Annotated in this window: 55 protein-coding genes and 1 pseudogene (2 of these 56 cut by a window edge); 31 read left to right on the top strand and 25 right to left on the bottom strand. The window is 63.1% G+C overall.

Going from position 1 to position 55,583, the window contains the following annotated elements:
* The 6 genes in view from F8A10_RS04585 to coaBC are tightly spaced (at most 10 nt apart) and all read right to left on the bottom strand, a layout consistent with a single transcriptional unit that may run on beyond the window.
* Positions 1-820, bottom strand: the 5' portion of a protein-coding gene (locus F8A10_RS04585; RefSeq protein ID WP_010395186.1) for a SufB/SufD family protein. The gene continues 527 nt to the left of window position 1, outside the view; only the first 820 of its 1,347 coding nucleotides appear in the window; the start codon lies at positions 818-820; its stop codon lies beyond the left edge, outside the window.
* Positions 820-1,575 carry a Fe-S cluster assembly ATPase SufC gene (gene sufC, locus F8A10_RS04580; RefSeq protein WP_010395188.1) on the bottom strand — a complete coding sequence of 252 codons (756 nt, stop codon included), beginning with the start codon at positions 1,573-1,575 and terminating at the stop codon, positions 820-822. Before sufC ends, F8A10_RS04585 begins: the two co-directional genes overlap by 1 nt.
* Positions 1,576-1,585: 10 nt before the next feature.
* On the bottom strand, positions 1,586-1,897 hold the full coding sequence (locus F8A10_RS04575) for a heavy metal-binding domain-containing protein (protein WP_010395189.1): 312 nt from the start codon (positions 1,895-1,897) through the stop codon (positions 1,586-1,588).
* Positions 1,894-3,420 carry a Fe-S cluster assembly protein SufB gene (gene sufB, locus F8A10_RS04570; protein ID WP_152366804.1) on the bottom strand — a complete coding sequence of 509 codons (1,527 nt, stop codon included), beginning with the start codon at positions 3,418-3,420 and terminating at the stop codon, positions 1,894-1,896. Before sufB ends, F8A10_RS04575 begins: the two co-directional genes overlap by 4 nt.
* A gap of 1 nt (position 3,421) precedes the next feature.
* Complete coding sequence (locus F8A10_RS04565; protein WP_152366803.1) at positions 3,422-4,489, bottom strand: cysteine desulfurase family protein; 1,068 nt, start codon at positions 4,487-4,489, stop codon at positions 3,422-3,424.
* Entirely contained in the window at positions 4,489-5,742 is a 1,254-nt protein-coding gene (coaBC, locus tag F8A10_RS04560; RefSeq protein ID WP_152366802.1) for a bifunctional phosphopantothenoylcysteine decarboxylase/phosphopantothenate--cysteine ligase CoaBC, read from the bottom strand. Before coaBC ends, F8A10_RS04565 begins: the two co-directional genes overlap by 1 nt.
* A gap of 133 nt (positions 5,743-5,875) precedes the next feature.
* On the opposite strand from coaBC, the gene F8A10_RS04555 reads away from it, so the two are divergent.
* Positions 5,876-7,390, top strand: coding sequence for a YifB family Mg chelatase-like AAA ATPase (locus F8A10_RS04555; RefSeq protein WP_152366801.1), 1,515 nt, complete (start codon positions 5,876-5,878; stop codon positions 7,388-7,390).
* A gap of 162 nt (positions 7,391-7,552) precedes the next feature.
* Positions 7,553-7,857 (top strand): annotated as a pseudogene (locus F8A10_RS04550) (integrase core domain-containing protein); the annotation flags it as partial.
* Between the two features lie 175 nt (positions 7,858-8,032).
* Here the strand turns inward: F8A10_RS04550 and gshB are convergent.
* From gshB to rsmI, 3 genes are all read right to left on the bottom strand, one after another.
* Positions 8,033-8,989, bottom strand: a complete 957-nt coding sequence (gene gshB, locus F8A10_RS04545; RefSeq protein ID WP_010395202.1) for a glutathione synthase — start codon at positions 8,987-8,989, stop codon at positions 8,033-8,035.
* A gap of 69 nt (positions 8,990-9,058) precedes the next feature.
* A complete protein-coding gene (locus tag F8A10_RS04540) occupies positions 9,059-9,430 on the bottom strand; it encodes a YraN family protein (RefSeq protein ID WP_176224544.1) in 372 nt (123 codons plus the stop codon).
* A gap of 19 nt (positions 9,431-9,449) precedes the next feature.
* Entirely contained in the window at positions 9,450-10,379 is a 930-nt protein-coding gene (gene rsmI / locus F8A10_RS04535) for a 16S rRNA (cytidine(1402)-2'-O)-methyltransferase (protein WP_152366800.1), read from the bottom strand.
* 103 nt (positions 10,380-10,482) lie between these two features.
* On the opposite strand from rsmI, the gene F8A10_RS04530 reads away from it, so the two are divergent.
* From F8A10_RS04530 to murJ, 3 genes are all read left to right on the top strand, one after another.
* Positions 10,483-11,685 carry a penicillin-binding protein activator gene (locus F8A10_RS04530; protein WP_010395207.1) on the top strand — a complete coding sequence of 401 codons (1,203 nt, stop codon included), beginning with the start codon at positions 10,483-10,485 and terminating at the stop codon, positions 11,683-11,685.
* A gap of 65 nt (positions 11,686-11,750) precedes the next feature.
* On the top strand, positions 11,751-14,498 hold the full coding sequence (locus F8A10_RS04525) for a [protein-PII] uridylyltransferase (protein WP_406611653.1): 2,748 nt from the start codon (positions 11,751-11,753) through the stop codon (positions 14,496-14,498).
* A 10-nt stretch (positions 14,499-14,508) separates the two neighbouring features.
* Positions 14,509-16,053 (top strand): murein biosynthesis integral membrane protein MurJ, encoded by a 1,545-nt coding sequence (gene murJ, locus F8A10_RS04520; protein WP_152366799.1) that lies wholly within the window; start codon positions 14,509-14,511, stop codon positions 16,051-16,053.
* On the opposite strand, the gene F8A10_RS04515 is transcribed toward murJ, so the two are convergent.
* A complete protein-coding gene (locus tag F8A10_RS04515) occupies positions 16,044-16,757 on the bottom strand; it encodes a rhomboid family intramembrane serine protease (RefSeq protein WP_010395214.1) in 714 nt (237 codons plus the stop codon). The two genes, murJ and F8A10_RS04515, sit on opposite strands and share 10 nt — an antisense overlap.
* 83 nt (positions 16,758-16,840) lie before the next feature.
* Between F8A10_RS04515 and trpS the strand changes: the two genes are divergently transcribed.
* Both trpS and bmt read left to right on the top strand, forming a co-directional pair.
* Positions 16,841-17,860 carry a tryptophan--tRNA ligase gene (trpS, locus tag F8A10_RS04510; protein WP_010395218.1) on the top strand — a complete coding sequence of 340 codons (1,020 nt, stop codon included), beginning with the start codon at positions 16,841-16,843 and terminating at the stop codon, positions 17,858-17,860.
* Positions 17,861-17,947: 87 nt separating this feature from the next.
* Complete coding sequence (bmt, locus tag F8A10_RS04505; RefSeq protein ID WP_152366798.1) at positions 17,948-18,907, top strand: betaine--homocysteine S-methyltransferase; 960 nt, start codon at positions 17,948-17,950, stop codon at positions 18,905-18,907.
* Here the strand turns inward: bmt and F8A10_RS04500 are convergent, their stop codons facing one another.
* The gene (locus F8A10_RS04500; protein ID WP_152367330.1) at positions 18,908-19,990 is read right to left on the bottom strand and encodes a PA0069 family radical SAM protein; all 1,083 of its coding nucleotides are present in this window, start codon (positions 19,988-19,990) and stop codon (positions 18,908-18,910) included.
* Positions 19,991-20,154: 164 nt separating this feature from the next.
* Here F8A10_RS04500 and F8A10_RS04495 point away from each other — a divergent pair, with 164 nt between their 5' ends.
* Positions 20,155-20,319, top strand: coding sequence for a hypothetical protein (locus tag F8A10_RS04495; protein ID WP_192826986.1), 165 nt, complete (start codon positions 20,155-20,157; stop codon positions 20,317-20,319).
* A gap of 93 nt (positions 20,320-20,412) precedes the next feature.
* Here F8A10_RS04495 and F8A10_RS04490 read toward each other — a convergent pair whose 3' ends face one another.
* The 3 genes from F8A10_RS04490 to F8A10_RS04480 all read right to left on the bottom strand — a co-directional run bounded on the left by F8A10_RS04490 (position 20,413) and on the right by F8A10_RS04480 (position 21,982).
* The gene (locus F8A10_RS04490; protein WP_010395224.1) at positions 20,413-20,649 is read right to left on the bottom strand and encodes a hypothetical protein; all 237 of its coding nucleotides are present in this window, start codon (positions 20,647-20,649) and stop codon (positions 20,413-20,415) included.
* Positions 20,650-20,930: 281 nt separating this feature from the next.
* On the bottom strand, positions 20,931-21,527 hold the full coding sequence (locus F8A10_RS04485; protein WP_010395226.1) for an HNH endonuclease: 597 nt from the start codon (positions 21,525-21,527) through the stop codon (positions 20,931-20,933).
* A 134-nt stretch (positions 21,528-21,661) separates the two neighbouring features.
* Complete coding sequence (locus tag F8A10_RS04480; RefSeq protein WP_085502238.1) at positions 21,662-21,982, bottom strand: DMT family transporter; 321 nt, start codon at positions 21,980-21,982, stop codon at positions 21,662-21,664.
* Positions 21,983-22,076: 94 nt separating this feature from the next.
* Between F8A10_RS04480 and F8A10_RS04475 the strand changes: the two genes are divergently transcribed.
* Entirely contained in the window at positions 22,077-22,511 is a 435-nt protein-coding gene (locus F8A10_RS04475) for a VOC family protein (protein WP_010395231.1), read from the top strand.
* Positions 22,512-22,698: 187 nt separating this feature from the next.
* Here F8A10_RS04475 and F8A10_RS04470 read toward each other — a convergent pair whose 3' ends face one another.
* The 3 genes from F8A10_RS04470 to F8A10_RS04460 are packed head-to-tail and all read right to left on the bottom strand — an operon-like array spanning position 22,699 to position 24,627.
* On the bottom strand, positions 22,699-23,355 hold the full coding sequence (locus F8A10_RS04470; RefSeq protein WP_010395238.1) for an alpha/beta hydrolase: 657 nt from the start codon (positions 23,353-23,355) through the stop codon (positions 22,699-22,701).
* A gap of 10 nt (positions 23,356-23,365) precedes the next feature.
* Entirely contained in the window at positions 23,366-23,992 is a 627-nt protein-coding gene (locus F8A10_RS04465) for a DNA-3-methyladenine glycosylase family protein (protein ID WP_193668156.1), read from the bottom strand.
* The gene (locus tag F8A10_RS04460) at positions 23,992-24,627 is read right to left on the bottom strand and encodes a GntR family transcriptional regulator (RefSeq protein WP_010395242.1); all 636 of its coding nucleotides are present in this window, start codon (positions 24,625-24,627) and stop codon (positions 23,992-23,994) included. The genes F8A10_RS04465 and F8A10_RS04460 overlap by 1 nt, the downstream gene beginning before the upstream one ends.
* 65 nt (positions 24,628-24,692) lie before the next feature.
* On the opposite strand from F8A10_RS04460, the gene F8A10_RS04455 reads away from it, so the two are divergent.
* The 6 genes from F8A10_RS04455 (at position 24,693) to purF (ending at position 30,526) form a co-directional block, all read left to right on the top strand.
* Positions 24,693-25,379 (top strand): pyrimidine 5'-nucleotidase, encoded by a 687-nt coding sequence (locus tag F8A10_RS04455; RefSeq protein ID WP_152366797.1) that lies wholly within the window; start codon positions 24,693-24,695, stop codon positions 25,377-25,379.
* Positions 25,380-25,421: 42 nt separating this feature from the next.
* Positions 25,422-25,619, top strand: coding sequence for a hypothetical protein (locus F8A10_RS04450; RefSeq protein WP_010395247.1), 198 nt, complete (start codon positions 25,422-25,424; stop codon positions 25,617-25,619).
* An 18-nt stretch (positions 25,620-25,637) separates the two neighbouring features.
* Positions 25,638-26,828: a UbiH/UbiF family hydroxylase gene (locus F8A10_RS04445; protein ID WP_152366796.1), complete on the top strand. Its 1,191-nt coding sequence runs from the start codon at positions 25,638-25,640 to the stop codon at positions 26,826-26,828.
* A gap of 45 nt (positions 26,829-26,873) precedes the next feature.
* Complete coding sequence (gene radA, locus F8A10_RS04440; protein WP_085502241.1) at positions 26,874-28,238, top strand: DNA repair protein RadA; 1,365 nt, start codon at positions 26,874-26,876, stop codon at positions 28,236-28,238.
* Between the two features lie 52 nt (positions 28,239-28,290).
* Positions 28,291-28,896: a CvpA family protein gene (locus tag F8A10_RS04435; protein WP_010395254.1), complete on the top strand. Its 606-nt coding sequence runs from the start codon at positions 28,291-28,293 to the stop codon at positions 28,894-28,896.
* A gap of 133 nt (positions 28,897-29,029) precedes the next feature.
* Positions 29,030-30,526, top strand: a complete 1,497-nt coding sequence (purF, locus tag F8A10_RS04430) for an amidophosphoribosyltransferase (RefSeq protein ID WP_138918315.1) — start codon at positions 29,030-29,032, stop codon at positions 30,524-30,526.
* 60 nt (positions 30,527-30,586) lie between these two features.
* Here purF and F8A10_RS04425 read toward each other — a convergent pair whose 3' ends face one another.
* The 3 genes from F8A10_RS04425 to gmk are packed head-to-tail and all read right to left on the bottom strand — an operon-like array spanning position 30,587 to position 32,795.
* Positions 30,587-31,639 carry an ATP-binding protein gene (locus tag F8A10_RS04425; RefSeq protein ID WP_085502263.1) on the bottom strand — a complete coding sequence of 351 codons (1,053 nt, stop codon included), beginning with the start codon at positions 31,637-31,639 and terminating at the stop codon, positions 30,587-30,589.
* Entirely contained in the window at positions 31,639-32,166 is a 528-nt protein-coding gene (locus tag F8A10_RS04420; protein ID WP_010395261.1) for a gamma carbonic anhydrase family protein, read from the bottom strand. Before F8A10_RS04420 ends, F8A10_RS04425 begins: the two co-directional genes overlap by 1 nt.
* Positions 32,163-32,795, bottom strand: coding sequence for a guanylate kinase (gene gmk / locus F8A10_RS04415; protein WP_193668187.1), 633 nt, complete (start codon positions 32,793-32,795; stop codon positions 32,163-32,165). The genes F8A10_RS04420 and gmk overlap by 4 nt, the downstream gene beginning before the upstream one ends.
* A gap of 193 nt (positions 32,796-32,988) precedes the next feature.
* Here gmk and F8A10_RS04410 point away from each other — a divergent pair, with 193 nt between their 5' ends.
* A complete protein-coding gene (locus F8A10_RS04410) occupies positions 32,989-33,732 on the top strand; it encodes a PAS domain-containing protein (protein WP_085502243.1) in 744 nt (247 codons plus the stop codon).
* Positions 33,733-33,801: 69 nt separating this feature from the next.
* Here the strand turns inward: F8A10_RS04410 and F8A10_RS04405 are convergent, their stop codons facing one another.
* Positions 33,802-35,211, bottom strand: coding sequence for a class II 3-deoxy-7-phosphoheptulonate synthase (locus F8A10_RS04405; RefSeq protein ID WP_010395270.1), 1,410 nt, complete (start codon positions 35,209-35,211; stop codon positions 33,802-33,804).
* A 116-nt stretch (positions 35,212-35,327) separates the two neighbouring features.
* Between F8A10_RS04405 and F8A10_RS04400 the strand changes: the two genes are divergently transcribed.
* From F8A10_RS04400 to F8A10_RS04375, 6 genes are all read left to right on the top strand, one after another.
* On the top strand, positions 35,328-36,341 hold the full coding sequence (locus F8A10_RS04400) for a GlxA family transcriptional regulator (protein WP_010395272.1): 1,014 nt from the start codon (positions 35,328-35,330) through the stop codon (positions 36,339-36,341).
* Between the two features lie 122 nt (positions 36,342-36,463).
* Positions 36,464-37,648 carry an ABC transporter substrate-binding protein gene (locus tag F8A10_RS04395; protein WP_010395274.1) on the top strand — a complete coding sequence of 395 codons (1,185 nt, stop codon included), beginning with the start codon at positions 36,464-36,466 and terminating at the stop codon, positions 37,646-37,648.
* 106 nt (positions 37,649-37,754) lie between these two features.
* Positions 37,755-38,633: an ABC transporter ATP-binding protein gene (locus tag F8A10_RS04390; RefSeq protein ID WP_152366794.1), complete on the top strand. Its 879-nt coding sequence runs from the start codon at positions 37,755-37,757 to the stop codon at positions 38,631-38,633.
* Entirely contained in the window at positions 38,633-39,343 is a 711-nt protein-coding gene (locus tag F8A10_RS04385) for an ABC transporter ATP-binding protein (RefSeq protein ID WP_152366793.1), read from the top strand. Before F8A10_RS04390 ends, F8A10_RS04385 begins: the two co-directional genes overlap by 1 nt.
* 2 nt (positions 39,344-39,345) lie before the next feature.
* On the top strand, positions 39,346-40,347 hold the full coding sequence (locus F8A10_RS04380) for a branched-chain amino acid ABC transporter permease (protein WP_010395281.1): 1,002 nt from the start codon (positions 39,346-39,348) through the stop codon (positions 40,345-40,347).
* A 13-nt stretch (positions 40,348-40,360) separates the two neighbouring features.
* A complete protein-coding gene (locus tag F8A10_RS04375; RefSeq protein WP_010395284.1) occupies positions 40,361-41,701 on the top strand; it encodes a branched-chain amino acid ABC transporter permease in 1,341 nt (446 codons plus the stop codon).
* A 53-nt stretch (positions 41,702-41,754) separates the two neighbouring features.
* Here F8A10_RS04375 and purN read toward each other — a convergent pair whose 3' ends face one another.
* The 3 genes from purN to bhcR form a co-directional block, all read right to left on the bottom strand.
* Positions 41,755-42,351 carry a phosphoribosylglycinamide formyltransferase gene (purN, locus tag F8A10_RS04370; protein WP_010395286.1) on the bottom strand — a complete coding sequence of 199 codons (597 nt, stop codon included), beginning with the start codon at positions 42,349-42,351 and terminating at the stop codon, positions 41,755-41,757.
* Positions 42,348-43,394: a phosphoribosylformylglycinamidine cyclo-ligase gene (purM, locus tag F8A10_RS04365; RefSeq protein WP_152366792.1), complete on the bottom strand. Its 1,047-nt coding sequence runs from the start codon at positions 43,392-43,394 to the stop codon at positions 42,348-42,350. Before purM ends, purN begins: the two co-directional genes overlap by 4 nt.
* Before the next feature lie 83 nt (positions 43,395-43,477).
* A complete protein-coding gene (gene bhcR, locus F8A10_RS04360) occupies positions 43,478-44,308 on the bottom strand; it encodes an HTH-type transcriptional regulator BhcR (RefSeq protein ID WP_010395292.1) in 831 nt (276 codons plus the stop codon).
* Between the two features lie 182 nt (positions 44,309-44,490).
* Here bhcR and bhcA point away from each other — a divergent pair, with 182 nt between their 5' ends.
* The 8 genes from bhcA to F8A10_RS04320 all read left to right on the top strand — a co-directional run bounded on the left by bhcA (position 44,491) and on the right by F8A10_RS04320 (position 53,459).
* The gene (bhcA, locus tag F8A10_RS04355; protein ID WP_010395294.1) at positions 44,491-45,681 is read left to right on the top strand and encodes an L-aspartate--glyoxylate aminotransferase BhcA; all 1,191 of its coding nucleotides are present in this window, start codon (positions 44,491-44,493) and stop codon (positions 45,679-45,681) included.
* A 13-nt stretch (positions 45,682-45,694) separates the two neighbouring features.
* Complete coding sequence (gene bhcB / locus F8A10_RS04350) at positions 45,695-46,642, top strand: beta-hydroxyaspartate dehydratase BhcB (protein WP_152366791.1); 948 nt, start codon at positions 45,695-45,697, stop codon at positions 46,640-46,642.
* Positions 46,643-46,652: 10 nt separating this feature from the next.
* A complete protein-coding gene (bhcC, locus tag F8A10_RS04345; RefSeq protein ID WP_010395298.1) occupies positions 46,653-47,816 on the top strand; it encodes a 3-hydroxy-D-aspartate aldolase BhcC in 1,164 nt (387 codons plus the stop codon).
* Positions 47,816-48,778: an iminosuccinate reductase BhcD gene (gene bhcD, locus F8A10_RS04340; protein WP_085502250.1), complete on the top strand. Its 963-nt coding sequence runs from the start codon at positions 47,816-47,818 to the stop codon at positions 48,776-48,778. The genes bhcC and bhcD overlap by 1 nt, the downstream gene beginning before the upstream one ends.
* Before the next feature lie 36 nt (positions 48,779-48,814).
* On the top strand, positions 48,815-50,296 hold the full coding sequence (locus F8A10_RS04335; protein ID WP_152366790.1) for a nucleobase:cation symporter-2 family protein: 1,482 nt from the start codon (positions 48,815-48,817) through the stop codon (positions 50,294-50,296).
* Positions 50,296-51,639 (top strand): 8-oxoguanine deaminase, encoded by a 1,344-nt coding sequence (locus F8A10_RS04330; RefSeq protein WP_010395303.1) that lies wholly within the window; start codon positions 50,296-50,298, stop codon positions 51,637-51,639. The genes F8A10_RS04335 and F8A10_RS04330 overlap by 1 nt, the downstream gene beginning before the upstream one ends.
* 16 nt (positions 51,640-51,655) lie before the next feature.
* Entirely contained in the window at positions 51,656-52,006 is a 351-nt protein-coding gene (uraH, locus tag F8A10_RS04325; protein ID WP_010395305.1) for a hydroxyisourate hydrolase, read from the top strand.
* Between the two features lie 205 nt (positions 52,007-52,211).
* Positions 52,212-53,459: a urate hydroxylase PuuD gene (locus F8A10_RS04320; protein ID WP_010395308.1), complete on the top strand. Its 1,248-nt coding sequence runs from the start codon at positions 52,212-52,214 to the stop codon at positions 53,457-53,459.
* A gap of 84 nt (positions 53,460-53,543) precedes the next feature.
* Here the strand turns inward: F8A10_RS04320 and F8A10_RS04315 are convergent, their stop codons facing one another.
* Entirely contained in the window at positions 53,544-54,440 is an 897-nt protein-coding gene (locus F8A10_RS04315; RefSeq protein ID WP_152366789.1) for a LysR family transcriptional regulator, read from the bottom strand.
* Between the two features lie 118 nt (positions 54,441-54,558).
* Here F8A10_RS04315 and xdhA point away from each other — a divergent pair, with 118 nt between their 5' ends.
* Positions 54,559-55,583, top strand: partial view of a xanthine dehydrogenase small subunit gene (gene xdhA, locus F8A10_RS04310; protein ID WP_152366788.1) — the 5' portion only. Its footprint extends 421 nt past the window's final position; 1,025 of the gene's 1,446 nt are visible here — the first part of the coding sequence; the start codon lies at positions 54,559-54,561; its stop codon lies beyond the right edge, outside the window.

The following is a 55,583-nucleotide window of genomic DNA, read 5'->3' as shown; positions in this document are numbered from 1 at the left end:
CCTCATTGCGCATCATCCGCCCGTTGACGGTCAGGGCAAAGGACTTGAACAGCGCCTCGCTCTCAACCCGGGCAAAGATATGGCCGATCCCCAGTTTGGGATCATTGGCCCGCTTGGCGCTGACATGGTGGAAACGCGCGCCTTTGCCGACCTCAACCTCCAGCACCACGTTCGAGCGTGCGCCGATGGCCCCGGTCTCAAGCAGGGTCAGTTCTGCCCCCTCCTCAAGCTTGACAACATGGTGCAGGGAGACATCCGCATCCACAGCCGAGCGGTGATAGGTAATGTGAACCGGACGCCCGATCCGGCCAGTAACCCGGATCAGCACACCATCCGAGGCGGTCAGTGTGTTCAACACTGCAAAGGGACGTTTGACCGGCTGCTGACCAGCCGCCTCAAGCCTGCCATAAAGGCCCGCCGCCCAGTGGTCAGCACGACCCTCGGCCGAAGCGAGGTTCTCAATCTCGACCCCTTCGCCCTCCAGCTTGTCCGAAGCCGCGGCGTCAAAGCGCCCGTCAACAAAGACGAGGTTCAGCCGCTCGATTTCTGTGAACAGCGTCGAGGAATCGCCAGCAATTTCGGCCGCTTCGGGCCGGGCGGCATTAAACAGCGCGGGATCGGTATAGCGCCAGTATTCGTCGCGCGGGCCGGGCAGGCCCATGGCCTGAAGCCGCTGCGCCGCATCCTCGCGCGCAGCGCGGGTAAACCCGCCCTCAGGCAAGGTCAGCACGTCAAGACGCGCAGCCAGCGCGGCATCACCTGGACGAGCCTTGTCGGCACTGGCCGCGGCCTGCGCTGCAAGAACAGCCGTGTCCGCCATTATCCGACCTCCGCCAGAAGATCTCCGTAACCGTTTTGTTCGACCTCCAGCGCCAGTTCAGGACCGCCGGTGCGCACAATACGGCCATTGGCCATGATGTGGACGACATCAGGGCGGATATGGTCAAGCAACCGCTGGTAATGGGTGATGACAAGGAAGGCACGGTCGGGCGAACGCAGCGCGTTGACGCCATCGGCGACCAGCCGCATCGCATCGACGTCAAGACCCGAGTCGGTTTCATCCAGAATGCACATGCGCGGCTCAAGCACCGCCATTTGCAGGATCTCATTGCGCTTCTTTTCGCCGCCAGAGAAGCCGACGTTGACCGAACGCTTCAGCATCTCGCTGTCGATTTTCAGCGTCTTGGCCTTTTCACGGATCAGCTTGAGAAAATCCGCCGCGCTAAGCTCGGGCTCACCCCGGGCTTTGCGCTGCGCATTGGCAGCGGTGCGCAGGAAGGTCAGGTTGCCAACGCCGGGGATTTCGACCGGGTATTGGAAAGCCAGGAACAGGCCTGCGCTGGCGCGCTGTTCAGGTTCCATTTCCAGCAGGTCCTGACCGCCCAGCCTGGCCGCGCCGTCAGTCACCTCATAGCCGTCACGGCCCGACAGAACGTAGGACAGCGTCGATTTACCCGAACCGTTCGGACCCATGATCGCATGGACCTCACCAGCCGGGACAGTCAGATCGACGCCTTTGAGGATCTGCTTGTCCTCATCCTCAAGCTTGACGTGCAGATTCTTGATTTCCAGCATAGTTCGGTTCCTATTCGACAGTCACGGCGGTGCCCGAGGCGGACACCATCAGCATGTTGTTGATCACTTCATAGTCCAGATCGACGCCGACCACGGCATTGCCGCCCAGTTCGCGGGCGCGGTCCTGCATCTCGGACAAAGCGGTTTCGCGGGCCGAAGCCAGCGCGGTTTCGTAGGCGCCTGAACGGCCGCCCACAATATCGCGAATCCCGGCAAAAAGGTCACGGAAGATATTGGCACCGATGATGGTCTCGCCCGTCACCACGCCATGATAGGCACTGATACGACGGCCCTCGATGGTGGGAGTGGTGGTGACGATCATCCGACCGACCCCTCCAGCGAGATGGCGACCAGCGACTGCGCCTCCATGGCGAACTCCATCGGCAGGGCCTGCAGCACCTCGCGGCAGAAGCCGTTCACCACCAGCGCCACCGCCTCTTCTTCGTCCATGCCGCGCTGACGGCAATAGAAGAGCTGGTCATCATCGACCTTGGAGGTTGTCGCCTCATGTTCGACGCGCGACGAGGTGTTCTTGACCTCGATATAGGGCACGGTATGGGCACCGCATTTGTCGCCAATCAGCAAGCTGTCGCATTGCGTATAGTTGCGGCTGTTCGTTGCACGGGGGTGCATCGACACAAGGCCGCGGTAGGTGTTCTGCGCATGCCCGGCAGAAATCCCTTTGGAAACAATGCGTGAGCGGGTGTTCTTGCCAAGATGGATCATCTTGGTGCCGGTGTCAGCCTGCTGATGGTTGTTGGCAATTGCGATCGAGTAGAACTCACCCTGGCTTTCCTCGCCGCGCAGGATGCACGACGGATATTTCCAGGTGATGGCCGAGCCGGTCTCGACCTGCGTCCACATCACTTTGGCCCGCGCCTCGCGGCAGTCGGCACGCTTGGTGACAAAGTTATAGATGCCGCCCTTGCCTTCCTCGTCGCCAGGGAACCAGTTCTGGACAGTCGAGTATTTGACCTCGGCATCCTCCAGCACGACAATTTCGACCACGGCGGCGTGCAGCTGGGCAACGTCGCGCTTGGGCGCAGTGCAGCCTTCCAGATAGCTGACGTAAGAGCCCTTGTCGGCGATGATCAGCGTACGCTCAAACTGGCCGGTGTTTTCGGCATTGATGCGGAAATAGGTCGACAGTTCCATCGGGCAGCGCACGCCCGGCGGAACATAGACAAAGCTGCCGTCCGAAAAGACCGCCGAGTTCAGCGTCGCAAAAAAGTTGTCCGACTGGGGCACGACCGAGCCAAGATATTTGCGCACCAGTTCGGGATGTTCGCGGATCGCCTCGGAGATCGAGCAAAAGATCACGCCGGCCTTTGCCAGTTCGTCCTTGAAGGTGGTGCCCACGCTGACGCTGTCAAAGACCGCATCGACCGCAACCTGACGCGCCTCGGCCGGGGCGCCTTCGGCACCTTCGATCCCGGCAAGGATCATCTGCTCTTTCAGCGGGATGCCCAGCTTTTCATAGGTGGCAAGCAGCTTCGGATCGACCTCGTCCAGCGACCTGGGCTTGACCTCCATGCTTTTCGGGCGGGCGTAGTAATACTGATCCTGATAGTCGATCTCAGGATAGTTCAGCATCGCCCATTTGGGTTCGGTCATGGTCTGCCAGCGGCGGAAAGCCTGCAGGCGCCATTCCGTCATCCATTCGGGCTCTTCGTTCTTTTTCGAGATCAGCCGGACGATGTCCTCATTGATGCCCTTGGGGGCATATTCCATCTCGATTTCGGTATCCCAGCCGTATTTATAGGACCCCATGTTCTGCACGGTCTCGACGGTCTCGCGGTCTACGCCCTCGCGGATCTCGATTGCATCGCCGATCTGTTCAGTCATTTCAAACCCTTCCCGCGGTCGCCCGCCGATCATCCCTTTGCCGCCAGCGGTCATAAGCCGCAAGCCAGGCCTCTGCGAAACGCATCACGTCCCGAGCTTCCGTCGTCGGACCGATCGAGACGCGGATCGCATCACCCGCCAATTCCGGCGCGATTCCCATGGCGGTCAGGACCGAGCTTGGCCGGACCTTGCCGGAAGAACAGGCCGAGCCTGCCGAAACGGCAAATCCGGCCAGGTCCATCTGCATCACCTGCGTCTCTCCGCGCCATCCCGGCGTCAGAATCGACAATGTATTCGGCAGGCGACGGGCCTCGCGCCCCGGGAATGTAACCATTTCCGCCCGGGATTCCAGAGCAGCCATCAGGGAATCGCGTAAATGCGACACTTTTTCTCCGATTCCTTGATCCAGATCATTCTGGGCCGCTTTTGCCGCCGCCGCAAAGCCCATGATGCCGATCAGGTTCTCGGTTCCGGCGCGGCGGCCCTGCTCTTGTCCGCCGCCCTTGATGCGCGCCTCGATCTCGGTGCCGCGGCGGACGACCAGCGCGCCTGTTCCACGTGGTCCGCCAAGCTTGTGGGCCGATACAAAGCCCGCCTGAATGCCCAGCCAGTTAAAGGCGAAAGGCACCTTGCCAAAGGCCTGCGTCAGGTCGCTGACCGCCAGCCCGGCCGGCAGGTCCTGCAGAACGCCGGTTTCGGAATTGGCCATCTGCAGTGCCGCGCGGGAAGGATCGGACACCGTCACCAACCCCGCTGCGTCGGTATCAAGCACCGCCTGGCACCAGGCCAGAACCGCGGCATGTTCGACTGCAGAGCAGGCAAGCCCGCGCCCCGCCAACACCAGTGCAGCAGCCTCGGTCGCGCCCGAGGTAAAGATCACATCCGCCCCTTCGGCGCCAAGTGCCGCCGCGACATCCTCGCGCGCCTGCTCCAGCGCGGCCTTTGCCGCCCGCCCCTCGGCATGGACCGATGAGGGGTTGCCGACAATCTCCATCGCCGCCCGCATCGCCTCGCGCGTCTCGGGACGCAGCGGGGCGGTCGCATTCCAGTCCAGATAGACCCGCTCCATCACCGACCCGCCCCGACAAGCACATCGGCCATGCGCCCGGCCAGGCGGCGCCCGACATCGCCCTTGGACAGGCGCGGCCAGCTTTCTGCCCCCGCCTCCGAGATCAGGGTGATCGCATTCTCGGACCCGCCCATGATCCCGGTCGCCGGGGTGACGTCATTGGCAACGATCCAGTCACACCCCTTGCGCAGCCGCTTGCGGGTCGCGTTTTCCAACACATCGTCGGTTTCGGCGGCAAAGCCCACGACAAGCCGCGGCCTGCCCTGCTGCAACTGACTGATCCACGCCAGAATGTCGGGGTTTTCACTGAACTCCAGTGCCGGAGGCCGTCCAGATCCGTCCTTTTTGATCTTACCCGCCCCGGCATTGGCAACATGCCAGTCCGCCACGGCGGCGGCCATGACCGCCGCATCAGCGGGAAGAGCCGCCTCAACAGCGGCCCGCATCTCGCGCGCGGTCTGAACGGTGATGACCTCAACCCCCTCGGGCGGCGCGGTCTCGGCGGGACCCGTGATAAAGCTGACCCGCGCACCCAAATCGCGCAAGGCGGCAGCAATCGCGGTACCCTGCGCACCGCTTGAGCGGTTGGCGATATAGCGCACAGGGTCGATCGGCTCATGGGTCGGACCCGAGGTCACGATCACATGCTGCCCGCTCAGCCTTTGTGACGGCAGCGAGATTGCGGCTTCGGGTGGCAGGCGCAGGGGCTTTTGCCGACCAAGCGCAGCCCGGATCGCCTCAAGGATCGCCTCGGGCTCGGCCATGCGTCCGGGGCCAAATTCACCGCAGGCCATATCGCCGTCTTCCGGGCCGACAAAACGGATGCCGTCATTCTCTAGCGTCTCAAGATTGCGCTGGGTGGCCGGGTGCTGCCACATGCGCACATTCATTGCCGGGGCAGCCAGCACCGGCTTGTCGGTCGCCAGAAGCAGCGTCGAGGCCAGATCATCGGCCATGCCCGCCGCCATCCGCGCCAAAAGATTGGCAGTCGCGGGGGCGACCACGACCAGATCGGCAGCCCGCGACAGCTGAATATGGCCCATTTCGGATTCGCGCGTCAGGTCGAACAGCTCGGTATGGCAAGGGGCTTCGGCCAACGCCGAAAGCGTCAGCGGAGTGACGAATTCAGCGCCTGCCTTTGTCAGCACCGGGACGACCGAACCGCCCTCTCGCCGGATCATGCGGATCAACTGGGGAATCTTGAAGGCGGCGATTCCCCCGCCGACGATCAGCAATATGCGGCTGCCCTGCATGGTCGCCTCCTGTACCTTGATGGTTGCTTTGCACATAGGCGGATCAGGCGCGCACGACAAGCAAGCGACGACGTTAACTTAACATTAAGACCTGCCGGATTAGACCGTCCCGGATGTGACGCTGGGGGCGCTGATGGCGGCGATTGCATATACCGTTGCCTTCGACGGGACCGAGGCACGGCTGGTCGAGGTGCAATGCTCGGTCTCGCCCGGACTTCCGGGCTTCGGCATCGTCGGCCTGCCCGACAAATCAGTCAGCGAGGCCCGCGAGCGGGTCAAGGCCGCCTTCGGCGCGCTATCAATCGCCATGCCCTCGCGTCGGGTGACAGTGAACCTCTCACCCGCCGACCTGCCGAAAGAGGGTTCGCATTTTGACCTGCCCATCGCTCTTGCCGTGCTGGCGGCGCTGGAGATCGTGCCCGCCGACGCGTTAGAGCGCGTCGTCACCCTTGGCGAGCTCGCGCTGGACGGCCGCCTTGCGCCCATCGCGGGCGCCCTGCCCGCCGCCGTAGCAGCGGCCGAGGACAACCGCGCCTTGCTCGTCCCCCACCCTTGCGGCGCCGAAGCTGCCTGGGTCGATGCTGTACCTGTCTTTGCCCCGCACAACTTGCGTGAGGCGGTCGATCATCTAAGCGACCGTGCCCCACTTGGCCGCACCGCCGCAGGGGCGCTTGCCGAAACCGTTCATGACCTTGACCTGGCCGAGGTCAAAGGACAGGAGCGTGCGCGACGCGCCCTGGAAATCGCTGCTGCCGGGCGTCATCATCTGTTAATGGTGGGACCGCCCGGGGCCAGCAAATCCATGCTCGCCACCCGGTTACCCAGCATCCTGCCGCCCCTGACACCGCAAGAGGCACTGGAAACCTCGGTCATCCAATCAGTGGCCGGCTTACTGTCAGACGGTAAAATCTCACGTGCCGCGCCCTTCTGTCAGCCACATCACACCGCCTCCATGGCGGCGATGGTCGGTGGCGGACGCAATGCCCGGCCCGGGCAGGTCAGCCTTGCGCATAATGGCGTGCTGTTTCTCGACGAACTGCCCGAGTTTGAACGCCGGGTCATCGACGCCCTGCGCGAACCACTCGAAACCGGAGAGATCCATGTCTCTCGTGCCAACGCCCATATCCGCTACCCGGCGCGTTTTCTTCTGGTTGCCGCGGCGAATCCCTGCCGCTGCGGAGACATTGCCGATGCCGCTCGGGCTTGTTCAAAGGCGCCACGCTGCGGAGCAGATTACATGGGGCGGGTCTCGGGCCCGATGATGGATCGTTTCGATCTGCGCATCGAGATGCCTCAGGTCTCGATCGAGGACCTGTCCCTGCCTGCAACAGGCGAGAGCTCTGCCACAGTGGCGGAACGGGTCACCGCCGCGCGAGCCATGCAGACCAAACGCTTTGCTGGCCATCCCAAAGCGCGGGTGAACGCAGACGCATCAGGTCGCCTGCTAGAGGAAATCGCGCCGCTGGACCAGGATTGCCAGTCCTTACTGACCCTTGCAGCCAACCGGCTGGGCCTCACTCCGCGCGGCTATCACCGCATCCTGCGCAGTGCCCGGACCATTGCCGATCTGGATCAATCTGCTGAAATCCGCCAACCGCATTTGGCCGAAGCGCTTTCATATCGCCTGCCTTTCGGCCGCGCAGATTAACAGCCGGCGCTGTTTTTGCAGAAAACAAGAAGTAAGGGGAGAGGTGGTTTGATTAACCTGAACAGGTCCCCTGCATTTTCCAGGTGCTTTTCCGCCTCAGCTACCCCGCCACCGCTTCGGGCATTGGCGGTTTGAAGCAGGCCTGATCGGGAGGGTACCCTACGCCGCCCGCCACCGGGATGTATTCGCCACACGGATCGCGGCGCGCAATACTGCGCCCATGACTACCAGAAACTTTTGCGCAAAAACGGGTCAAGGTATCAATGAGTGACAAGGGCAACTGTTATGATAACCCGACCGTCGAGAGCTTCTTCAAGTCCCTGAAGGCAGAATTGGTCTGGAGGCGCACCCGGCGCGACGTCGAAATCGCCCTCTTCGGATACATCAATGGCTTCTACAACCCGCGGCGCAAACACTCAGCCCTCGGCTGGAAATCACCCGCGGCCTGCGAGCAGAGGGCCGCTTAACATGAGCACCTCACCGGAACAGAACCGGGGCAGGTTCAAGGTGCTCATGGGACATCATGTTACGTTTCAAGCTCATCCCTCATGCAGAGTGAACCTGAAACGCTAATGCCGGATCAGCAGAACTTCTCGCGTCCGCATATCTTAAAAATGCCGACGGGACGCAAACAGCCCGCAGTCACTCTGGCCCTTTCTCACCCAATCTCCGCTCGATCGCTTCCCAAATCAACGCTGCCGCATTGATCCCATCAAAGCGCTCCAGCTCTTGAATGCCGGTAGGAGAGGTCACGTTGATTTCGGTCAGCCAGCCATCAATAACGTCGATGCCAGTGAAAATCAGTCCCTTCTCGCGCAGAACCGGACCAATCCGGGTACAAATTTCATGCTCACGTTCCGTTAGTCCGATCTTTTCAGGACGACCGCCCACATGCATGTTTGACCGCGCCTCACCCGCTGCCGGAACGCGATTGATGGCTCCGACCGGCTCCCCGTCGACTAGAATGATACGCTTGTCCCCCTTGACCACGGCGGGCAGATATTTCTGCGCAATGATCGGCTCGCGGCTGTTGGCAAGGAAGGTCTCGACCAGAGAAGAAAGGTTCGGGTCATCCGGGCGCATATGAAAGATGCCGACCCCGCCGTTGCCATAGAGAGGCTTCAGGATGAAATCCCCATGCCGCTCGCGGAAGGCGCGGATCTGCTCAAGATCGCGGGTAATTAGAGTGGGGGGTGTCAGGTCAGGGAAATCAAGAACGAGCAGCTTTTCAGGGCAGTTGCGTACCCAGAACGGATCGTTGACTACATAGGTATCTGGATGCACACGTTCGAGAAGATGGGTTGTGGTGATATAACCCATATCGAAAGGCGGGTCCTGACGCAGCCAGACCACATCGAATTCCGCTAGATCGACATCGACCCAGTCGCCGAAAGTAACATGGTTCCCTAGCTCACGCCGCAGCGTGATGTGACGGCCGCGGGCCATGATCCGGCCTTCGCTATAGCTCAGCCGATCAGCGGTATATTGAAACAACCGGTGACCACGGACTTCAGCTTCAAGCCCGAGCCGGAAGGTGCTGTCGCCATTAATCGAGACATCCTCGATCGGGTCCATCTGCAGAGCCACATAGAGACTCATCTTATCAACTCCCGCCTGTTACGTGCAGGGTTGTCGCGCGCAAAGCAGAGCTTTGCAAGTCAATGCAGATCAGTTGGCACCAAAGGCGTTCTCGATTATCTCGACACGCCCGAACTGATCGACAAGCGCGGCATCAAACCTCATGGCGGTCAACAGCCCGGCAGGAAGGCGGCCGCAATATTCCAGCGCAGCATTACAGATGCGCGCGATCTGTCTGGCACCAAGCCTGAGCGCCGCCCAATCATGGCTGCGCGACTTCTTGACCTCGACAAAGATGTATTCGTCACCCTTGCTCAGGATCAGGTCGATTTCGCCGCTACGCCCGCGCCAGCGTTCAGACATGACCTGATAGCCGCTCTGAGAGTATTCCCGAGCCACCGCCTCTTCTGCAAGCCGGCCAGCGGAGCAGGAAACAGCACCGCGATGGGCATTCCAGCTCATCACCGCGGGGGCCTCCGTTTTAACCTTCTTCCTCATTCCCACTTTCGCCTTCCTTTCTCATTTCCACGGCCAGCGCATAAACCTCGCGCCGGGGCAGACCAAATCGGGTTGCCACCTCTGCAGCGGCCTGCTTGACCGGCAGTTTATCCAGAAGAGCACCCAAGGCGGAACGCAGGCTCGGTTCATCAGCTGCGACCGGCTCTGGCCGCCCGAACAGCACGACGACCTCACCGCGCAGCCCCTCATCAGGGATTCGCGCAAGCAGTTCCGCCGCAGTGCCGTGCATCACCTCTTCGAACTTCTTTGTCAGCTCTCTGCAAATCACCGTAGGACGATTCGCCTCACTCTCGCACAAGTTTTCCAACAATTGCTTAACGCGTCTGGGGCTTTCAAAGACGATCACGGTGGCATCGACCCCTTTCCAGCTTTCGATCCATTTGCGCCGCGCTCCTGCCGCCGCCGGAGGGAACCCGACAAAGAGAAACCTGTCGCTTGGCAGCCCCGACACCGAAAGCGCCGCGAGCGCGGCCGAAGGTCCGGGCAAAGCGCGGACCACAAAGCCCGCATCGGCGGCATCCCGCGCAAGGCGGTAGCCGGGATCGGCCACCAGCGGCGTGCCCGCATCCGAGGCATAGGCGACCGACTTTCCCTCGCTCAAAGCGGCAAGAATAGCTGGGCGCTGACGATCAGCGTTGTGATCGTGATAGGCGACAAGCCGGCGCCCGCGCAAAGGAATGCCGTGAATATCCAGCAAATGTCGTAGGTTACGCGTATCTTCTGCGGCAAGAACATCTGCCGCATTCAGCACATCGAGCGCCCTTAGCGTGATGTCCCGCGCCGCCCCGATGGGGGTGGCGACAAGATAAAGCCCGGGCCCGGGGCTTGCCGACGAGACGGTCAGGGACAGCGACCTCGCGCCCGTTCCTGCTGCATTGGCGCTGTATTCCATCGCCGCTTCCTTTCTCATTGCCGGGGCAAGTTGCCATGCCCGGAATATGGCAATAACCTGCCCGCAGCAAACCCCCAGCCTCGATCCAACAGGGAATCACGCCATGACCGTCCTGAAAACGATCCGCGGCGCCTTCGGCCTGCGCCGTCCGCTCGTGCGCATCGGAGCCGTCCTTTCCGCCCTGGTCCTAGCCGCTTGCGAACCGGTCGAGATGGGGGCCTCGGGCCCTCAGACCGGACAAGCCATTGATCCGTCGCAACCCGTCCCGGTTGCGCTGCTGGTGCCCGGCGGTACGGGCAGCGCAGATCTGGACTGGCTTGCCCGCTCGCTGACGAATTCGGCGAAAATGGCTGCGGCCGATGCGCGCGGGGCCACCATCGACCTGCGCATCTATAATGCAGGGTCCGAACCCGGAACCGCAGTTGCACAAGCCAATAAGGCCGTGGCCGAAGGGGCCAAGATCATCCTTGGCCCGTTGTTCGCCGACAGCGCCAATGCGGTTGGCAATGCCATGGCTCCACAGGGCATCAACGTGCTGTCTTTTTCCAACAACACCGACATTGCCGGCGGCAACGTCTTTGTGCTGGGCAATACCTTCGACAACGTCGCCGACCGCTTGGTCAAATACGGCGTTCGCAATGGCAAGCGCCGCATCCTGATGGTGGCCGAGGATGACGCTGCTGGTCAGGTCGGCGCCCGCGCCATCGAGCGCGCGATCCAACGAAACCGCGCGACGCTGGTCGGAACCGCCGTCCACCCGCTGTCAAAGCAGGGTATTGACGGCATCGTGCCGAACGTGGCCCAGGCGGCGCTGTCGGGCAATGTCGATGCGGTCTTTCTGACCGCAAACCAGGGCGCAGTCCTGCCCTATCTGACCGATAAGCTTGCCGATGCCGGCGTGACCTCGGCCAGCGTGCAGATGATGGGGCTGACGCGCTGGGATCAGCCTTCGGCCCGGCTGCAGCTGCGCGGCGTGCAGGGCGGCTGGTTCGCCATCCCCGATACGACGATGAAGGCGCAGTTCGACCAGCGTTACCGTGCCGCCTATGGTGAAACCCCGCATGAGCTGGGCTCGCTGGCCTATGACGGCGTTTCGGCCATCGCCGCGCTGGTACGGGCAGGCAAGCGCAATGCGCTGACCACCTCGGGCCTGACGCAAAACGCAGGTTTTGCCGGGGTTTCGGGCGCATTCCGCCTGCGGCGCGATGGCACCAACGAGCGTGCCTTGGCAGTCGCCACCGTCCGCGGCGGGCAGGTCGTCGTGCTGGATCCCGCTCCGCGCAGCTTTGGCGGCTTCGGGTTCTGATCTTGAACGCCAAGGATAGCGAGAATTTGCCGCAAAGCGCCCCGGCTCTGCCCGGGGCGCATTCACTGTTTGCGCCCGAGGTCTTTCTGCCCACGCTGGCCGGGGCGCTGCAGCACCTCTCGGAACCGCGCGAGATCAGGGCACGTACAGTTGCCATTCTGGCCGAGGCCCGCGCTGCGGCTCTGGCCGATATCGCCACAGGCTTTATGTCCCACCCGCGTGCCGCACGGGAAACCGTGCGCGCCATCGCCAGCCTGACCGACGCCACAGTCACGGCGATCCATCACGTCGCCACCACCATCCTGCACCCTTCGCAGAACCCCACCGATGCCGAGCGGTTGGCAATCCTTGCCATCGGCGGTTACGGTCGCGCCGAAATGGCCCCGCAATCCGATGTCGATCTGCTGTTTCTGACCCCGTGGAAAGTCAGCGGCTGGGCGGAAAGCGTCGTTGAATCGATGCTGTACATGCTGTGGGATCTGAAGCTGAAAATCGGCCAGTCCACGCGGTCGATCGACGATTGCCTGCGGTTAGGTGCAGGCGACATCACCATCCGCACCAGCCTGCTGGAACACCGGCTGATCTGCGGTCACGCCCCCGCCGCCGAGACCCTGCGCGACCGGCTGTGGTCCGAGCTTTTCGACAAGACCGTCCCTCAGTTCATCGAGGCCAAGCTGGCCGAGCGGGCCGAACGCCACCGCCGTCAGGGTGGCCAGCGCTACGTGCTTGAGCCGAACGTCAAAGAAGGCAAAGGCGGCCTGCGCGACCTGCAGACCCTGTACTGGATCGCCAAATACATCCACCGGGTCGACCGTGCGGTCGAACTGGTCGATCTGGGCTTTTTCACCCGTGAAGAGCATCTGACCTTCTGGCAGGCCGAGGATTTCCTTTGGGCCGTGCGCTGCCATCTGCATCTGATCGCCGGGCGTCCTCAGGATCAGCTGACCTTTGACATGCAGGTCGAGGTTGCCAGGCGCATGGGCTATCGCGACCTCGGCGGGCGCCGCGCGGTCGAGATCTTTATGCAGGACTATTTCCTGCACGCGACCAGGGTGGGTGAGCTGACACGGGTGTTCCTCGTCGCGCTGGAGGCACGCCACCTCTACAAAGCGCCGATCATGAACATGCTGTTTCAGCGTCGGCGCCGTGTCCGCACGGGCTTTCGCGTTGATCGCGGCCGGCTGACCTATGCCGATGAAAAGCAGTTCCTGTCCGATCCGCTGAATATTCTGCGGCTGTTTGAAGAGGCGTTAAGAACCGGCATCCTGATCCACCCCGACGCCATGCGCGCCGTGACCGCCAACCTGGACCGTATCGACGACAGTATGCGTTCGGACCCCGAGGCGGTGCGCATCTTCCTTGATCTCTTGCTGAAACATGGCAACCCCGAACGCTCGCTCAGGCGGATGAATGAACTGGGCGTACTGGCCGCCTTTATCCCCGAGTTCGCTCCGGTGGTGGCGATGATGCAGTTCAACGTCTATCACCATTACACGGTGGACGAGCACCTGATCCAATGCGTTGCCGCCCTTGCCGCCATCGAGCGCGGCGATGATGCCGAGGACCTGCCCGTGGTCAGCAAGATCATGAAGGGCAAGGTGAACCGGCGGGTGATCTATCTGGCGGTGCTGTTGCATGACATCGGCAAGGGCCGGACCGAGGATCACTCGATCCTTGGCGCACGCCTTGCCCGGCGTGTCTGCACCCGTTTCGGCCTGCCTGCGGATGAGATCGAGACCATCGAATGGCTGATCCGCAACCACTTGCTGATGTCGGATGTGGCGCAGAAACGCGACATTGCCGATCCGCGTACGCTGCGGGACTTTGCCAAGGCGGTCAAGACCACCAAGCGGCTGGATATGCTGCTGGTGCTGACGGTTTGCGATATCCGCGGCGTCGGCCCCGGCACCTGGAATAACTGGAAAGCGATGCTGCTGCGCAAGCTGCATCAGGAAACCGAACGCGGGCTGGAAAACGGCCTCGAAGAGCTGAACCGCGACAAGCGCATCGGCGAGGCCAAACGCTCGCTGCGCCATCTGCTGGCCGCCAAGGGGTGGGAGCCGAAAGAGATCAAGGCAGAGCTGGCCCGCCATTACGACAACTACTGGCCCGGGCTGCCGACCGATACGCATTACGTCTTTGCCGAGATGCTCAAAGATCTGGGCGACGACGAGATCCGCACCGACCTGCATCCCGACACCGACCGCGACGCAACCCGGGCCGCATTTGTGCTGGCCGACCATCCGGGGATCTTTTCGCGTATGGCCGGGGCTCTGGCGCTGGTTGGCGCGAATATTGTCGACGCGCGCACCTATACCACCAAGGACGGTTTTGCGACGGCGGTGTTCTGGCTGCAGGACGCGGACGGCCATCCCTATGCGTCCGACCGCCTGCCCCGCCTGCGCGCCATGATCCAGCGCACGCTGAAGGGCGAGATCGTCGCGCGTGAGGCGCTGGCCGGCCGCGACAAGCCGAAAAAGCGCGAATCCGCATTTCGCTTCCCGACCCATATCACCTTCGATAACGAGGCATCGGACGTCTATACGGTGATCGAGGTCGATACCCGCGACCGTCCCGGCCTGCTATACGACCTGACCCGGACGCTGGCCGACAATCACATCCAGATCGCCAGCGCGGTTATCGCGACCTTTGGGGCGCAGGTGGTGGACACCTTCTATGTCAAGGACATGTTCGGACTGAAACTGCATCAGCAGAACCGCCGCGAGGCGCTGGAGAAAAAGCTGCGTCAGGCGATCAAGGACGGGGCCGAGCGCGCCGAACGGGCCGAGCGCCCCCTGGGCCGGACGTTCTAAGGGACAAGGGATGCAACCGATCAGACTTATTCGCGGCTTTCTCTCGGTCGGCGCGTGGACGCTGGCAAGCCGCATCGTCGGCTTTGTCCGCGATGTGATGATCGCCGCCTATCTGGGCACCGGCCCGATAGCGCAGGCCTATATCGTCGCCTTCACCCTGCCCAATATGTTCCGCCGCTTTTTCGCCGAGGGCGCATTTAACACCGCTTTCGTGCCTATGTTCGCCAAGCGGCTGGAAAGCAACGACAACCCGCGCGGCTTTGCCGAAGAGGCGTTCTCGGGGCTCTTTACAGTCGTGCTGGCGGTGTCGCTGATCGCGCATCTGGTGATGCCGTGGCTTGTACTTATGCAGGCAGCGGGCTTTCAGGGGGACGAGCGGTTCGAACTTGCGGTAATCTATGGCCGCATCTGCTTTCCCTATATTCTGTTTATCTCGCTGACGGCGCTGCTGTCGGGGTTGCTGAATGCGGGAGGGCGCTTCATGGCCGCCGCCGCCGCGCCGGTGCTGATGAACCTTATCCTGATTGCGGCGATGCTTCTGGCCGACTGGCGCGGCTGGGATATGGGGCAGGCGATGGCATGGTCAACGCCGGTCTCGGGGCTGGCGCAGCTTTTCACCGTCTGGTGGGCGGCCAGGCGCATGGGCTTTCCGCTGCGCCTGCGCAGGCCAAGGCTTTCGCCCGATATGCGCCGCCTGCTGGCTATCGCCGCACCCGCCGTCCTTGCGGGGGGGGTGGTGCAGGTCAACCTGCTTGTCGGGCGGCAGGTGGGTTCATTCTTTGACGGGGCGATTGCCTGGCTGACCAATGCCGACCGGCTGTATCAACTGCCGTTGGGGGTGGTCGGTATCGCTATCGGGATCGTGCTGCTGCCCGATATCTCGCGACGGCTAAAGGCCGGGGACACGGATGGTGGCCGTCATGCCTATAACCGCGCCGCCGAATTCGCGCTGTTTCTGACCGTGCCCGCCGCCGTGGCGCTGGTGGTCGCGGCCGAGCCGCTGATCTCGGTCCTGTTCCAGCGCGGCGCCTTTCTTGCCGCTGATGTCGGGCCGACAGCGCTGGCGCTGGCAATCTATGGGCTGGGTCTGCCTGCGTTTGTCCTGCAAAAAGTGCTGCAACCGCTGTATTTCGCGCGAGAAGATACGCGCACGCCCTTTCGCTTTGCCATCTGGTCGATGATCGTCAATGCGGTGGCAGCGCTGGGGCTTGCCCCTTTTATCGGCTTTTCTGCAGCCGCGCTTGGCACGACTATCGCTGGCTGGACCATGGCCGCACAGCTTTGGCGCGGGACCAGAGCCTTTGGCGAGGCGACCCAGCTTGACGCGCGCTTTCGCCATCGCCTGCCCCGCATCTGCGCCGCCTCTGTGGTGATGGGCGCGGTGATCTGGGGGCTGATGCTGGTATTCGAAGAGGCGTTGCATACCCCCGGCACGCGCTATCTGGCGCTGGCCGCGCTGGTCTTTGGCGGAATAGCAACCTATGGCGCTGCGGCGATGGCCCTTGGGGCTTTCCGTCCCTCGGACCTGCGCGCAGGCTTCCGGCGTCAGCGTTGACGGATCTGGCGCATCACGCGCCCGATCCCGCCCGGGATCAGCACAAAGGACAGCAGGAACCCGCAGCCAAAGCCCGCGATCTCGGCGATCCAGGTCATGCTGCCGTCCTGAAACAGGATGGCAAAGACCAGCTGAAAGGCCAGCAGCATCCCGATCAGCGTAAACGCACGCAACCGGTTCGCGTTCTCTTGCCCAAGCCGGGTCCAAAGCAGAAAGGTGAATGCACCGACAAAGCCATAGACCGCCGGATAGCCCCCGATCAGCGCCTGAAAGCGGAACTGCGGCAAAAGCGCATCCGCCAGCGTATAGACCAGTGCTCCACCAATCGCCGAGCCAAAGAACAGCGCCAGAACCGCCCATGCGCGGAACTGATGCGCGATCAGGTTCCCCAGCGCGAGTGTAAAGACGATCACAAACAGCGCATGCGTCAGTGACAGATGCACAAAGGGATAAGTGACGATGCGCCAGCTTTCATCAAGGAAAAAGGTCCGCAGCTGCCACTGGCGCACCAGCAGGTCGGGAATAAAGGCAACGCGTTCGACTGCCAGCTGGCGCATGGCCAATCCCATGCCTTGCGCGCCTCCTCCTACAAAGCCAAGCTTTGCCAGACCGAACACAGCCTCGCAGGCGATCATCGGCAGGGCAAGTACCCAGACCACGGCGGGCACGGGATTCAGGGGCGATTCATCGTAACCGGGGCGCATCGTGGTTCCTCTGTGGTGGGCGGTTGCGCCCGGACTGGTCAAGGGGTAAGCCAGCGACCGGGAATTTCCAAGCAGGTAGTGCCATGACCACGAGCTTCGCTCCGCGCATCTTTTCCGGCATCCAGCCCTCGGGCGGGTTGACGCTGGGCAATTACCTTGGCGCGCTGAAACGCTTTGCCGATTATCAGGGCCAAGGGGCCGAGACGATCTATTGCGTCGTCGACCTGCATGCGATCACCGTCTGGCAAGACCCCGAAAAGCTGCGCCACAACACCCGCGAGGTCGCGGCGGCCTTTATGGCTGCGGGTGTCGATCCTTCGGTGTCGGTCCTGTTCAACCAGAGCCAGGTCAGCCAGCATGCCGAGCTTGCCTGGCTTTTCAACTGCGTCGCGCGCATCGGCTGGATGTACCGGATGACGCAGTTCAAGGACAAAGCCGGCAAGAACAGCGAAAACTCCAGCCTTGGGTTGCTTGCCTATCCTTCGTTGATGGCCGCCGACATTCTGGCCTATCACGCGACCGCCGTCCCGGTGGGCGAGGATCAGAAGCAGCATCTTGAGCTGACCCGCGATATCGCCGCCAAGTTCAACCATGACTATGGCGTGAACTTTTTCCCGATCACCGAACCGCTGATCGAAGGAACCGCGACCCGGGTGATGAGCCTGCGCGACGGCAGCAGGAAAATGTCGAAATCCGATCCTTCGGACGCAAGCCGCATCAACCTGACAGACGATGCCGACGCCATCGCGCAAAAGATCCGCAAGGCGCGGACCGATGCCGACCCCCTGCCCGGCTCGATGGAAGGGCTCAAGGACCGGCCCGAGGCCCGCAACCTCGTCAATATCTATGCCGCGCTGACTGGTGAAACCGGCGATCAGGTGCTGGCACGGTTCGAGGGTCAGGGCTTTGGTGCGTTCAAACCGGCGCTCGCCGACGTGGCGGTGACCGCTCTCGCGCCTATCACCAGGCGGATGACCGAGTTCATGGCCGACCCGGCCGAGATCGACCGCATCCTTGGCCGCGGCTCGGAAAAGGCTGCCGCAATCTCCGCCCCGATCATTGAGCGTACCAAGGAAATCATGGGTATGATCCGCTCACGCTGAGCGGGTCCCGGCGCTCGACGAATGGACCAATGACTTCCCGGCAGGATGGGCTATGCTTCCCCAACCTGCCGCAGAATGGGAAAGACCATGCCTGACCAGCTGTCGCGGATGCTTGGTGAACGCTCCTGGCTACTGGCCGACGGGGCGACCGGCACCAATCTCTATAATATGGGGTTGGCACCGGGACAGGCGCCCGATCTCTGGTGCGAAACCCATCCCGACAAGGTGCGTGAACTGCACCGCCAGATGATCGCCTCGGGTGCGGATATCATCCTGACAAACAGCTTCGGCGCCAATGCCAGCCGCCTGCGGCTGGCCCGTGCCGAGTCGCGGGTCACCGAACTGAACCGCGCCGCCGCCCGCCTTGCCCGCGAAGCAGCAGCCGAGGTCGGTCGCGCCGTGATCGTCGCCGGCTCGATCGGCCCGATTGGTGAGATCATGACCCCCATGGGCCGGCTGACCGAGGCAGAGGCGACGACGATGTTCACCGAACAGGCGCAGGCGCTGAAAGAGGGCGGCGCCGATGTGCTGTGGATCGAAACCGTTAGCGCCGCCGAGGAAATGCGCGCCGCAGCAAGGGCCGCGCAGACCGTCAACATGCCCTGGTGCGGGATGATGAGCTTTGAGCCCGGCGGACGCAGCATGATGGGGGTGACGCCTCCACAGCTTGCCTCGCTGATCGACCGGCTGCCTCATCCACCTCTGGCCTATGGTGCCAATTGCGGCACCGGCCCGGCCGAGCTTTTGCTGGCCGTGGCAGGCTTTGCCGCCTCGGGCAATGAACGGCCGCTGATCGCCAAGCCTAACGCCGGTGTGCCGCGCTATCAGGATGGCGGGCTGATCTATGATGCGACGCCTGAGGTGATGGCCGAATTCGCCATCCTGGCACGCGATCTGGGCGTGCGCATCATCGGCGGCTGCTGTGGCACCACGCCCGGCCACCTGAAGGCGATGCGCGATGCGCTGGTCAGCGCGCCGCGCGGCCCGCGCCCCACCCCAGAACGGATATCGGCCCGCATCGCCGAAGTCATGGGACCGGGCGAATAATCAAAACAATGAAAGCTGGTCCCCCGCCCGCGGCGGAGGCCCGAACCGGCTGCAATCCAGCACCTCTGCCTCACGCTGCAGGCCCAGCCGTTTGCGCGCCAGGCGAAAGCGTTGGTGCAGCAGATCGGCCTCATGCCCCTCGCCGCGCATACGGCTGCCAAAGCGCGGATCATTGTCGCGCCCACCCCGCATCGCCTGCACCCGCGACATGACATGCGCAGCCTTGCCGGGATGGTGGCGCTGAAGCCAGTCCCTAAAAAGCGGTGCCACCTCAAGCGGCAGACGCAAGGGGATCATGCTGGCAGCGGTCGCCCCGGCATCAAGGGCAGCCTGCATGATATATTCAAGCTCATGTTCAGTCAGCACAGGGATTACCGGGGCGACCATGACCCGCACCGGCACCCCCGCCTGAGCAAGCTCTCGGATCATGCGCAAACGGGTCTGGGGCGTGGGTGCGCGCGGCTCCATCTGTCGGGCCAGGTCAGGGTCAAGCGTTGTCAGGGATACCCCGACCATAACCTGCTTTCTGGCCGCCATCCCTGAAAGCAGGTCCAGATCACGCAGAACCGTGGCCCCGCGGGTCACAAGGCTGAACGGATGGTTCCAGTCATGCAGAACCTGCAGGCAGCCGCGCATGATGCCAAGCCGTGCCTCGATCGGCTGATAAGGGTCGGTATTGGTGCCAAAACCGATGGGTGCGACAGCGTAGCCCCGCCGCCCGATCTCGGCTTGCAGAAGTTCGGGCGCATTGGGCTTGGCGACGATCTTTGTTTCAAAATCCAACCCCGGAGACAGGCCAAGATAGGCGTGGCTCGGGCGGGCAAAGCAATAGATGCAGCCATGTTCGCAACCGCGATATGGGTTAACCGAGCGATCAAAGGGAATATCGGGCGAGTTGTTGCGATTGAGGATCGAGCGTGCCCGTTCATGCTCAATCTCGGTGCGCAAAAGGCCCTGCTCTTCGCCGATATCCCAGCCGTCATGCTCGCGCACACGCTGATAGGGCTCGAACCGCGCAGCAGGGCGCGAGTCAGCGCCGCGGGCGCGCAGAATCTCGTCAGGGTTCCGGGGTGGCAGACTCATGCTCCAGGAATGGAACATTTAGGGAACATTTTCCAGAACGAAGCCGTCAGAGATCAAAATTTGTGCAATTGCCCGGGCTTTACCGGCAAGAAAGCCAGCAATGCATGAACTGGGGCTTTTCGCCGGCTACCGCGCGGCCCATATTGAAGGGAATGGAGGATATCATGCCCTTGCCGCATTTCCTGATCATGATCCTTGCAGTCATCCTGACCGGAGGGCTGACGATCTGGGCGGCAAGCGCAGCGGGTGTTCCGCTATTTGCACTGGGTCTGCTGGTTTTGCTGGCGGCGGCCATCGCCCATCTTTCAACGCACGATCACCGCAGCTGATCGGCACCGGGTATTTCAGTCCGGCGCATCTCCCCCGCCCTTGCAGCGGATCGGGGGGGAGGAGGCAGCGGATGCCGCTGCCCCGATCTCACGTCATGCAGCGGCGCAGCCCTGCTTTTCGGCGCAGTCCTTGACCGAGGCAAGGGCCGCTTCTTCGGTCCAGGCACGTCCACCTGCAGCCGGATCATCTAGCATCGTCCAGACCCAGGCAGCAACGCCGGGCTCTTGCGGATTGTGGCTGATACGTCCCACGGGCACATCATTGCGGCAGATCGTCCAGTCACCAGAAACGGGCTTTCCGTCAACCACGGTTTGAATACGTGTCCACATGCGAGATCCCTCTCTTGTCTTTGGTTGATCGCCCTGCATGGCCGCAAAAAGCGGAAGATCCATGCGCGCGGACGACAGTCGCTGCGCCGCGCATTAGCGAGCGGCGCAAGACAGGTCTGGATGTCATCACGCAAACCTGACGGGCCGTTTTAACCGGCGTAGCCCGGAACTGCAATCTCCAGACCGCTAAAATGCCGGGTAAATAGGGCATCCGGCCCGTGTGACCGCGACAGATGTGCAGATGAAATCCGCATAAAGACAGGGCGTTGCACCGCCCCGCCCTATTCCGAGAGCAGCTCGGTATCCCAGTAAAGAAAATCCATCCAGCTTTCGTGCAGATGGTTCGGCGGGAAGCGTCGGCCGATAGCGTGCATCTCTTCCGGCGTGGGCCGACACGGCGGGCGACGCAGACGCATGCCCGAGTTTTTCAGCGATTTATTCGCCTTTTTCAGATTACAGGGCGAACAGGCAGCGACGACATTTTCCCAGCTGGTGATTCCCCCGCGCGAACGCGGCACCACATGGTCAAAGGTCAGCTCGCCCCGCGCACCGCAGTACTGGCAGCAGAACTCGTCCCTTAAGAAAAGATTAAAGCGCGTGAAGGCCACGCGCTTTTGGGGTTTGATGTAATCTTTCAGTACCACAACCGAGGGAATGCGTATGCTATAGCGTTGGCTTCGCACCACCTCGTCATATTCGGCGATTATCTGGACCCGGTCTAGAAACACCGCCTTGATCGCCTCCTGCCAGGGCCACAGGGACAGCGGGTAGTAGCTGAGTGGCCTGAAGTCCGCGTTAAGCACAAGTGCGGGATGGTGGCGCAAACTGGATGGCTCGCGCACGAATTGGGTTCGAAAGTCGCTGTTATCGTCCAGCATCGGCCCTCGCTTCGCCTTGCCCAGGACGGGTCAGAACATGGCTCCGACTATATATCGCGGCTCCGGGCTGACAAGTCCCTGAATATATGCCCTGCATCAAATAGCCGCGCGGCGTGACAGGGGCATGACAATCATCAGTGCGGCGATGCGATCTTCATCAACACCAGCCCCGCAAGGATCAAGACTGCCGCGACAAGACGCAGCGCATCGGCCGGCTCGCCAAGGACAAGAACCCCCAGCACAAAGGTCCCCACCGCGCCGATTCCGGTCCAGATGACATAAGCGGTGCCAAGCGGCAGCACCTTCATCGACAGCGACAGGAACCAGACGCTCGCGACCATGGCTACAAGCGTGATTGCCGTGGGCCAAAGCCGGGTAAAGCCCTCGGACTGTTTCATGGCAAGCGCCCAGACGATCTCTAAAAGCCCGGCCACGCCAAGATAGATCCATGCCATCGCTGTCTCCTGTTCAGGCGCGCAGGCTGCGGCAGCAACGGGCCAAGGTCAAGCTGGGCTGGCCCCAGGGTCGGATTGCTGGCAGGATGGGCCCATGTCTATACCGCCCAAACTGATCGGCACGCTGGAATCGGCCCTTTATGCCGAGGACCTGGACGAGGCCGCCCGCTTCTGGACCGGGATCATTGGCTTGCCCGAAATAGCCCGCGTTCCCGGTCGCCATGTGTTCTTTCGCTGCGGCACTCAGGTGCTATTGGTTTTTCGCGCCAGCGCCACGCGCGTCCCGCCCAAAGCCGATGCCCGCCTGCCCGTTCCGCCGCATGGCAGCGAAGGGCCGGGCCATTTCTGCATAGGGGCCGCGCCAGAGACTCTGGACACCTGGCGCACGCATCTGGAGGCAAGCGGTGTCGAGGTTGAGGCAGATTTTATCTGGCCTCAGGGCGGCAGGTCGCTGTATTTCCGAGATCCTGCCGGCAATTCGATCGAGATAGCCGACCCGGCGATCTGGAACTCTGACGCCCAGCCCTGACTTAGCGGCGTCTGGCGCGTGCCGCGACAGCCTGCGGCTGCGGCGCCCGGAGACGCAGGGCAACCATGCCAGCCGAAACCATGGCGATAGCGGTCATCCAGATCAGGGTCATGTGGCTTCTCCTCGTCTCTCTCATATCAACGTAGGGAAGGAAGAGGGTTACGCAAGAGCAGAATCGCACCAGATGCTATTCCGTGGCGGCAAACCGCTCTTTCAGGAAGGCCAGCGCCACCGACAGCCCATCGGGCGAGATGCCGTGCCCGGTTCCCTTCATCACATGGCCATACACGGTAAACCCGGCCTTTTGCAGCGCCTCACCGGCGACGCTCATGCTTTCGAACGGAACCACCGGGTCCTGATCGCCATGGACAAGCAGAATCGGGGGCCTGACGCGGGCCGCAACATTCTCGGGGTCAAGCAGACGGCCAGAAAAGCCGACAACGCCGGCAATCTCTTCCTCGCGCTGCGGCGCGACGGCCAGCGCCATCATCGTACCCTGCGAAAAGCCGACCACGGCCAGACGGCTTGCAGGCAGCCCCTCATCCGTCAGAACTTTGTCCAGAAAGGCATTGATGTCATTAAAAGATTGCGTGGCCGAAGAGCGCGCCTGCTCTTCGGATGAGCCATCCATCCACGGGATCGGAAACCACTGATAGCCCATGGGATTGTTGACACAACGCTCGGGCGCGTTCGGGGCGTAGAATGCCGCACCCGGCAGATGCGGCGCCAGAGGATCGGCAAGGCCCAGCAGGTCGGCACCATCAGCGCCATAGCCATGCAGGAACACCACCACTGAATCGGCCTTGGCAGGGCCTTTGCGTTCGGATTTCAACTCGCGCAGCATCTCGTCCCCCTCAGCGGACGCCCTCGCGCCCTTTTGCGACCCGGTAATAGGCCCACAGCGCCCGGGCCGCAACCGCACGCCAGGGCCGCCACGGCTCGGCCAGTTCGGTCAGTATTGCCGGGCCGGGCCGCTCGGGCAGGACATAGAGCAGCCGCGCCGCTTCGGCGAGCGCCAGATCGCCCGCAGCAAAGGCATCGGCACGGCCAAGCGCGAATTTCAGATAGATGTCGGCGGTCCAGCGCCCGATACCGGGCAAGGCGGTCAGCCGGGCGATCACCTCATCATCAGGCAGGTCGCGCAGCGCGGCCCAATCGACCCCAGCCGCGACGATACCGCGCAGATAGCGGGCCTTGGGACGGGACAGGCCGACGGCGCGCAAAGCGTCCTCATCAGCAGCGGCGATCCCAACCTCATCAGCCAGCCCCGCCTCGGTCATGCGCGCGGCAATCGCATTCGCCGCATGGGTCGAGATCTGCTGGGCGACCACCGCGTCACGAATGGCGGCAAACCCCTCGGACCAGCGTCGCAAAGGCAGAGGCATCAGCGCCGGCAGTTCGCGTTTCCAGACCGGGCAGACCTGCATCAGATGCGCCGCACCTTCTTCCAGATCGGCGGAGGCGCGGATCTCGCGGATCATCAGCCCTCGCCTTCCTCAAGGTGGCGGGCCTCTTCCTTAAGGCGGGTCTCAAAGGCCATCGAGATATGATGGCGCAGCGCCTCTTCGGCGCGGGCGCTGTCATGGGCGGCAATGGCATCGACGATGGCCTGATGCTCATCAAGCGTGACCACGTCGCGCCCCTGCGCGGCAAGGCTCGTACGCGCCATCAGCGCCATGCTGCGATGCACAAGGCCCAGCTGCTGAACCAGATAGCGGTTATGCGAGGCCAGATGGATCTGATGATGAAACCGGCGGTTCGCCCGCACCAGAGCCTGCGGGTCGCCAAGGATGGCGCGGTCCTCTTCGACCATACCGGCCAGCACGCGGACCTCTTCGGGTGTGGCGTGACGGGCCGCCAGCCGCGCCGCCAGCGCCTCAAGTTCGGCGCGCACGGTATAAAGCTCGGCCAGCTGATTGTGGTCCAGCGTGGCGACAATCAGGCTGCGTCCGTCGCGTTTGAGCATCGATTGCGTCTCAAGCCGCTGCAACGCCTCGCGGACCGGGGTGCGCGAAACGCCGAAACGCTCGGCCAGTTCGGATTCGACCAGGCGGTCGCCGGGGCGGTAAATGCCATTATCAATGGCAGAGAGGATCAGGGAATAGGCGTCTTTCATGTCAGGCACGATCCGCGCTCGGAACGGCGATTGCAAGCGCCATGCCGCAGGTTTAGGCAGGGAATATGAATTTTGGACATGTAACAACCTGGATCTTTGATCTCGACAACACGCTTTATGCGCCCGAGATCCGCCTTTTCGATCAGATCGAACGGCGCATGACCGCCTATGTCATGCGCGAATTGCGCGTGACCGAGGCCGAGGCCAGCCGTCTGCGCGCCCATTACTGGCGCGAACACGGCACCACTTTGGCCGGGCTGATGGCCGAACATGGCATCGACCCGCTGCCTTATCTGCGCGAGGTCCATGACATCGACTTTTCAGAGCTGCAGCCCGACCCCGAACTGGCCGGGCTGATCACCGCCCTGCCCGGCCGCAAGATCGTCCACACCAACGGCGACAGCACCTATGCTCTGCGGGTACTGGAACGGCGCGGCCTGACAATTTTCGATGCCATCCATGGAGTTGAGGAAGTGGGCTTTCACCCCAAGCCCGATCCGCGCGCTTATGCCGCAGTTCAGGGCACCGAGGGTTTCGACCCCACCGGTGCCGCCATGTTCGAGGATGATCCAAGGAACCTTTCAGTGCCACATCACCTTGGAATGACAACGATTCTTGTGGGTGAGGGGCGCCACGGCCCCGATGCTCTGGCCCCGGATCACGATCATGGCCCGCACGTCCATTACCATACGCAGGATCTGACCGCTTTCCTGCGCGGACTTGCCGGAACTGCCGCCTTGGGCCAGAACTGAAGCCTTCGCCGACAGGAAAAACCGCAAGCCAAGGAACGCGCCATGTCCGAATCCGTACACCCCGCCAACGCCAAGGCAGATATGCGCACCGCCGCAGCCCTTTTCGTTTTTGCGCTGCTGGTGGTGGTTCTCTCGGTCGTTGCTCTCGTCATCTGGGGGCTGCCCGCGCTGAGTCTGATCGCGCTGGCGGCGACTATCCTGGTATTTGGCATGCTTGTCGCCTACGCGGCAGGCTTTTAGCAGCGCAGGGCGGTGCAGATGGCAATCGACGACACGGATATCCTCGTCTCGGGCGGCGGCATTGCCGGGCTGATCACCGCAGCCGCTTTTGGCAGCGCGGGGCGCAGCGTGATCTGCGTCGATCCCGCCCCGCCCGTGACCGAAGAAAGTGCGCAGGGGTCGGACCTGCGCAGCACCGCCTTTCTGCAACCCTCGATCCCGGTTTTGCAGGCGGCTGGCTTGTGGGAACGGCTCGCCCCCCATGCAACGCCCCTGCAGATCATGCGCATCATCGACGCCGGCGGAAAACTGTCGCAGGCGCGGCTGACGCGGGAATTCGACGCCTCCGAAATCTCGGACCAGCCCTTTGGCTGGAACTTGCCCAACTGGCTATTGAAACGCGAAATCTCGGCCCGGCTTACCGGCCTGCAAAACCTCCGCTTCCTGCCCGGCACCGGCACGGCGGGACTGGTCGTCCGCGACAGCGAGGCGCTGGTCACGCTGACCGATGGCTGCCGTATCCGCGCCCGGCTGGTGATCGGGGCCGATGGCCGCAACTCGCCCGTGCGGCAGGCGCTTGGCATCGGCGTTCGCACCTTTCGCTATGGGCAAAAGGCGCTGGCCTTTGCGGTCACCCATGAGCGCCCGCATGGGAATGTCTCGACCGAGATCCATCGCTGGGGCGGTCCCTTTACACTGGTCCCGCTGCCCGACCGCGGAGGCAAGCCATCCTCGGCCGTGGTCTGGCTTGAGCGCGGCACCGAGATCGCCCGCCTGCGCGCCCTGCCCCGCGAGGAATTCGAGGTCGAGCTAAACCGCCGCTCGGCCGGGGTACTGGGCCATCTGACCCAGGCGACCCGCCTGACCGAATGGCCGATCATCAGCCAGATTGCCGACCGGTTCACCGGCCCACGCACCGCCCTGATCGCCGAGGCCGCCCATGTCGTCCCGCCGATCGGTGCGCAGGGGCTGAACATGAGCCTGGCCGATCTGGCCTCGCTGCTGGACCTCTCGTCGGATGATCCGGGCAGCGCCAGATCGCTTGCCGCTTATGAGCGTCGCCGCCGCCCCGAGGCGATGGCCCGGCTGATCGGCATCGACGCGCTGAACCGGGCAAGCATGATCTCAGCCCGGCCATTGCGCGATCTGCGCGCCGCGACGCTGGGCGGGCTTTATGCCGTGTCGCCGGTACGTCGCATCCTGATGCGCGCCGGGCTGGGCGCCGCCTGACATGCCCGGCTGGCGCGCCCGCGCACAATCTGCCAGATAGGCTGCATGGCCAAACCGATCACTGCCTTTACCTGCACCGCCTGCGGCGCCAGCCATCGCAAATGGGCCGGCCGCTGCGATGCCTGCGGGGCATGGAACACTATCATTGAGGAAGCGCCCTTGTCGCAGGGTCCCGGCCGGGGCCTTGGGACGCTGAAGGGCAAGCAGATCCCCCTGTCGGGCCTCGCGACACAAGAGGCCCCGCCCCCGCGCGCCATCTCGGGCATAGCCGAGCTTGACCGGGTGCTGGGTGGCGGGCTGGTTCCCGGTTCGGCCCTGCTGGTCGGAGGCGACCCGGGTATCGGCAAATCCACCCTGCTTTTGCAGGCCGCCGCCGCCTTTGCCCGTTCGGGACAGCAGGCGATCTATATCTCGGGCGAGGAGGCCAGTGCTCAGGTCCGGTTGCGCGCACAGCGGCTTGGCCTTGGCGATGCGCCGGTGCGGCTGGGGGCCGAAACAGCCCTTCGCGACATTCTGACGACGCTCGACACCGAGCGGCCAGATGTCGCCATCATCGATTCGATCCAGACACTGTGGTCCGACCGGATCGAGGCGGCGCCCGGCTCGGTCGCGCAGGTACGCGCCAGCGCGCATGAGCTGGTGACATTTGCCAAACGGCGCGGCACCTCGGTCATCCTTGTCGGCCATGTCACCAAAGAGGGCCAGATCGCCGGCCCCCGCGTGGTCGAGCATATGGTCGATACGGTGCTTTATTTCGAGGGTGAGCGCGGCCACCAGTTCCGCATCCTGCGCGCCCACAAGAATCGTTTCGGCCCTGCTGACGAAATCGGCGTTTTCGAGATGACCGGCGGCGGGTTGGCCGAGGTTGCAAACCCTTCGGCGCTGTTTTTGTCGGAACGTGGTGAACCTAGTGCCGGTTCGGCGGTCTTTGCCGGGATCGAAGGCACGCGTCCCGTACTGACCGAGGTTCAGGCTCTTGTCGCCCCTTCGACATTGGCAAGTCCCCGCCGAACGGTGGTCGGACTGGACAGCGGACGGGTCTCGACCATCCTTGCCGTGCTGGAGGCCCGTTGCGCCATTCCCTTTGCCGGGCTTGACGTTTTTCTTAATGTTGCCGGGGGGATGCGCGTGAACGAGCCCGCCGCCGATCTTGCGATTGCCGCCGCCCTTCTAAGCGCGCGCGAGGATGTTGCCCTGCCTGCCGAGGCCGTACTTTTCGGTGAAATCAGCCTCTCGGGGGCGCTGCGGCCGGTCGCTCAGGCGGAAAACAGGTTGAAAGAGGCACAGAAACTTGGTTTTTCACGTGCGATCCTGCCCGCGGCCACCAAGGTCGAGGGCGTTGCCGGGATGCGGATCGACCGCATTGCGGATCTGACAGGTTTCGTGGGCGAGACATTCGGCGCCGGTTAAAGGCGGCGGATCTGGCCTTCAAACGCGGGAAAGACCGCGAAAGGGCGTGAAAATGGACGGATTCACCATCATCGACGGCGTTGTCGCGGCCGTGATCATCCTCTCGGCGATCCTGGCCTACGCGCGGGGTTTCGTGCGCGAATCGCTGGCGATCCTGGGATGGATCGGCGCGGCGGCGCTGGCCTTTATCTTTGCGCCGACGGTGCGGCCGATGGTGGCGCAGGTGCCGGGGCTGAACAAGTTCCTGGCCGACAGTTGCGAACTGGCCACCATTGCGGGTTTCGCGGTGGTCTTTGCACTGGCGCTGGTGCTGTTCTCGATCATCACGCCGCTATTTTCATCGGTCGTGCAGCGCTCGGCGCTTGGCGGCGTCGATCAGGGGATGGGCTTCCTCTTTGGTGTGGCACGGGGCATCCTGCTCGTCGCGATCGCCTTCATCGTCTATGATCGCGTGATGACCAGCCAGCCTGTCGCCATCGTGGACAACTCGCGCTCGGCGCAGGTATTTGAGCGGATGCGCGGCAAGATGGACCAGCAGATCCCGCAGGACGCCCCGGGCTGGGTCGTCAGCCGTTATGAACAGCTGGTGCGCAGCTGCGGGGCCACCGGCCAGCCGGTCGATACCTCCGCTCCGGCTCCGGCCAGCACGGCAAACTAGGCTCATATGGCTATTTTGTGACATAAAATGCGCCCTGCTGTGACCGCAGGGCGTGACTTCGGCGGTCTGAAAGCCTAGATTGGCGTCAAGCGTCCCCTAATCCTTCCCGGAATAGCCCCAAGAGTCGGTGATGATGCAGCCATTCCTTGCCCATCCTTTTGATTCCGATCGTCTGCACGAGGAGTGCGGCGTCTTCGGTGTCATCGGAGTCGCGGATGCCGCGAATTTCGTTGCCCTGGGGCTGCACGCCCTGCAACACCGGGGTCAGGAGGCGGGCGGCATTGTCGCCCATGATGCCGAACAGGGCTTTAACAGCGCCCATCGCTTTGGCTATGTCCGCGACAACTTTACCAAGCAAAGCCTGATGGAGACCCTGCCGGGTGCCCTTGCCATCGGCCATGTGCGTTATTCGACCGCCGGCACCAAGGCCGCGACAGCAATCCGCGACGTGCAGCCCTTCTTTGGCGAATTCGCCATGGGCGGCTGTGCGGTCGCCCATAACGGCAACATCACCAACGCACTGGCGCTGCGCCGCGAACTGATCGAGCGTGGCTCGATCTTTCAGTCCAGCTCTGATTCGGAATGCATCATCCACCTGATGGCACGCTCGATCCAGCGCAACATCCCCGAGCGGATGAAAGATGCCCTGCGCCGCGTCGAAGGTGCCTTCTCGGTCATCGCGATGACCCGTACCAAGCTGATCGGTGTGCGCGACCCGCTGGGCGTGCGGCCGCTGGTGCTTGGCCGGATCGGCGACGATGGCTTTGTACTGGCCTCGGAAACCTGCGCCCTTGATATCATCGGCGCGGAATTCCTGCGCGAGATCGAACCGGGCGAGATGGTCGTCATCTCGAAGGGCGAAATTGAAAGCTCACGCCCGTTTGGCCCCTCGACCGGCCGGTTCTGTATCTTTGAACATGTCTACTTCTCGCGCCCCGATTCGATTATCGGCGGTCGCTCGGTCTATGAGACCCGGCGTCAGATCGGGGTCGAACTTGCCCGCGAAGCGCCGGTCGAGGCTGATCTGGTCTGCCCCGTTCCCGACAGCGGCACCCCCGCAGCCATCGGCTATGCCCATGAAAGCGGCATCCCCTTTGGCATGGGAATCATCCGCAACCAGTACATGGGCCGGACCTTCATCGAGCCGACCGAGCAGATCCGCAACATGGGCGTGCGGCTGAAGCTCAACGTCAACCGGGCGCTGGTCAAGGGCAAGCGCGTGGTGCTGGTCGATGATTCGGTGGTACGTGGCACGACCAGCCGCAAGATCAAGGACATGATCCTGGACGCCGGCGCGGCCGAGGTGCATTTCCGTATTGCCTCTCCGCCGACTGCCTGGCCCTGTTTCTACGGCGTCGATACGCCCGACAGGGGCAAGCTGCTGGCCGCACAGATGTCCGAAGAAGAAATGCGCGAATGGATCGGCGTTGATTCGCTGGCCTTTGTCACGCTGGACGGGCTTTACCGCGCAGTGGGCGAGGCCAGGGGCCGTAACAACGCCTGTCCGCAATATTGCGACGCCTGCTTCTCGGGTGACTATCCGGTCGCACCCTTCGATCAGCTTGAGCGCGGCTTCCGCATGAAATCCGACGCAGCACCCAATCCGATCACCGGCCACGCGGCCGAATGACAGGTGCTGGCGCCGCAAAATCATTAAAAAAGGCGGGTACCTGGCCCGCCTTTTTTCGTTTCAGATCCGGCCGATGGTTTCGGGCAGAATGACGGTAAAGCGACTGCCCTGCCCCCGCTCGCTTTCGATGCGCAAACGACCGCGATGGCGATTGATGATATGCTTGACGATCGCCAGCCCCAATCCGGTACCGCCCTTTTCGCGCGAACGATGGGTGTCGACGCGGTAGAAACGCTCGGTCAGGCGCGGCAGGTGCTGAGGCTCGATCCCTTCCCCCCGATCCACCACCGAAACTGACCAGGCCGGGCCGCGCAGCACCGGCTCATGCGTCAGATGCTCAAGCGTTACAGTGACGACCCCACCCGAGCTGCCGTATTTCACCGCATTCTCGATCAGATTGTGAAAGACCTGCACCAGCTGATCAGCATCGCCGGGAACCGAGACCTTGCTATCTGCCCCCAGCAGCTCAAGCCGTACCGAGGCCGAGGCGGCAGCGGGGTTCAGCGTGGTCACAACGCTGCGCAAAAGCCCGGCCAGATCCAGGGCCTGCGCGGGGCGACGGCGTTCATCCTGCTCGACCCGGCTAAGTGACAGCAGGTCGGCGACCAGACGGTTCATCCGCCCCGCCTCGCGCTCCATAATGTCCAGAAAGCGGTCGCGGGCGGCGGGATCGTTGCGGGCCGGACCTCGCAGCGTCTCGATAAAGCCCATCAGCGCGGTCAGCGGGGTGCGCAATTCATGGCTGACATTGGCGACGAAATCGCGACGCATCTGCTCGGTTTCCTCGTCGCGGGATCGGTCCTCGATCACCACCGCCGCGCCAGATAGCCCCGGCGCCGCAAGCGCGGTGACTGTCACCTCGCAGAACACCCGCCGGTCGGCAGAGCCCAGCGTGACATTCAGCCGCGCCCGATCCTGCCCGGCTAGAACCGCGTCCAGCGCCGCGTTGACCTCGGGGTGGCGCAGGGCGGTAACAAAGGGCCGGTCGCCCGGCACTGCACCAAGCAAAGCTTCAGCAGCCTCATTGGCACCGATGACGCGCGCCCGCTGGTCTACGACCAGCATCGGCACCGGCACGGCGCGCAGCAATGCGTGCAGCCGCGCCTCGATCATCATCCCTGCCCGGCCTGAGCCAGCCCCTGACGAAAGCGGGCGGCATTGCGATTATAACCCTCGGCCGATTTCAGCAGCCTCGCGCGCGCAGCCTCGTCCAGCTCGCGTACAACCTTGCCCGGCGTCCCCATGACCAACGATCCGGGCGGGATCACCTTATTCTCGGCAATCAACGCCCCGGCCCCGATCAGCGATCCGGCCCCGATCCGGGCCCCGTTCAGGATGATCGCGCCCATGCCGATCAGCACCCCATCCTCAATGGTACAGCCGTGCAGAATGGCGCGGTGGCCGATGGTGCAATCAGCACCAATGGTCAGCGGATAACCGATATCGGTATGGCAGACCGTCAGATCCTGCACGTTCGAGTTCCTGCCGACGCGGATTTCTTCGTTATCACCGCGCAGCACGGCCCCGAACCAGACGCTTGAACCCGGCTCAAGGACCACCTTGCCCATCAGCTGCGCATCAGGCGCGACCCATGCATCATCCGCGATTTGCGGCGCTATGCCGTCCAGCTGCCAGATCATGCGCTCTCTTCCTCCATGAGCTTGCGGACAAAGGGGCCAAGACCCACCTGCCGGGCGCGACGCATCCGCTCGGCGGTCAGGATGGTTTTCAGCGCCTCGGTGCTGCGTTCAACATCGTCGTTGATGATGACATAATCGTATTCGGCCCAATGGCTGATCTCATCCCGGCTTTTGCGCATCCGGGCGGCGATCACCTCCATCGAGTCCTGCTGGCGGCCGATCAGCCGCCGCTCCAGCTCCGCCAGGCTCGGTGGCAGGACAAAGATCGAGATGACATGATTGCCCAGAGCCGAGGCGCGGATCTGCTGTCCGCCCTGCCAATCGACGTCAAACAACGTGTCGCGGCCGGCAAGCATCGCCTCTTCGACCGGTTGGCGCGGGGTGCCGTAGAAATTGCCGAACACCTCGGCATGTTCAAGCATCTGCCCCCCCGCAACCATTGCGCTGAACTCTTCGGGCGTGCGGAAATAGTAATGTTCACCCTCGACCTCGCCGGGGCGGGGTGTGCGGGTGGTGGCCGAAACCGAAAAGCGCAAAGCCGGATCCCATTCCATCAGCCGCCGCGCCAGCGTCGATTTGCCCGCCCCGGAAGGCGAGGACAGGATCACCAGAAGTCCGCTGCGCCCGATCTCCATGCCCTTATATCCCCTGCCGTTCCAGCGCCGTCTGAATGACCCCCGCCGCCCGCAGGGTCAAGCCCCGCGGCAGGGCATCCGGGCCGATTTTAACCATTGGTCAAGAATTTGCTCGGCAGCGCGGCGACAAGGGTTTAGGCTGCGAAAAAACCGTTTGTGTTACGAGTAGGCAGGCAAGACCAACCCGATGTCGGATGACCCCGGAAAAGAGAATGACCGCACATATGAGGCAGGTCCCTCGCAGAATCGCGGCAAGCTCTTGCGTCTGGCCGATTATGAACTGCCGATCCGGCCTGGCAGTATCCTTGGCGAAATCCGCAGCTATTGGGAAGGATTGCGCCAGGGGCGCGCCATCCCCGACCGCGCCGATATTGATCCGCATGGCATCCGCCGGGTGCTGGATTACACCTTTATCCTTGAGCGCATCGCCCCGGGCGCAGCGCGCTTTCGACTGGCGGGGCGACATCTTATCGACCTGATGGGGATGGAGGTGCGGGGCATGCCGCTATGCGCCCTTTTCAACACCACCTCACGCGGGCGACTGTCGGACGTGTTGGAAAGCGTCTTTCGCGGGCCGCAGATCACCGAAATCACCCTGCAATCCCCGGCCAGCTACGGCAGGCCGGCACTGGAAGGGCGAATGACGCTTTTGCCGCTGCGCTCGGACCTTGGGGACGTGACCCGGGCGCTTGGCTGTCTGGCCGCCGAGGGTCAGATCGGGGCCAATCCGCGTCGCTTTGATCTGTTGGCAGATCGGCAATTCCCGGTTATCCCGGGCGCCAGAGTGCTTGAGCCTTCGCCCTCTTACATAAGCTTTTCCGAACCTCCTGCGCCATGGACCGGTCCCTCGGCCCCGCAGTGCGAGCCGACGACGCCCGAGGCCCGGCGTGCCCGTTTCCGCCTGATCCGAAATCCCCGTACGCCTGCCTGACCCGCCCAAATGAAAAGGGCGGCAAGGCCAAAGCCCCGCCGCCCCCGTTCAGAGGGAAATCTTTGCAGATCAGCCCGCCGCGCGGGCACGGCCTGCGCCGCTGACGCGGCGGTTGCGCAGCTCTTCGGCAACCAGAAATGCCAGCTCAAGCGACTGACTGGCGTTCAGGCGCGGGTCGCAGGCGGTGTGATAGCGATCCGACAGATCCTCGTCGGTCACGGCACGCACGCCGCCAGTGCATTCGGTCACATCCTTGCCGGTCATCTCGAAATGGACGCCCCCGGGGATGGTGCCCTCGGCGCGGTGAACGGCAAAGAACTCGCGCACTTCGCGCAGCACCGAATCAAACGGCCGGGTCTTGTAGCCCGAGGCAGATTTGATGGTGTTCCCATGCATCGGGTCACAGGACCAGACGACATTCGCACCCTCTTCCTGAACCGCCTTGATCAGGCGCGGCAGGTGGTCACCGACAGTGCCGGCCCCAAAGCGGGCGATCAGGGTCAGTCGGCCCGGCTCATTCTCGGGGTTCAGCTTGGCGATCAGGGTTTTCAGATCGCTGTCGCTGATCGAGGGGCCGCATTTCAGCCCGATCGGGTTCTGCACACCGCGGCAGAACTCGACATGGGCTCCGTCGATCTGACGGGTGCGGTCGCCAATCCAGATCATATGGCCCGACCCCGCGACCGGCAGGCCCGTCGTCGAATCAATACGCGCCAAGGCCTCTTCGTATTCCAGCAACAGGGCTTCGTGGCTGGTATAGAAATCGACCTTGCCCAAGTCATGGGCGGTTTCCGAAGTCACACCCGCCGCCGCCATAAAGGCCATGGCGTCACTGATGCGGTCGGCGATGTCGCGATAACGCGCCGCCTCTTCTCCACCGGTGAAATCGCTGATCCAGCTCTGGACGCGATGCATGTCGGCATAGCCGCCGGTCGAAAAGGCGCGCAGCAGGTTCAGCGACGCCGCCGCCTGCGTATAGGCCGCAAGCATACGCTGCGGATCAGGCACCCGGGCCTGGGCCGAGAACTCAAAGCCGTTGATGATATCGCCGCGATAGCTCGGCAGTTCCTGCTCACCGATCTTTTCAGTCGCGGCCGAGCGCGGCTTGGCGAACTGGCCTGCCATGCGGCCGACCTTGACCACCGGCAGCTGCGCCCCCCAGGTCAAAACGACAGCCATCTGCAACATGACCTTGAATGTGTCGCGGATATTGTCGGCCGAGAATTCGGCAAAGCTTTCGGCGCAATCGCCCCCCTGCAACAGGAAGGCGCGGCCCGCCGCGACCTGCGCGAGCGAGGCTTTCAGCCGCCGCACCTCGCCCGCAAAAACCAGCGGGGGGTATTTGGCAAGCTGCGTCTCAACAGCCTCAAGCGCGGCCTGATCGGGGTAATCGGGCATCTGAGTACGGGGATAGGCGCGCCAGCCGCGCTTGTCCCATGCCGGTGCCGGGGTCGCGGGACTGGAATTCGTCGGAGCCATGATCCTATCCTTCTGCAAGCGGTGCCTGCCATATAGAGACTGCAAGACCAAAGGAAAAGCCTTGCACGCATCGAGTTAGCCTGCTGATCTGCATCTGTTAGTTACGCGCGTCCGACATGCCAGATATCGTCCCAGCTGTTACCCCTGCCCCGGCAGCGATTCCGCCCCCCTCCCAGCCGCGTCCGCAGCGCTATCTGTTCCTGCTGCTGGACCGGTTCACCATGATTTCCTTTGCCGCTGCAATCGAGCCCCTGCGCCTTGCCAACCGTCTGGCAGGGCGCGAGCTTTATGACTGGCGCCTGATCGGAGAGGACGGCAAGGCCGCCACCTGCTCAAACGGTGCGCGGCTGATGCTCGACAGTGGCCTGACCGAGACAGCGCGTGGCGACACGGTGCTGGTCTGCGGCGGGCTGGACGTGCCGCGCGCAGCCAGCCGGCAGGTACTGGCGTGGCTGCGGCGCGAGGCGAGGCGCGGCACCCGCATCGGTGCCTTGTGCACCGGCGCATGGGTGCTGGCCGAGGCTGGCTTGCTCGACGGTCGCCGCTGCACGATTCATTGGGAAAATCAGGACGGGTTTGCCGAGAAGTTCCCCGATGTCACCCTGATCCGCACCGTCTTTGTCGAGGATGGCAACCGCCTGACCGCCGCAGGGGGCACCGCCGCCATCGACATGATACTGCGCCAGATCGCCCGTGACCACGGCCCTGAACTGGCCGGACGGGTGGCCGATCAGATGATCCACACCGCCATCCGCTCGGAAGAGGACCAGCAGCGCCTGTCGATTCCGCCCCGGCTTGGCGCGCGCCACCCAAGGCTTGCGCAGGTCGTCGCGCGGATGGAGGCCAATATCGAGGACCCGATCAGCCCTGCCCGACTGGCGACCGAGGCGGGCCTGTCCCCCCGCCAGCTTGAGCGGCTGTTTGCCCGCTACCTTGGCCGGTCGCCCAAACGCCATTACATGGAGCTGCGGCTTGAACGCGCCCGGAACCTGCTTTTGCAGACCGAAATGAGCGTCATGGAAATCGCGCTGGCCTGCGGCTTTGCCTCGGCGGCGCATTTCTCGAAATGCTACCGCGCAACCTACGGCTGCACGCCCTATCGCGAACGCGGCGCTGCCTCTGGCAGATAGCCGGTTTCCGCCACGGCAAGCCGCCGAATTGCCACATTCTCCGGCCTCCAACATGCTTTTCTTTTTTTTGCCGCCCCTATAACCTGTCTGACAGGACAACGATCCACTCAGGGAGACAACGAATGAAAAAGCTTCTTCTGGCCAGCGCCGCCGGTGCTCTGCTTGCCAGCGCTGCCGGTGCCGAAGAGATCAAGATGGGCATTTCGCTGGGCCTGACCGGGCCGCTGGAATCGATCTCGCCCGCAATGCAAAAAGGCGCGGAACTGGCGATGAAGGAGGTTTCGGACAGTGGCAAGTTGCTGGACGGCTCGACCATCGTGCCGGTTGTAGCCGATAACACCTGCGCCGATGCTGCCGCCTCGGTGGCCGCTGTCGAACGGCTGGTAACTGCCGAAGGCGTCAAGGGCATCATGGGCGGCATGTGCTCGGGTGAAACCATCGCCTCGCTGGAACGCGTGGGCGTGCCGAACGGTGTGGTAATGATCTCGCCCTCTGCAACCTCGCCTGCGCTGTCGACCATCGACGACAAGGGCTTCTTCTTCCGCACCTCGCCTTCGGACGCGCGTCAGGGCGAAGTCATGGCCGATATCGTGCTTGAGCGCGGCATCAAAAGCGTCGCGGTCACCTATACCAACAACGACTACGGCAAGGGCCTGGCCGACAGCTTTGCCGAGGCCTACAAGGCCAAAGGCGGCACTGTGACCGTGGTTTCAGCCCATGACGACGGCAAAGCCGACTATTCGGCCGAGGTCGCCGCACTTGCCGCCGCCGGCGGTGATGCGCTGGTCGTCGCCGGTTATGCCGACCAGGGCGGCTCGGGCGTGATCCAGGGTTCGCTTGACACCGGCGCCTTTGAGACCTTCGTGCTGCCCGACGGCATGGTAAACAATGTGCTCGCCGAGAAGTTCGGCACTCAGCTTGAAACCTCGTTCGGCCAGAACCCCTCGGCCGAAGGTGAGGGGCATGAGAAGTTCGAGGCTCTGGCCAAGGAAGCAGGTTTCGACGGCACCTCGGCCTATGCCGGCGAATCCTATGACGCCTCTGCGCTGATGCTTCTGGCCATGCAGGCCGCCAAATCCTCGGACCCCAAGGTCTATAAGGACAAGGTGATGGAAGTTGCCAACGCACCGGGTGAAAAGATCCTGCCGGGCGAACTGGCCAAGGCGCTTGAACTTTTGGCCGCGGGTCAGGACATCGACTATGTCGGTGCGACTTCGGTCGAGCTGATCGAGCCGGGCGAAAGCGCGGGTGTCTACCGCGAAGTCGATTTCAAGGGCGGCAAGCTGAACGTGGTCGGCTATCGCTGATATCATGAGATCGCGAAAAGGGTCCGAGAAACCGGACCCTTTTCTGAATTAAAAACAATCCCATAAGGGAAGATCTTCATGCCAACGCATGAAGCTGGGGGGTCTGATGATCCAGGTCCACGACCTGCAAAAGCATTTCGGGGGCTTTCGCGCCGTAGATGGCGCCAGCCTAACCATCGAGACCGGCTCCATCACCGGGCTGATTGGCCCGAACGGCGCCGGAAAGTCTACATTATTCAACGTAATTGCCGGAGTTTTTAAACCAACTTCTGGCCGGGTGATGATGGCCAGTGAGGATATTACCGGCCTGCCCCCGCATGAGCTGTTCCGCAAGGGGCTGCTGCGCACATTCCAGCTGGCGCATGAGTTCTCATCCATGACCGTGCGCGAAAACCTGATGATGGTGCCTGCCGGACAGAGTGGCGAGACGCTGATCAACACCTGGTTTCGCCGTCGCCGCATCCGCGAGGAAGAGCGTGCGCTTCGCAAGAAAGCCGACGAAGTTCTTGAGTTCCTGACCATTTCCCATCTGGCCGAGGAAAAGGCGGGCAACCTCTCGGGCGGACAGAAAAAGCTGCTTGAGCTGGGCCGCACCATGATGGTCGATGCCAAGATCGTCTTTCTGGACGAGGTCGGCGCAGGGGTGAACCGCACGCTTTTGGGCACCATTGGCGATGCCATCGTGCGGCTGAACAAGGAACGCGGCTACACCTTCTGTGTAATCGAACATGACATGGATTTCATTGGCAGGCTTTGCGACCCGGTCATCGTCATGGCGGCGGGCAAGGTACTGGCCGAAGGCTCGGCCGACAGCATCATGAAGAATGAAGCGGTGATTGAGGCCTATCTGGGCACCGGCCTTAAAAACAAGGTCGCAGCAGAAGTGGCCGAAGAGGCGGCCTTTGCGGAATCGCACGGCGCCCAGCCCGGCCTTGGCTCTGAGGCCGGGCATGGCGGCGACGGCAAGCCGGAAGGAGGGTTGTGATGGCAGAGCCCTATCTTTCCGCCGCCGACATGCGCGGCGGCTATGGCAAGGCCGATATCCTGAACGGCTGCACCCTGACGGTCGAGCGCGGTCAGATCGCGGTCATCGTCGGCCCCAACGGGGCAGGTAAATCGACCGCGATGAAGGCGGTGTTTGGCATGCTGAACCTGCGCGAAGGCAGCGTTCGGCTGGCGGGTGAGGATATCACCCAACTGACCCCGCAAGAGCGGGTGCGCAAAGGCATGGGTTTCGTGCCCCAGACCCACAACATCTTTCCGACCATGACGGTCGAAGAAAACCTTGAAATGGGTGCCTTTATCCGCGACGACGACTTTCGCGACACGATGGAGCAGGTCTATACCCTGTTCCCCGCCGTCGCTGAAAAACGCAAGCAGAACGCGGGTGAGCTGTCCGGAGGGCAGCGCCAACAGGTCGCCGTTGGCCGGGCGCTGATGACCCGGCCCAGCCTGCTGATGCTGGACGAACCGACCGCGGGCGTCTCTCCCATCGTCATGGATGAGCTTTTCGACCGCATCATCGAGGTCGCACGCACCGGCATCTCGATCCTGATGGTCGAACAGAACGCCCGTCAGGCACTGGAAATCGCCGATATTGGCTATGTCCTCGTGCAAGGCGCCAACCGCTACACCGACACCGGGCAGGCGTTGCTGGCCGATCCCGAGGTCCGCCGTACCTTCCTTGGGGGCTGAAGATGGATATTCTGAACGCCCTGGTGGCCATCCTGAATTTTGTGGTCATCCCCGCCGCCGCCTATGGCGCACAGCTTGCGCTTGGCGCGCTGGGGGTGACGCTGATCTATGGCATCCTGCGCTTTTCCAACTTCGCCCATGGCGACACCATGGCCTTTGGCACGGCGCTGGTCATTCTGGTGACATGGGGGCTGCAGGCGCTTGGCATCAGCCTTGGCCCACTGCCGACCGCCCTGCTTGCCCTGCCCATTGGCATCGCGCTGACCTCGGTGCTGGTGCTTGGGGTTGATCGCGCAGTCTATCGCTTTTATCGCCGCAAACGCTCGGCGCCGATCATTCTGGTCATGGCCTCGGTCGGGGTCATGTTCATCATGAACGGGCTGACCAGGCTGGTTATCGGCGTGGACGAGATCCGCTTTGATGACGGCGCGCGCTTTCTGATCAGCGTGCAGCAGTTCCGCGCCTGGACGGGCCTGTCAGAGGGGCTGTCCCTGCGCGTGAGTCAGGCGTTGACGCTGGTTGTCACCGCGCTGGCCTGCTGGGCTCTGTTCAGGTTCCTGAACCGCTCGCGTGCCGGCAAGGCGATGCGCGCCTATTCCGACAACGAAGATCTGGCCCTGCTGTCAGGCATCGACCCCGAACGGGTGGTCCGGCTGACCTGGCTTATCGCCGCCGCGCTGGCGGTAACGGCGGGCACGCTGTACGGGCTCGACAAGTCCTTCAAGGTCTTCAACTACTTCCAGATCCTGCTGCCGATCTTTGCCGCCTCTATCGTCGGCGGGCTCGGCAATCCGCTGGGGGCGGTGGCGGGCGGCTTTATCGTCGCCTTTTCCGAGGTGGCCGTCACCTATCCCTGGCGCAAGATCGCGGCCTATCTGGGCTTTGAAACAGACGGCCTGCTGCAACTGCTGTCCACCGAATACAAATTCGCGGTCAGCTTTGTCATCCTGATCGTCGTCCTGCTGTTCCGGCCAACCGGCCTGTTCCGCGGCAAATCCGTCTGAGGGAGGGGCATCCATGTCGAATACACGTCAAGCCGATGCGGTCAGCCCCTGGCGCGCACCGATCCTGTTTCTGATCCTTGTCGCGCTGTTCGTGGCCGAGGGCACCATGCGCAACGCCCTGTTTTCGGGCAGCTGGAACACGGCGCTGGCCATCCTGAACATGGGGCTGATCTCAGCCATCATGGCGCTGGGTGTGAATATGCAATGGGGCTATGCGGGGCTGTTTAACGCAGGCGTCGTCGGTTTTCTGGCACTTGGCGGCCTTGCCCCGGTCCTGATCTCGACCGAGCCGGTGCAGGGCGCATGGGCGGCAGGCGGCGCGCGGGTTCTTGTCGCGCTGGTCGTCGGGCTGGGCACGCTGGTCCTTGCCGCGCAGGTCTGGAGGCGTTTTTCCGGCCCCCTCCGTGTGCCCGCACTGATCGCGGTGCTTATCATCGGCTTTGTTGTCTATCGCGGGCTCTTTGATCCGGCTGTCATGGCGATCGAGGCCAATGATTCGGCCCGCACGGGCAATATCGGCGGGTTGGGCTGGCCTGTGCTGCTGTCCTGGCCGGTAGGTGCACTTTTCGCCGCCGCTGCCGCCTGGGGCGTGGGCAAGGTGGCGCTGGGGCTGCGCTCGGACTATCTGGCCATCGCGACGCTGGGGATTGGGGAAATCATCGTCGCGGTAATGCGCAACGAAGAATGGCTGTCGCGCGGGGTCAAGAACGTCTCGGGCATCCCGCGTCCCGTCCCGTATGAGCTGGATTTGCAGAACAGTCCGGATTTCGTTGCCCGCGCTGCCGATTGGGGGCTTAGCCCGACAGTCGCCTCGGGGATCTGGGTCAAGCTGCTATATGCGGGCCTGTTCGGGCTGGTGCTTCTGGGTCTGATCCTGCTTGCCGAACTGGCGCTGAAATCGCCGTGGGGCCGGATGATGCGCGCGATCCGTGATAATGAGACCGCAGCCGAGGCGATGGGCAAGGATGTCACCCGCCGTCATCTGCAGATCTTTATCATCGGCAGCGCGGTGATCGGCCTTGCAGGTGCGATGATGGTGACGCTGGACGGGCTGTTGTCGCCAACCAGCTTTAACCCGCTGCGCTATACCTTCCTGATCTGGGTGATGGTAATCGTCGGCGGTTCGGGCAATAACTGGGGTGCGGCGCTGGGAGCTATCCTGATCTGGTTCCTGTGGATCAAGGCCGAGGTCTGGGGTCCCGAATTCATGCGCCTGGTCACCGCGCCCATGCCCGAAGGCGTGCTGCGCGATCACCTTCTTGGCAGCGCGCCGCATATGCGTTTTATCGCGCTGGGGCTGGTGCTGCTGGTGGTGCTGCGATTTGCCCCGCGCGGGCTTGTGCCCGAGAAATAATGGCCGCTGCCCCCGCACCCATCAGGGCGCCGGGGGCGCTACCGCCCTACCCCTCAGGCAGCGGTCAGGGTAATCGGCGACAGTTCGCCCCGCGCAAAGCGGCGCAGCACCTTGGGATAAAGCCGGTGCTCCTGCACCAGTACCCGGGCGGCCAAAGACTCGGCCGTGTCCTGGGGTAACACCGGCACGCGAACCTGACCCAGAATTGGCCCAGCATCGAGTTCAGGCGTCACCAGATGAACGGTCGCACCGGCCTCGGCATCGCCCGCCTCGATGGCGCGTTGATGGGTGTGCAGCCCCGGATATTTCGGCAAAAGCGAAGGGTGGATGTTCAGCAGCCGCCCCTCAAACTGCTGGACGAACTCAGAGGTCAGAATACGCATGAATCCGGCAAGGCACAGAATGTCAGGCTGGGCAGCAAGCAAGGGTCCAAGCAGCCCTGCCTCAAAAGCGGCGCGATCGCCCCTGAAATCGCGGTGATCCACGGCAAAGGTCGGCACGCCAAGGGCGCTCGCACGTGCCAGCCCCGCAGCCTGCGGGTCATTCGAGCCGACGATGACCGGACGCGCCGGATGGTCGCCGGTCATCGATTCGACCAGCTTGACCATGTTCGAGCCCCCGCCCGAGATCAGGATCGCGACGCGTTTCACCGCAGGCGGCCGCTATAGCGCACCCCTGCGCCGGGGCGAACGTGGCCAAGGCGGAGGACAGTCTCACCCTCGGCCTGCAACAGCGCCTCAAGCTCGGCTGCACGGTCGGCGGCCACGCTCAGGATCATGCCGATGCCACAGTTGAAAGTCTTGAGCATCTCGGGCTCGGCAATCGAGCCAGCCTCGGCCAGCCAGTCAAAGACCGGCGGCAGGCTGAAGCTGTCAAGGTCGATCTCGGCGCCCAGCCCTTCGGGCAGAACGCGCGGCAGGTTCTCGGTGATGCCGCCACCGGTGATATGGGCTGCGGCATGAACACCGCCGGCACGGATCGCGGCCAGCACCGGGCGGACATAAAGCCGCGTCGGCACCAAAAGCGCCTGACCCAGCGTCCCGCCGCCAAAGGGCGAGGCCGAATTCCAGTCAAGCCCGGCATGTTCGGCCACCTTGCGCACCAGCGAAAAGCCGTTCGAGTGCACTCCGTCCGAGGCAAGACCCAACAGCACATCACCATCGGCAACGCCCGAAGGCAGCGCGGTCCCGCGCTCCATTGCGCCGACGGCAAAGCCGGCAAGGTCGAAATCGCCGCGCGCATACATGCCCGGCATCTCGGCCGTCTCGCCACCGATCAGCGCAGTGCCCGACAGGCGGCAACCCTCGGCAATGCCGTTGATGACGCGGGCGGCCTCAGCAACCGACAGTTTCCCGGTCGCAAAGTAGTCCAGAAAGAACAGCGGCTCGGCACCCTGACACACCAGATCGTTCACGCACATGGCGACAAGGTCGATCCCCAACCCGTCCAGCTCGCCGGTGTCGATACCGATGCGCAGCTTGGTTCCAACGCCATCGGTTGCAGCCACCAGAACCGGGTCCTGATAGCCAGCGGCGCGCGGATCAAAAAGCGCGCCGAAACCGCCCAGCCCCTCCATCACGCCGGGGCGACGGGTGGCAGCGGCGGCGGGCTTGATCCGCTCGACCAGCGCATTGCCAGCATCAATATCCACTCCGGCCTCGGCATAGGACAGGCCGCTTTTGCGCTCGGTCATCTTGGGTCCCCTTTGCTTTGCCGCCCCGATAGCGCAGCCGGGGCGCGCAGGCAATGACCGGCTGCGATTCCGCTGCAAAAGGCTCAGCCGCCGTCAGCCGCAGGGGGCGCGCCAAAGGACAGCTCGCGCGCGGCAGCGATCACCGCCTCGGACATGGCGGCCAACCGCTCGTCCGACATGCGCAAGGTCGGCCCCGAAACCGAGATCCCCGCCGCCGCCTCGCCCGCAAGGTCAAAGATCGGCGCGGCGATACAGCGCATGCCGGGCGTGCGCTCTTCGTTATCAAGCGCATATCCGCGGGCACGGATGCGGGCCAGATCCTCAAGCAGCGCCTGCGGGTCGGTCAGCGTCATCCCGGTAAAACGCTCAAGCCGCATTTCGCGCAGCATCCGCTTCAGATCCATCATACTGGCATGGGCAAGCAGCGCCTTGCCGATGCCCGAGGCATGCAGGGCCGAGCGGGTACCAGGGGGAAAAAAGGCGCGGATCGTCTCATGCGTCTCGGCCTGACTTAGGAACAGAACCGCATCGCCGTTCAGGATGCCAAGGTTCGCCGTCTCGCCCGTCACCTCCATCAGCCGGCGCAGCAGCGGCCGCGCCCGCTCAACAAGGCCCGAACGGCGCATAAAGGCCGAGCCGTGGCGAAAGGCCGTCGGCCCGACGTGCCACGCCTGTGTCTGGCTGTCACTTTCCGCCACACCGCGCGCCGCCAGAGTCACCAGAACCCGGTGCACGGTGGATGGTGCCATTTCCAGCCTTTGCGCAATTTCGGTCAGCGTCAGCCCGTTCGAGGCGGCGATCAGATCAAGGATATCCAGCGCCCGATCCAGCGCGCGGATGCCGCCCGAATCTTCGGCGCCAAAGCCGCCGGCGCGACCCCTTGGACGACCGCGTTTTCGCACCTGAACCGACATTCAACGAATCCTTTCGATAGCTTGTCAAATTTATTTAAAATCAATTCCCAGCTTTGGAAAAGGCCAACTGTTTGATTCTGCGCCAGTTTAAACCATTTTTCCGCGATTGCGAAATATTTTTCAGAAAAATTGCTTTAATGGACAGCGGGCCGTAGCCTGTTCCACAAGCAGGAGGAATTGCCATGACCAGTCAGAACCCGATCTTTATTCCCGGCCCGACCAACATCCCCGAGGAGATGCGCAAGGCCGTGGACATGCCGACCATCGACCACCGCTCGCCGGTGTTCGGCCGGATGCTGCACCCGGCACTGGAGGGCGTGAAGAAAGTCCTTAAGTCCACGCAGGCCGAAGTGTTCCTGTTCCCCTCGACCGGCACCGGCGGCTGGGAAACGGCGATCACCAACACGCTGTCGCCCGGCGACAAGGTGCTGGCTGCGCGTAACGGCATGTTCAGCCATCGCTGGATCGACATGTGCCAGCGCCACGGGCTGGACGTCACCTTTGTCGAAACGCCCTGGGGTGAAGGCATCCCCGCTGACCGTTTCGAAGAGATCCTGACCGCCGACAAAGGGCATGAGATCCGCGTGGTTCTGGCCACCCATAACGAGACCGCGACCGGCGTGAAATCCGACATCGCCGCTGTCCGCCGCGCGCTCGACAATGCGAAACACCCTGCGCTGCTATTCGTCGATGGCGTCAGCTCGATCGGCTCGATGGATTTCCGCATGGACGAATGGGGTGTCGATATCGCCGTCACCGGCAGCCAAAAGGGCTTTATGCTGCCCCCGGGTCTGGCCATCGTCGGCTTTTCACCCAAGGCCATGGCTGCGGTCGAGACCGCGCGCCTGCCCCGCACCTTCTTTGACATCCGCGACATGGCTCAGGGCTATGCGCGCAACGGCTATCCCTATACGCCGCCGGTCGGCCTGATCAACGGGCTGAACGCCAGCTGCGAACGGCTGCTGTCCGAAGGGCTTGAGAACGTCTTTGCCCGTCACCACCGCATCGCTGGCGGCGTGCGCGCCGCCGTCGAGGCCTGGGGCCTGAAGCTTTGCGCCGTCCGGCCCGAGCTTTATTCGGACAGCGTCAGCGCCATCCGCGTGCCCGAGGGGTTTGATGCCAACCTGATCGTCAGCCATGCACTGGAGACCTATGACATGGCCTTCGGCACCGGCCTTGGCCAGGTTGCGGGCAAGGTGTTCCGCATCGGCCACCTTGGCAGCCTGACCGACGCCATGGCCCTGTCCGGCATCGCCGTGGCAGAAATGGTGATGGCTGATCTGGGCCTGCCGATCAAGCTGGGCTCGGGCGTTGCCGCCGCACAGGAACATTACCGCCAGACCACTGCCACCGCTTTGAAGAAGGCCGCCTGAGATGAAGGATGTGATGTATATCCCGACACTTGGCGACATGCTGGCCGCGCGTGCACGCATCGCCCCGCATGTCCACCGCACGCCGGTGCTGACCTCGCGCATGCTGAACGAACTGACCGGGGCCGAGCTGTTCTTCAAATGCGAGAACCTGCAAAAGGCCGGTGCCTTCAAGGCGCGCGGGGCCTCGAACGCAGTCTTTGGACTGTCGGATGAGCAGGCGAAAAAGGGCGTTGCGACCCATTCCAGCGGCAACCACGGCACCTGCCTCAGCTATGCTGCCGGTCGTCGTGGCATCCCCTGCACCGTGGTCATGCCGCGCACCGCGCCGCAGGCCAAAAAGGACGCTGTGCGCGGCTATGGCGGGCGCGTGGTGGAATGCGAACCCTCGACCAGCTCGCGCGAGGCGGTCTTTGCCGAGGTCGTGGCCGAAACCGGCGCCGAATTCGTCCATCCTTATAACGACTGGCGCGTGATCGCCGGTCAGGCCACCTGCTCGGCCGAACTGATCGAGCAGGTCGAGGGGCTGGATGCCGTGGTCGCCCCGATCGGTGGCGGCGGCATGGTCTCGGGCACCTGCCTGACGCTGTCGAACCTTGCGCCGCAGGTGAAAATCTACGCCGCCGAGCCAGAACAGGCCGATGACGCCGCCCGCAGCTTCCGCGCCGGCCATATCATCGCCGATGACGCGCCCAACACCGTCGCCGACGGTCTGAAAGTGCCGCTGAAGGAACTGACCTGGCATTTCGTCCGCAACCACGTCACCGACATCCTGACGGCCTCGGAGCAAGAGATCGTCGACGCGATGAAGCTGATCTGGAAGCGCCTGAAGATCGTGATGGAACCCTCCAGCGCCGTGCCGCTGGCGACCATCCTGAAAAACCCCGAAGCATTCGCCGGCAAGCGCGTCGGCGTCATCGTCACCGGCGGCAATGTCGATCTCGACAAGCTGCCCTGGAACTGAGGAGAGCCCCATGAACGCGAAAACGGATTTCTCCGGCTACGAAGTCGGTTACGACATTCCCGCCCTGCCCGGCATGGATGAAAACGATATCCAGACGCCGTGCCTGATCCTCGACCTGGACGCGCTTGAGCGTAACATCAAGAAGATGGGTGATTACGCCAAGGCCCATGGGATGCGTCACCGCAGCCATGGCAAGATGCACAAATCCGTCGATGTGCAAAAGCTGCAGGAATCGCTGGGCGGCGCCGTCGGCGTCTGCTGTCAGAAAGTCAGCGAGGCCGAAGTCTTTGCCCGCGGCGGCATCAAGGACATCCTTGTCACCAACGAGGTGCGCAACCCCGCCAAGATCGACCGCCTTGCCCGTATGCCCAAGCTGGGCGCGACGGTCACGGTCTGTGTCGATGAGGTGGCCAATATCGCCGATCTGTCGGCCGCCGCGCAGCGCCACGGCACCGAACTGGGCATCTTTGTCGAGATCGACTGCGGCGCAGGCCGTTGCGGCGTCACGACCAAAGAAGCCGTGGTCGAGATCGCCAAGGCTGCCGCTGCCGCCCCGAACCTGACCTTCAAGGGCATTCAGGCCTATCAGGGCGCCATGCAGCACATGGACAGCTATGAGGATCGCAAGGCCAAGCTGGACGCCGCCATCGCACAGGTCGAAGAGGCCGTCGAGGCGCTGAAGGCCGAGGGTCTGAACCCCGAATTCGTCTCGGGTGGTGGCACCGGCTCGTATTACTTCGAAAGCAACTCGGGCGTTTATAACGAGCTTCAATGCGGCTCTTACGCCTTCATGGATGCCGATTACGGCCGTATCCATGACAAGGACGGCAACCGTATCGACCAGGGTGAATGGGAAAACGCCCTGTTCATCCTGACCTCGGTCATGTCGCATGCCAAGCCGCATCTGGCGGTAGTGGACGCGGGCCTCAAGGCTCAGTCCGTCGATAGCGGCCTGCCCTTCGTCTATGGCCGCAATGATGTGAAATACATCAAGTGCAGCGACGAACATGGCGTGGTCGAGGACAAGGACGGCGTGCTCAAGGTCAATGAAAAGCTGCGGCTGGTGCCCGGCCATTGCGACCCGACCTGCAACGTCCACGACTGGTATGTCGGCGTGCGCGGCGGCAAGGTCGAGGTGGTCTGGCCGGTCTCGGCGCGCGGAAAGGCCTACTGATGTATGTCGTCGCCGAAAAGGAAATCGCGGGTCTGATGAACCCCGAGGCGGCCTTTGAGGCCATCGAGGCGGTCTTCGCCGCGATGGCCCGGCGCAAGGCCTATAACTTTCCCGTGGTGCGCGAGGCCATCGGGTATGAGGACGCGCTTTATGGCTTTAAGGGCGGCTTTGACGCCTCGGGGCTGGCGCTGGGGCTGAAGGCCGGGGGCTATTGGCCGAACAACCAAAAGCACGGGCTGATCAACCATCAGTCCACCGTCTTTCTGTTCGACCCGGATACCGGCCGGGTCTCGGCGGCGGTGGGTGGCAACCTGCTGACCGCGCTGCGCACGGCGGCGGCCTCGGCTGTGTCGATCAAGTATCTCGCGCCCAAAGGTGCAAAGGTGCTTGGCATGATCGGCGCCGGCCATCAGTCGGCCTTCCAGATGCGCGCCGCGGCCAATGTGCACGGCTTTGAAAAGGTCATCGGCTGGAACCCGCATCCCGAGATGCTGTCACGCCTTGCCGATACCGCTGCCGAGCTGGGTCTGCCCTTCGAGGCGGTCGATCTGCCGCAACTCGGCGAAGAGGCGGATGTGATCATCTCGATCACCTCGTCCTTCTCGCCGCTGCTTCTGAACGAGCATGTGAAGGGGCCGACGCATATCGCCGCCATGGGCACCGACACCAAGGGCAAGCAAGAGCTGGATCCGGCGCTGGTCACGCGCGCCCGGATCTTTACCGATGAGGTCGCACAGTCGATCAGCATCGGCGAATGCCAGCACGCCATCGCCGCAGGGCTGATCAAGGAGGAACAGATCAGCGAACTGGGCGCGGTGGTGACCGGGGACAACCCCGGCCGTGCTGATGCCGAAGTCACGCTGTTCGACGGCACTGGCGTCGGCCTGCAGGATCTGGCTGTCGCGCAAAAGGTCCTTGAGATCGCAAAAGAAAAAGGGATCGCGCAACAAGTCGAAATCTAAGCGGTAACGTCCTGAAAATAGGGAGGTATGGGACGAATGCAAAATCTGGACACCAGCCCCGGCTTTGATCCGGTCGAGGAGCGCATTGCCGCTCCTCGGCTGTTTGCCCTGGGCTTCCAGCATGTTCTGGTCATGTATGCCGGCGCTATCGCAGTGCCGCTGATTGTGGGCCGCGCCCTGCAGCTTTCGCCGCAGGACGTGGCCTTTCTGATTTCTGCCGACCTGTTCGTCTGCGGCATTGTCACCATCATCCAGTCCTTTGGCGCCACTCAGTGGTTTGGTATCCGTCTGCCCGTGATGATGGGCGTCACCTTTGCCGCTGTCGGTCCCATGGTTGCCATCGCCTCGGCCAACCCGGGACAGGAGGGCGCGCGGATGATGTTCGGTGCGATCATGGCCGCGGGGGTCATCTCGATCTTTTTCGCCCCGATCGTCAGCCGGCTGTTGCGGTTCTTTCCCAGTGTCGTCACCGGCACGGTGATCCTGGTGATCGGGGTCAGCCTGATGCCGGTCGGGATCAACTGGATCTTTGGCCTGCCGGTCGGCCCGACCGCGCCGCAGCTTGTCGATCCCGCCGCGCAAGCCTGGCTTGAGGCCGCCCGCGCCGCAGGAGAGGTTCCGGCAAGCGTCAAGCTGATGCCGACGATGCCGAATCCGGAATATGCCTCGGTCGAGCGTATCGTCATCGGCATCACCGTTCTGGCCGCGATCCTGCTGATAGCACGCTATGCACGCGGCTTTGTCGCCAATATCGCAGTGCTGCTTGGCATCGTCATCGGTGGGGCTCTTGCCGCCGTCATGGGCATGATGCATTTCGACGGCATCGCCGAAGCCGCATGGTTCGCCCCGATCAAGCCGCTGCATTTCGGCACGCCGATCTTTGATCCGGTGATGATCGTGACCATGCTGCTGGTCATGTTTGTGACCATGATCGAATCGACAGGCATGTTCCTTGCGCTCAGTGACATTTGCGGCCGCCGCATGACCCCGCAGGCGCTTAGCGCCGGGCTGCGCGTGGACGGGCTGGGCACCGCTATCGGCGGTCTGTTCAACACTTTCCCCTATACCTCATTCAGCCAGAACGTCGGGCTGGTGGGTGTGACCGGGGTGCGCTCGCGCTTTGTCTGCGTGGCGGGCGGCGCAATCATGATCGTCCTTGGCCTGATCCCCAAGATGGGCGCGCTGGTCGAATCGCTGCCGACCACGGTGCTGGGCGGCGCAGGGCTGGTCATGTTCGGCATGGTCGCCGCGACCGGGATCCGCATCCTTTCGACCGTCGACTTCAAGGGCAACCGGCACAACCTGTTCATCGTTGCCGTATCGCTGGGGCTGGGAATGGTCCCGATGATTGCCCCTGACTTCAACCAGTGGCTGCCGCATTCGCTGCACACTCTGATCCATTCCGGCATCCTGCTTGCCGCCGTGGCCGCAGTAGGGTTGAACTGGTTCTTCAACGGCGCGCCGCATGCAAGCGAAGAAGAACTTGCCGCAGCCGCACACGCAAGCGAGGCACATTGATGACGAAACGCCTGCTCATCAGGGGCGCAGAAGTGGTGGTCACCATGGACAGCGCCCGGAGCGAGATCGCAGGCGGCGACATCCTGATCGACGGCGGAGTGATCTCTGCCGTCGGCACCGGGCTGGTCGCCGAAGACGCCGAGGTGATCGAGGCTCGGGGCTGTGTTGTCACCCCGGGCTTTGTGAACACCCATCATCACCTGTTCCAGACACTGACCCGAGCCGTCCCCGCCGCACAGGATGCGGCGCTGTTTGGCTGGCTGCGCACCCTTTATCCGATCTGGGGCCGCATGGGTCCCGAGGACATCCGCCTGTCCACCCGTATCGGCCTGGCCGAACTGGCGCTGTCAGGCTGCACCTGTTCGTCGGATCATCTCTATCTCTTTCCGAACGGCGCCCGGCTTGACGACAGTATCGAGGCCGCGACCGAGATCGGCATCCGTTTCACCGCCACCCGCGGCGCCATGTCGATCGGCGAATCCAAAGGCGGGCTGCCCCCCGACGCGCTGGTCGAGGATGAGACCGCGATCCTGAAAGACAGTGAACGGCTGGTCGCCGCCTTTCACGACCCCAATCCCGGCGCCATGGTGCAGGTGGGTCTGGCGCCCTGCTCTCCTTTCTCGGTCAGCCGTGAGTTGATGCGCGACGCCGCGATCCTGGCGCGCGAAAAGGGCGTGCGGCTGCATACCCATCTGGCCGAAAATGACGAGGATATCACCTATTCGCTGGTGAATTTCGGCATGTTGCCCGGTGATTACGCCGAAAGCCTGGGCTGGACCGGCGATGATGTCTGGCATGCTCATTGCGTGAAACTGTCCGACAAAGAGATCGACCTGTTTGCCCGCACCGGCACCGGGGTCGCACATTGCCCCTGCTCGAACGCTCGGCTTGCCTCGGGCATCGCGCCGGTCCGGCAGATGCGCGACGCGGGCGTGCCGGTCGGTCTTGGGGTCGACGGTTCGGCCAGCAACGATTGCAGCCATCTGGGGCTTGAAGCCCGGCAGGCGATGCTGGTCGCGCGGCTCAAGGATGGCCCGGCCGCCATGGGCGCACGTGAGGCGCTTGAAATCGCCACGCTGGGCGGCGCACGGGTTCTGGGCCGCAGTGATATCGGTTCACTCGAACCCGGAAAACGCGCCGATCTGGTGCTTTGGGATGTCGCAGAGCTGCCCGCCGCCGGTCAATGGGACCCGGTCGCGGCGCTGGTCTTTTGCGCACCGATCCGGCCGCGCGCGGTTTATGTCGAAGGCCGCGCCGTGGTGCAGGATCACGACCTGCTGACCGCAGACACGAATCGCCTGAACGAACAGGCCCGCGCCGCCATCGCCCGGCTCGCGGATTGACAAGGAAAGGAAGAAAATGCCCGGCTATCTTACCACCCATGTGCTCGACACCGCGAACGGCACCCCCGCGCAGGGCATGCGGATCGAGCTTTACCGCCTTGACCCCGAGCGCCGGCTGATCGCCGAAACCGTCACCAACCATGATGGCCGCACCGACAGTCCGATCCTGCCCGAAGCCCAGTTCGACACCGGCGAATACGAGCTGATCTTTCATGTCGGCGCGTGGCTGGACGCACAGGGACATCAGGCCGCAAAGCCGCGCTTCCTTGATCAGGTGCCGCTACGGTTCGGCATGGCGGATCAGGACCACTATCATGTGCCGCTGCTGATCTCGCCCTACGGGTTTTCGACCTATCGCGGCAGCTGAGCCGCGCGCCCGTTTCCGGGGCCACTTACGCAGCAACAAGGTGCGGCCCGGCGCGGGTCCGAGGGGGCAATGCCCCCTTTTTTTCATTCCCCCCGGTCCGGATTAAGGATTTTCAACACATCGTTAAGACAGCAAGGGGAAATGTGTGAATACTCGCAACCCTTAGAAGCCGTTAGTCTTTCGCCAGCTAGACAGGAGACAGAGTATGTCCGATTTCGCCGTCATCTGGGATTGGCTCGCCTTTGCCATCCGCTGGACGCATGTCGTCACCGCCATCTGCTGGATCGGCTCTTCGTTCTATTTCGTCGCCCTTGACCTTGGGCTGCGCAAGGTGCCCGGCCTGCCCCCGGGTGCTCATGGCGAGGAATGGCAGGTTCACGGCGGCGGCTTTTATCACATCCAGAAATACCTCGTCGCACCCGAACGGATGCCCGAGCATCTGATCTGGTTCAAATGGGAAAGCTATATGACCTGGATCTCGGGGGCCGCGCTCCTGATGGTCACATATTGGGTCGGCTCCGAGCTGTTCCTGATAGATCCCGCCAAGATGGAGCTGGCGCCCTGGCAGGCAATCCTGATCTCGGGCGGGTCGCTGTCGATCGGCTGGCTGATCTATACCAACCTGTGCAAATCGCGGCTGGGTGAAACCCCGACCCTGCTGATGCTGATCCTGTTTGCACTGCTGGTGGTCATGGGCTGGGCCTATAATCAGGTGTTTACCGGCCGCGCGGTCATGCTGCATCTGGGTGCGTTTACCGCCACTATCATGACGGCGAACGTGTTCTTTATCATCATGCCGAACCAACGCATCGTCGTTGCCGATCTTAAGGCCGGACGCCCTGCCGATCCAAAATACGGCAAGATCGCCAAGCTGCGCTCGACCCATAACAACTATCTGACGTTGCCGGTGGTGTTCCTGATGCTGTCGAACCACTATCCGCTGGCCTTTGCCACCGAATACAACTGGGTCATCGCGGGGCTGATCTTCCTGATGGGTGTGACGATCCGCCACTTCTTCAACACCATGCACGCCGGTGGCGGCATGCGCTGGTGGACCTGGGCGGTAACCACGATCCTGTTCATCATCGTCATGTGGCTGTCGACCGCACCGATGTTCCGCCAGACGCTGGAAGAGGCCGAGGCCCGCGTCCTGACCCCCACCCAGCAGGCCATGGTTGACGTGGCCGGATGGGAGGACGCCTATAACGCGGTGATGGGTCGCTGCTCGATGTGCCACGCAAGGGAGCCCTCGTATGAGGGCATCCACACCGCACCCAAGGGCGTGCTGCTGGAAACCCCCGACGACATCACCCGCGCGGCGCGCGAGATCTATATCCAGGCTGGCGTGACCAATGCCATGCCGCCCGCCAACGTCAGCTTCATGGAGCCCGAAGAGCGTCAGGCGATCGTGGACTGGTATCGCAGCCTGCCCAAGACCTTTGCATTGAACTGAAATTACGCGCAGGGGAAAAAACACCCCCATCCGATGCCAGCCGCTGCCGTTCCCGGTCAGCGGCTGCGGCATTTTCAGGGGGCTTTATCCGAACAGCCCCCGCACCTCGCGGGCGATGAAATCGGCAAACAGCCGTACCTTGGGATCTTGCAAGCGGCGGTGCGGGGTCAGCACGCCGAATTGCGAGGGGATGGGCGGAAACTGCGGCAGCACCTCGACCAGCCGCCCGGCGGCAAGATGTTCGGCGACCTCATAACGCGGACGGTTGACGATCCCCCTGCCGGCCATGGCCCAGCCGCTGAGCACATCGCCGTCATCGGCATCGAACCTGCCGTTCACCAGCAGCTTTTGCGGCCCCTCGGGCGTTTGCAGCACCCAATAATATTCCGGGCTGCGCGGGTAACGCAGCAACAGGCAGTTATGCGAGGTCAGATCCTCGGGCCGCTCGGGGTGCCCGTGCTTTTCCAGATACTCGGGCGTCGCCACCAGCGCCCGGCGACATTCTGCAATCCGCCGCCATTTCAGTGCCGAATCCTGCGGCTCGCCCAGAAAAAAGGCGAGGTCGATTCCGTCAGCGATAATATCGACGTTGCGGTCCGACAGCCGCAGCCGCAGTTCGACCCCCGGATATTCGTCGCAGAACTTTGGCACCAAAGGCGCGATCAGCCTTCGCCCCAGACCCAAAGGCGCGGTCACCCGCAAGGCGCCATGGGGGTTGCCCGAAAAGCCCGAGACCACCGCCTCGGCCTCGTCCAGCGTCTCGATCACCCTGCGGGCGTTGTCGTAAAAGGCGCGCCCCACCTCGGTCGGCACCAGTTTGCGCGTGGTGCGATTAAGCAGGCGCACGCCAAAACGCGTCTCCAGATCCTTGATACGGTTCGAGGCCACCGCAGGTGACATGCGTAGGTCGCGCCCGCCCGCCGTGATTGAACCCAGCTCGACGACGCGCACGAAGACCCGCAGACTTTCAAGATATGGCATGGTCTCGCCCCCACTCTTTCAAGGAATCGCTGAAAGTCTTATGCTCAATCTGTGATTTCGCAAAGAGCAATTCACGCTTAGGCTTTCCCTATCCCCAGCCATTCCCAGCGAGGACCGAATGGGCCAAGAATTGCGCTTTCTTCTGAACGACAGCGAGGTGCGCCTGACCGAGGTCGGATCACGCGACACGCTTCTGGACTTTTTGCGGCTGAACCGCCGCCTGACCGGCACCAAAGAAGGCTGCGCCGAAGGCGATTGCGGCGCATGCACCGTTCTGGTCGGCCGGCTTTATCAGGGCCGGTTGCATTACGAACCGATCAACGCCTGCATCCGCTTTCTTGCCTCGTGCCACGGCTGCCATATCGTGACGGTCGAGCATCTGCGCGGACCACAGGGCGGGCTGCATCCGGTTCAGGCCGCAATGGTCGAACATCACGGCAGCCAATGTGGCTTTTGCACGCCGGGCTTTGTCATGGCGCTTTACGGTCTGTGGATGCAGAACCCGCGCCCCGACATGCTGGCGATTGAAACCGCGCTGCAGGGCAACCTGTGCCGCTGCACGGGTTATGAGCCGATCGTGAAAGCCGCCTTTGCCGCCTCGGAGGCCGGAGGGCAGCATATGGATGCGCTGAGCGTCGAACGTGAGCACGTCATTGCCGCATTGAACGCCATCCCGCGCGAGCGGGTCGAGGTTGCGCGCGGCGATGACCGCGCCATCCTGCCCGCCGATGCCGCCGATCTGGCACAGGTGCTGGCCGCCCATCCCAAAGCGACCATCGTCGCCGGGGCCACGGATGTCGGGCTGTGGGTGACGAAATTCCTGCGCAACATCTCTCCGGCCGTGTTCATCGGCCATTTGCAGGACCTCAAGCGGATTGAGCTTGCCGAGGGTCGGATCACCATCGGCGCTGGCGTCACCTATAGCGAGTTTGAGCCGTTCTTGCGCGAACACTTCCCCGAGGCGGTTGATTACTGGCTGCGCATCGGCGGCTGGCAGGTCCGCAACGCCGGGACTATCGGCGGCAATATCGCCAACGGCTCTCCTATCGGCGAAACGCCGCCCCTGCTGATCGCGCTTGGTGCTACCCTGCGGCTGCGCAGCGCCGAGGGTACGCGCGAATTGCCGGTCGAGGATTACTTTAT

The organism is Paracoccus kondratievae, from assembly GCF_009301415.1.
GTDB lineage: Bacteria > Pseudomonadota > Alphaproteobacteria > Rhodobacterales > Rhodobacteraceae > Paracoccus > Paracoccus kondratievae.
The sequence above is the reverse complement of the archived record's forward strand: the minus strand, read 5'-3'. Positions and strand labels throughout refer to the sequence as shown.

Excerpts from the sequence above, each read along its gene's own strand:
- F8A10_RS04480 (WP_085502238.1), bottom strand. The coding sequence starts at position 21,982 with ATGGCATGGATCTATCTTGGCGTGGCCGGGCTTTTAGAGATCGTCTGG.
- F8A10_RS04400 (WP_010395272.1), top strand. The coding sequence starts at position 35,328 with ATGCCAGATATCGTCCCAGCTGTTACCCCTGCCCCGGCAGCGATTCCG.
- F8A10_RS04575 (WP_010395189.1), bottom strand. The coding sequence starts at position 1,897 with ATGATCGTCACCACCACTCCCACCATCGAGGGCCGTCGTATCAGTGCC.
- sufB (WP_152366804.1), bottom strand. The coding sequence starts at position 3,420 with ATGACTGAACAGATCGGCGATGCAATCGAGATCCGCGAGGGCGTAGAC.
- F8A10_RS04410 (WP_085502243.1), top strand. The coding sequence starts at position 32,989 with ATGTCGGATGACCCCGGAAAAGAGAATGACCGCACATATGAGGCAGGT.
- F8A10_RS04435 (WP_010395254.1), top strand. The coding sequence starts at position 28,291 with ATGGACGGATTCACCATCATCGACGGCGTTGTCGCGGCCGTGATCATC.
- radA (WP_085502241.1), top strand. The coding sequence starts at position 26,874 with ATGGCCAAACCGATCACTGCCTTTACCTGCACCGCCTGCGGCGCCAGC.
- F8A10_RS04380 (WP_010395281.1), top strand. The coding sequence starts at position 39,346 with ATGGATATTCTGAACGCCCTGGTGGCCATCCTGAATTTTGTGGTCATC.
- sufC (WP_010395188.1), bottom strand. The coding sequence starts at position 1,575 with ATGCTGGAAATCAAGAATCTGCACGTCAAGCTTGAGGATGAGGACAAG.
- F8A10_RS04385 (WP_152366793.1), top strand. The coding sequence starts at position 38,633 with ATGGCAGAGCCCTATCTTTCCGCCGCCGACATGCGCGGCGGCTATGGC.
- F8A10_RS04475 (WP_010395231.1), top strand. The coding sequence starts at position 22,077 with ATGTCTATACCGCCCAAACTGATCGGCACGCTGGAATCGGCCCTTTAT.
- bhcB (WP_152366791.1), top strand. The coding sequence starts at position 45,695 with ATGTATATCCCGACACTTGGCGACATGCTGGCCGCGCGTGCACGCATC.
- F8A10_RS04460 (WP_010395242.1), bottom strand. The coding sequence starts at position 24,627 with ATGAAAGACGCCTATTCCCTGATCCTCTCTGCCATTGATAATGGCATT.
- F8A10_RS04390 (WP_152366794.1), top strand. The coding sequence starts at position 37,755 with ATGATCCAGGTCCACGACCTGCAAAAGCATTTCGGGGGCTTTCGCGCC.
- bhcA (WP_010395294.1), top strand. The coding sequence starts at position 44,491 with ATGACCAGTCAGAACCCGATCTTTATTCCCGGCCCGACCAACATCCCC.
- F8A10_RS04450 (WP_010395247.1), top strand. The coding sequence starts at position 25,422 with ATGTCCGAATCCGTACACCCCGCCAACGCCAAGGCAGATATGCGCACC.
- purM (WP_152366792.1), bottom strand. The coding sequence starts at position 43,394 with ATGACCGAGCGCAAAAGCGGCCTGTCCTATGCCGAGGCCGGAGTGGAT.
- F8A10_RS04485 (WP_010395226.1), bottom strand. The coding sequence starts at position 21,527 with ATGCTGGACGATAACAGCGACTTTCGAACCCAATTCGTGCGCGAGCCA.
- F8A10_RS04395 (WP_010395274.1), top strand. The coding sequence starts at position 36,464 with ATGAAAAAGCTTCTTCTGGCCAGCGCCGCCGGTGCTCTGCTTGCCAGC.
- F8A10_RS04425 (WP_085502263.1), bottom strand. The coding sequence starts at position 31,639 with ATGATCGAGGCGCGGCTGCACGCATTGCTGCGCGCCGTGCCGGTGCCG.
- F8A10_RS04555 (WP_152366801.1), top strand. The coding sequence starts at position 5,876 with ATGGCGGCGATTGCATATACCGTTGCCTTCGACGGGACCGAGGCACGG.
- bhcC (WP_010395298.1), top strand. The coding sequence starts at position 46,653 with ATGAACGCGAAAACGGATTTCTCCGGCTACGAAGTCGGTTACGACATT.
- gshB (WP_010395202.1), bottom strand. The coding sequence starts at position 8,989 with ATGAGTCTCTATGTGGCTCTGCAGATGGACCCGATCGAGGATGTCTCG.
- F8A10_RS04540 (WP_176224544.1), bottom strand. The coding sequence starts at position 9,430 with ATGAGCTGGAATGCCCATCGCGGTGCTGTTTCCTGCTCCGCTGGCCGG.
- coaBC (WP_152366802.1), bottom strand. The coding sequence starts at position 5,742 with ATGCAGGGCAGCCGCATATTGCTGATCGTCGGCGGGGGAATCGCCGCC.
- F8A10_RS04465 (WP_193668156.1), bottom strand. The coding sequence starts at position 23,992 with ATGATCCGCGAGATCCGCGCCTCCGCCGATCTGGAAGAAGGTGCGGCG.
- F8A10_RS04495 (WP_192826986.1), top strand. The coding sequence starts at position 20,155 with ATGCCCTTGCCGCATTTCCTGATCATGATCCTTGCAGTCATCCTGACC.
- F8A10_RS04455 (WP_152366797.1), top strand. The coding sequence starts at position 24,693 with ATGAATTTTGGACATGTAACAACCTGGATCTTTGATCTCGACAACACG.
- F8A10_RS04515 (WP_010395214.1), bottom strand. The coding sequence starts at position 16,757 with ATGCGCCCCGGTTACGATGAATCGCCCCTGAATCCCGTGCCCGCCGTG.
- F8A10_RS04405 (WP_010395270.1), bottom strand. The coding sequence starts at position 35,211 with ATGGCTCCGACGAATTCCAGTCCCGCGACCCCGGCACCGGCATGGGAC.
- bhcR (WP_010395292.1), bottom strand. The coding sequence starts at position 44,308 with ATGTCGGTTCAGGTGCGAAAACGCGGTCGTCCAAGGGGTCGCGCCGGC.
- bmt (WP_152366798.1), top strand. The coding sequence starts at position 17,948 with ATGCCTGACCAGCTGTCGCGGATGCTTGGTGAACGCTCCTGGCTACTG.
- murJ (WP_152366799.1), top strand. The coding sequence starts at position 14,509 with ATGCAACCGATCAGACTTATTCGCGGCTTTCTCTCGGTCGGCGCGTGG.
- F8A10_RS04315 (WP_152366789.1), bottom strand. The coding sequence starts at position 54,440 with ATGCCATATCTTGAAAGTCTGCGGGTCTTCGTGCGCGTCGTCGAGCTG.
- trpS (WP_010395218.1), top strand. The coding sequence starts at position 16,841 with ATGACCACGAGCTTCGCTCCGCGCATCTTTTCCGGCATCCAGCCCTCG.
- F8A10_RS04420 (WP_010395261.1), bottom strand. The coding sequence starts at position 32,166 with ATGATCTGGCAGCTGGACGGCATAGCGCCGCAAATCGCGGATGATGCA.
- F8A10_RS04500 (WP_152367330.1), bottom strand. The coding sequence starts at position 19,990 with ATGAGTCTGCCACCCCGGAACCCTGACGAGATTCTGCGCGCCCGCGGC.
- F8A10_RS04320 (WP_010395308.1), top strand. The coding sequence starts at position 52,212 with ATGTCCGATTTCGCCGTCATCTGGGATTGGCTCGCCTTTGCCATCCGC.
- F8A10_RS04530 (WP_010395207.1), top strand. The coding sequence starts at position 10,483 with ATGACCGTCCTGAAAACGATCCGCGGCGCCTTCGGCCTGCGCCGTCCG.
- F8A10_RS04565 (WP_152366803.1), bottom strand. The coding sequence starts at position 4,489 with ATGGAGCGGGTCTATCTGGACTGGAATGCGACCGCCCCGCTGCGTCCC.
- F8A10_RS04375 (WP_010395284.1), top strand. The coding sequence starts at position 40,361 with ATGTCGAATACACGTCAAGCCGATGCGGTCAGCCCCTGGCGCGCACCG.
- F8A10_RS04470 (WP_010395238.1), bottom strand. The coding sequence starts at position 23,355 with ATGCTGCGCGAGTTGAAATCCGAACGCAAAGGCCCTGCCAAGGCCGAT.
- uraH (WP_010395305.1), top strand. The coding sequence starts at position 51,656 with ATGCCCGGCTATCTTACCACCCATGTGCTCGACACCGCGAACGGCACC.
- F8A10_RS04335 (WP_152366790.1), top strand. The coding sequence starts at position 48,815 with ATGCAAAATCTGGACACCAGCCCCGGCTTTGATCCGGTCGAGGAGCGC.
- bhcD (WP_085502250.1), top strand. The coding sequence starts at position 47,816 with ATGTATGTCGTCGCCGAAAAGGAAATCGCGGGTCTGATGAACCCCGAG.
- purF (WP_138918315.1), top strand. The coding sequence starts at position 29,030 with ATGCAGCCATTCCTTGCCCATCCTTTTGATTCCGATCGTCTGCACGAG.
- F8A10_RS04490 (WP_010395224.1), bottom strand. The coding sequence starts at position 20,649 with ATGTGGACACGTATTCAAACCGTGGTTGACGGAAAGCCCGTTTCTGGT.
- rsmI (WP_152366800.1), bottom strand. The coding sequence starts at position 10,379 with ATGGAATACAGCGCCAATGCAGCAGGAACGGGCGCGAGGTCGCTGTCC.
- F8A10_RS04330 (WP_010395303.1), top strand. The coding sequence starts at position 50,296 with ATGACGAAACGCCTGCTCATCAGGGGCGCAGAAGTGGTGGTCACCATG.
- F8A10_RS04445 (WP_152366796.1), top strand. The coding sequence starts at position 25,638 with ATGGCAATCGACGACACGGATATCCTCGTCTCGGGCGGCGGCATTGCC.